General features: G+C 63.8%; 47 protein-coding genes (1 of these 47 running past the window's edge). 24 read left to right on the forward strand and 23 right to left on the reverse strand.

Annotated features, from left to right (window positions below):
- The first annotated feature begins 307 nt into the window (after positions 1–307).
- Complete coding sequence (locus NKI54_RS09320; protein WP_352636257.1) at positions 308–2,479, forward strand: malate synthase G; 2,172 nt, start codon at positions 308–310, stop codon at positions 2,477–2,479.
- Positions 2,480–2,724: 245 nt separating this feature from the next.
- On the opposite strand, the gene NKI54_RS09325 is transcribed toward NKI54_RS09320, so the two are convergent.
- The 4 genes from NKI54_RS09325 to NKI54_RS09340 all read right to left on the reverse strand — a co-directional run bounded on the left by NKI54_RS09325 (position 2,725) and on the right by NKI54_RS09340 (position 6,967).
- Positions 2,725–4,254: a YifB family Mg chelatase-like AAA ATPase gene (locus NKI54_RS09325; protein ID WP_352636259.1), complete on the reverse strand. Its 1,530-nt coding sequence runs from the start codon at positions 4,252–4,254 to the stop codon at positions 2,725–2,727.
- A gap of 163 nt (positions 4,255–4,417) precedes the next feature.
- Positions 4,418–5,359 carry a glutathione synthase gene (gshB, locus tag NKI54_RS09330; protein ID WP_352636261.1) on the reverse strand — a complete coding sequence of 314 codons (942 nt, stop codon included), beginning with the start codon at positions 5,357–5,359 and terminating at the stop codon, positions 4,418–4,420.
- Between the two features lie 218 nt (positions 5,360–5,577).
- Positions 5,578–5,952, reverse strand: coding sequence for a GtrA family protein (locus tag NKI54_RS09335; protein WP_352575274.1), 375 nt, complete (start codon positions 5,950–5,952; stop codon positions 5,578–5,580).
- A gap of 7 nt (positions 5,953–5,959) precedes the next feature.
- Entirely contained in the window at positions 5,960–6,967 is a 1,008-nt protein-coding gene (locus tag NKI54_RS09340; RefSeq protein ID WP_031212751.1) for a glycosyltransferase, read from the reverse strand.
- 129 nt (positions 6,968–7,096) lie between these two features.
- On the opposite strand from NKI54_RS09340, the gene NKI54_RS09345 reads away from it, so the two are divergent.
- From NKI54_RS09345 to NKI54_RS09370, 6 genes are all read left to right on the forward strand, one after another.
- Complete coding sequence (locus tag NKI54_RS09345; protein WP_352636264.1) at positions 7,097–8,899, forward strand: GtrA family protein; 1,803 nt, start codon at positions 7,097–7,099, stop codon at positions 8,897–8,899.
- 132 nt (positions 8,900–9,031) lie between these two features.
- A complete protein-coding gene (locus tag NKI54_RS09350; protein WP_023679862.1) occupies positions 9,032–9,799 on the forward strand; it encodes an SDR family NAD(P)-dependent oxidoreductase in 768 nt (255 codons plus the stop codon).
- Entirely contained in the window at positions 9,799–10,749 is a 951-nt protein-coding gene (locus NKI54_RS09355; RefSeq protein ID WP_502898215.1) for a 2-dehydro-3-deoxygalactonokinase, read from the forward strand. The genes NKI54_RS09350 and NKI54_RS09355 overlap by 1 nt, the downstream gene beginning before the upstream one ends.
- Positions 10,746–11,384 carry a 2-dehydro-3-deoxy-6-phosphogalactonate aldolase gene (locus NKI54_RS09360; protein ID WP_352575268.1) on the forward strand — a complete coding sequence of 213 codons (639 nt, stop codon included), beginning with the start codon at positions 10,746–10,748 and terminating at the stop codon, positions 11,382–11,384. Before NKI54_RS09355 ends, NKI54_RS09360 begins: the two co-directional genes overlap by 4 nt.
- A complete protein-coding gene (locus NKI54_RS09365) occupies positions 11,384–12,265 on the forward strand; it encodes an SMP-30/gluconolactonase/LRE family protein (protein ID WP_023679859.1) in 882 nt (293 codons plus the stop codon). The genes NKI54_RS09360 and NKI54_RS09365 overlap by 1 nt, the downstream gene beginning before the upstream one ends.
- Positions 12,266–12,532: 267 nt before the next feature.
- A complete protein-coding gene (locus NKI54_RS09370) occupies positions 12,533–13,591 on the forward strand; it encodes a D-alanine--D-alanine ligase family protein (protein ID WP_352636269.1) in 1,059 nt (352 codons plus the stop codon).
- Here NKI54_RS09370 and NKI54_RS09375 read toward each other — a convergent pair.
- From NKI54_RS09375 to dnaK, 6 genes are all read right to left on the reverse strand, one after another.
- Entirely contained in the window at positions 13,588–13,875 is a 288-nt protein-coding gene (locus NKI54_RS09375) for a DUF1330 domain-containing protein (RefSeq protein WP_023679856.1), read from the reverse strand. The genes NKI54_RS09370 and NKI54_RS09375 overlap by 4 nt on opposite strands.
- 27 nt (positions 13,876–13,902) lie before the next feature.
- A complete protein-coding gene (pyrF, locus tag NKI54_RS09380) occupies positions 13,903–14,616 on the reverse strand; it encodes an orotidine-5'-phosphate decarboxylase (protein ID WP_352575264.1) in 714 nt (237 codons plus the stop codon).
- Positions 14,613–15,209 (reverse strand): NADPH-dependent FMN reductase, encoded by a 597-nt coding sequence (locus NKI54_RS09385; protein WP_352575262.1) that lies wholly within the window; start codon positions 15,207–15,209, stop codon positions 14,613–14,615. Before NKI54_RS09385 ends, pyrF begins: the two co-directional genes overlap by 4 nt.
- A gap of 60 nt (positions 15,210–15,269) precedes the next feature.
- A complete protein-coding gene (gene pmtA, locus NKI54_RS09390) occupies positions 15,270–15,875 on the reverse strand; it encodes a phospholipid N-methyltransferase PmtA (protein WP_023679853.1) in 606 nt (201 codons plus the stop codon).
- A 117-nt stretch (positions 15,876–15,992) separates the two neighbouring features.
- Positions 15,993–17,123, reverse strand: a complete 1,131-nt coding sequence (gene dnaJ, locus NKI54_RS09395) for a molecular chaperone DnaJ (protein ID WP_352575260.1) — start codon at positions 17,121–17,123, stop codon at positions 15,993–15,995.
- Between the two features lie 213 nt (positions 17,124–17,336).
- Positions 17,337–19,253 carry a molecular chaperone DnaK gene (dnaK, locus tag NKI54_RS09400; RefSeq protein WP_023679851.1) on the reverse strand — a complete coding sequence of 639 codons (1,917 nt, stop codon included), beginning with the start codon at positions 19,251–19,253 and terminating at the stop codon, positions 17,337–17,339.
- Positions 19,254–20,007: 754 nt separating this feature from the next.
- Here dnaK and NKI54_RS09405 point away from each other — a divergent pair.
- The 6 genes from NKI54_RS09405 to NKI54_RS09430 all read left to right on the forward strand — a co-directional run bounded on the left by NKI54_RS09405 (position 20,008) and on the right by NKI54_RS09430 (position 31,544).
- Positions 20,008–21,156, forward strand: coding sequence for an IS4 family transposase (locus NKI54_RS09405; protein WP_352691305.1), 1,149 nt, complete (start codon positions 20,008–20,010; stop codon positions 21,154–21,156).
- Between the two features lie 165 nt (positions 21,157–21,321).
- Positions 21,322–23,283 carry a hypothetical protein gene (locus NKI54_RS09410; RefSeq protein ID WP_352691307.1) on the forward strand — a complete coding sequence of 654 codons (1,962 nt, stop codon included), beginning with the start codon at positions 21,322–21,324 and terminating at the stop codon, positions 23,281–23,283.
- A 10-nt stretch (positions 23,284–23,293) separates the two neighbouring features.
- Positions 23,294–26,977 (forward strand): DUF7929 domain-containing protein, encoded by a 3,684-nt coding sequence (locus NKI54_RS09415; protein WP_352691309.1) that lies wholly within the window; start codon positions 23,294–23,296, stop codon positions 26,975–26,977.
- A gap of 180 nt (positions 26,978–27,157) precedes the next feature.
- Positions 27,158–29,113: a hypothetical protein gene (locus tag NKI54_RS09420; protein ID WP_352691311.1), complete on the forward strand. Its 1,956-nt coding sequence runs from the start codon at positions 27,158–27,160 to the stop codon at positions 29,111–29,113.
- Positions 29,114–29,302: 189 nt separating this feature from the next.
- Entirely contained in the window at positions 29,303–29,980 is a 678-nt protein-coding gene (rpe, locus tag NKI54_RS09425) for a ribulose-phosphate 3-epimerase (RefSeq protein WP_352636276.1), read from the forward strand.
- Between the two features lie 40 nt (positions 29,981–30,020).
- Positions 30,021–31,544 (forward strand): malonate--CoA ligase, encoded by a 1,524-nt coding sequence (locus NKI54_RS09430; protein ID WP_352691313.1) that lies wholly within the window; start codon positions 30,021–30,023, stop codon positions 31,542–31,544.
- 2 nt (positions 31,545–31,546) lie between these two features.
- Here NKI54_RS09430 and nagA read toward each other — a convergent pair whose 3' ends face one another.
- From nagA to NKI54_RS09450, 4 genes are read right to left on the reverse strand one after another with little or no spacing between them, the layout of a single operon-like run.
- Positions 31,547–32,716 carry an N-acetylglucosamine-6-phosphate deacetylase gene (gene nagA / locus NKI54_RS09435; RefSeq protein ID WP_352571535.1) on the reverse strand — a complete coding sequence of 390 codons (1,170 nt, stop codon included), beginning with the start codon at positions 32,714–32,716 and terminating at the stop codon, positions 31,547–31,549.
- Positions 32,713–33,744: an SIS domain-containing protein gene (locus NKI54_RS09440; protein ID WP_036239401.1), complete on the reverse strand. Its 1,032-nt coding sequence runs from the start codon at positions 33,742–33,744 to the stop codon at positions 32,713–32,715. Before NKI54_RS09440 ends, nagA begins: the two co-directional genes overlap by 4 nt.
- Complete coding sequence (locus NKI54_RS09445; protein WP_023679844.1) at positions 33,741–34,523, reverse strand: GntR family transcriptional regulator; 783 nt, start codon at positions 34,521–34,523, stop codon at positions 33,741–33,743. The genes NKI54_RS09440 and NKI54_RS09445 overlap by 4 nt, the downstream gene beginning before the upstream one ends.
- Complete coding sequence (locus NKI54_RS09450; RefSeq protein ID WP_352636282.1) at positions 34,520–35,401, reverse strand: glucosamine kinase nucleotide-binding domain-containing protein; 882 nt, start codon at positions 35,399–35,401, stop codon at positions 34,520–34,522. Before NKI54_RS09450 ends, NKI54_RS09445 begins: the two co-directional genes overlap by 4 nt.
- A 199-nt stretch (positions 35,402–35,600) precedes the next feature.
- Between NKI54_RS09450 and NKI54_RS09455 the strand changes: the two genes are divergently transcribed.
- From NKI54_RS09455 to NKI54_RS09485, 7 genes are all read left to right on the forward strand, one after another.
- Positions 35,601–36,560 (forward strand): N-acetylmuramic acid 6-phosphate etherase, encoded by a 960-nt coding sequence (locus NKI54_RS09455; protein ID WP_031212743.1) that lies wholly within the window; start codon positions 35,601–35,603, stop codon positions 36,558–36,560.
- Between the two features lie 2 nt (positions 36,561–36,562).
- On the forward strand, positions 36,563–37,822 hold the full coding sequence (locus NKI54_RS09460) for an ABC transporter substrate-binding protein (protein WP_023679841.1): 1,260 nt from the start codon (positions 36,563–36,565) through the stop codon (positions 37,820–37,822).
- Positions 37,823–38,062: 240 nt separating this feature from the next.
- On the forward strand, positions 38,063–38,986 hold the full coding sequence (locus NKI54_RS09465; protein ID WP_352575248.1) for a carbohydrate ABC transporter permease: 924 nt from the start codon (positions 38,063–38,065) through the stop codon (positions 38,984–38,986).
- Positions 38,987–38,994: 8 nt separating this feature from the next.
- Complete coding sequence (locus tag NKI54_RS09470) at positions 38,995–39,834, forward strand: carbohydrate ABC transporter permease (protein ID WP_023679838.1); 840 nt, start codon at positions 38,995–38,997, stop codon at positions 39,832–39,834.
- The gene (locus NKI54_RS09475; RefSeq protein WP_352620797.1) at positions 39,831–40,208 is read left to right on the forward strand and encodes a DUF4304 domain-containing protein; all 378 of its coding nucleotides are present in this window, start codon (positions 39,831–39,833) and stop codon (positions 40,206–40,208) included. The genes NKI54_RS09470 and NKI54_RS09475 overlap by 4 nt, the downstream gene beginning before the upstream one ends.
- Before the next feature lie 92 nt (positions 40,209–40,300).
- The gene (locus NKI54_RS09480; RefSeq protein ID WP_023679836.1) at positions 40,301–41,356 is read left to right on the forward strand and encodes a Gfo/Idh/MocA family protein; all 1,056 of its coding nucleotides are present in this window, start codon (positions 40,301–40,303) and stop codon (positions 41,354–41,356) included.
- Positions 41,357–41,371: 15 nt separating this feature from the next.
- Positions 41,372–42,370, forward strand: coding sequence for an ABC transporter ATP-binding protein (locus NKI54_RS09485; RefSeq protein WP_023679835.1), 999 nt, complete (start codon positions 41,372–41,374; stop codon positions 42,368–42,370).
- A 208-nt stretch (positions 42,371–42,578) separates the two neighbouring features.
- On the opposite strand, the gene NKI54_RS09490 is transcribed toward NKI54_RS09485, so the two are convergent.
- The 5 genes from NKI54_RS09490 to NKI54_RS09510 form a co-directional block, all read right to left on the reverse strand.
- Positions 42,579–43,424, reverse strand: coding sequence for a fumarylacetoacetate hydrolase family protein (locus NKI54_RS09490; RefSeq protein WP_352620795.1), 846 nt, complete (start codon positions 43,422–43,424; stop codon positions 42,579–42,581).
- A gap of 166 nt (positions 43,425–43,590) precedes the next feature.
- Positions 43,591–44,322 (reverse strand): SDR family oxidoreductase, encoded by a 732-nt coding sequence (locus NKI54_RS09495; protein ID WP_254815741.1) that lies wholly within the window; start codon positions 44,320–44,322, stop codon positions 43,591–43,593.
- Between the two features lie 176 nt (positions 44,323–44,498).
- Positions 44,499–46,871 carry an aldehyde dehydrogenase family protein gene (locus tag NKI54_RS09500; RefSeq protein ID WP_352691316.1) on the reverse strand — a complete coding sequence of 791 codons (2,373 nt, stop codon included), beginning with the start codon at positions 46,869–46,871 and terminating at the stop codon, positions 44,499–44,501.
- Between the two features lie 13 nt (positions 46,872–46,884).
- A complete protein-coding gene (deoC, locus tag NKI54_RS09505; RefSeq protein WP_031211867.1) occupies positions 46,885–47,934 on the reverse strand; it encodes a deoxyribose-phosphate aldolase in 1,050 nt (349 codons plus the stop codon).
- A 162-nt stretch (positions 47,935–48,096) separates the two neighbouring features.
- Positions 48,097–48,924 carry a ferredoxin--NADP reductase gene (locus NKI54_RS09510; RefSeq protein WP_023677121.1) on the reverse strand — a complete coding sequence of 276 codons (828 nt, stop codon included), beginning with the start codon at positions 48,922–48,924 and terminating at the stop codon, positions 48,097–48,099.
- A 218-nt stretch (positions 48,925–49,142) separates the two neighbouring features.
- On the opposite strand from NKI54_RS09510, the gene NKI54_RS09515 reads away from it, so the two are divergent.
- The 3 genes from NKI54_RS09515 to NKI54_RS09525 are packed head-to-tail and all read left to right on the forward strand — an operon-like array spanning position 49,143 to position 53,659.
- Positions 49,143–51,227: a hydantoinase/oxoprolinase family protein gene (locus NKI54_RS09515; RefSeq protein WP_352571525.1), complete on the forward strand. Its 2,085-nt coding sequence runs from the start codon at positions 49,143–49,145 to the stop codon at positions 51,225–51,227.
- A 1-nt stretch (position 51,228) separates the two neighbouring features.
- Positions 51,229–52,944, forward strand: coding sequence for a hydantoinase B/oxoprolinase family protein (locus NKI54_RS09520; RefSeq protein WP_352636289.1), 1,716 nt, complete (start codon positions 51,229–51,231; stop codon positions 52,942–52,944).
- On the forward strand, positions 52,916–53,659 hold the full coding sequence (locus NKI54_RS09525) for a hypothetical protein (RefSeq protein WP_352636291.1): 744 nt from the start codon (positions 52,916–52,918) through the stop codon (positions 53,657–53,659). Before NKI54_RS09520 ends, NKI54_RS09525 begins: the two co-directional genes overlap by 29 nt.
- A 28-nt stretch (positions 53,660–53,687) precedes the next feature.
- Here the strand turns inward: NKI54_RS09525 and NKI54_RS09530 are convergent, their stop codons facing one another.
- The 4 genes from NKI54_RS09530 to NKI54_RS09545 form a co-directional block, all read right to left on the reverse strand.
- Positions 53,688–54,344 carry a methionine ABC transporter permease gene (locus NKI54_RS09530; RefSeq protein WP_352636293.1) on the reverse strand — a complete coding sequence of 219 codons (657 nt, stop codon included), beginning with the start codon at positions 54,342–54,344 and terminating at the stop codon, positions 53,688–53,690.
- A complete protein-coding gene (locus tag NKI54_RS09535; RefSeq protein WP_352636295.1) occupies positions 54,325–55,422 on the reverse strand; it encodes a methionine ABC transporter ATP-binding protein in 1,098 nt (365 codons plus the stop codon). The genes NKI54_RS09530 and NKI54_RS09535 overlap by 20 nt, the downstream gene beginning before the upstream one ends.
- Positions 55,423–55,523: 101 nt before the next feature.
- The gene (locus NKI54_RS09540) at positions 55,524–56,372 is read right to left on the reverse strand and encodes a MetQ/NlpA family lipoprotein (protein WP_352571523.1); all 849 of its coding nucleotides are present in this window, start codon (positions 56,370–56,372) and stop codon (positions 55,524–55,526) included.
- A gap of 345 nt (positions 56,373–56,717) precedes the next feature.
- Positions 56,718–57,017: a DUF1236 domain-containing protein gene (locus NKI54_RS09545; protein ID WP_023677114.1), complete on the reverse strand. Its 300-nt coding sequence runs from the start codon at positions 57,015–57,017 to the stop codon at positions 56,718–56,720.
- 204 nt (positions 57,018–57,221) lie between these two features.
- On the opposite strand from NKI54_RS09545, the gene NKI54_RS09550 reads away from it, so the two are divergent.
- On the forward strand, positions 57,222–57,671 hold the 5' portion of the coding sequence (locus NKI54_RS09550; protein WP_352636305.1) for a DUF1236 domain-containing protein. Its footprint extends 339 nt past the window's final position; 450 of the gene's 789 nt are visible here — the first part of the coding sequence; the start codon lies at positions 57,222–57,224; its stop codon lies beyond the right edge, outside the window.

Genomic DNA, 57,671 nt, shown 5'->3' on the forward strand with positions numbered 1-57,671 from the left:
CCGCTTTGGTCGGGGGGGTGGGTTTTTTTTAAAAAGACACTGTCGGGCTAAACCCCCCCCGGGGGGTTTTTGGGCGCCGAAGGCGACAGAGGGGGTCGCCTCGCATGAAGCGCGACGCGATTTGGTGCAAAGAAGAGGTTGCACTCCACGCGAGGCGACCCCCTCTGGCCTGCCGGCCATCTCCCCCTCAAGGGGGGAGATCGGCAGCGAAAACGCCCTACCTTCACCTTAGGCCGAGTTGACCCTACAACCTTGCCATGTCAAAGGCCCGAGGCCGGCAAGCCGGCCAAGCCCTGGAGAAGCCCTGATGACTGATCGCGCCGAGATCGCCGGATTGCGGATTGCCCGCGAGCTTCATGATTTTGTCGTGAACGAGGCGCTGCCGGGCACCGGCATTGAAGCGGAGGCATTCTGGAACGGTTTTTCGGCCATCGTCCATGATCTCTCGCCAAAAAACCGGGCACTGCTCGAAAAGCGCGATGCCATGCAGGACAAGCTCGACCGCTGGTATCGCGACCATGGCGCGCCCGTCGACATGGAGGCCTACACGAGCTTCCTCCGCGAGATCGGCTATCTGCTGCCCGAGGGGCCGGCCTTCAGCGTGACGACCGAAAATGTCGACCCGGAAATCGCTTCGGTCGCCGGGCCGCAGCTGGTGGTGCCGGTGATGAACGCGCGTTATGCGCTGAATGCCGCCAATGCGCGCTGGGGCTCGCTGTACGATGCGCTCTACGGAACCGACGCCATCCCGGAGACGGACGGCGCCGAGCGAGGCAACAAATTCAATCCGGCGCGCGGCGCCAAGGTCGTCGCCTGGGTGAAAAGCTTCTTCGACGAGGCGGTGCCGCTCACGACAGGCAAATGGGCCGGCGTCAACGGGCTTTCGGTCGCCAATGGCATGTTGCGGCTGGGCGAGGGTGCCGGCGCCACCACGCTTGCCGACCTCAGACAGTTTGCCGGCTATCGCGGCGATGCCGCCGACCCCGAAGCCGTCCTGCTGGTCAAGAACGGCCTGCACATTGAAATCGTCATCGACCGCAACAACCAGATCGGCCGCACCGATCCGGCCGGCATTGCCGACGTCGTGCTGGAATCGGCGCTGACCACCATCCAGGACTGCGAGGATTCGGTGGCGGCCGTCGATGCCGAGGATAAGGTGCTGGTCTACCGCAACTGGCTCGGCCTGATGAAGGGCGACTTGGCGGAAGAGATCACCAAGGCCGGCAAGAGCTTTGTCCGGAGGCTCAACCCCGACCGCACCTATACCGCGCCCGATGGCGGCACGCTGACCTTGCCCGGCCGCTCGCTGATGCTGGTCAGGAATGTCGGCCACCTCATGACCAATCCGGCGATATCAGACCGCGACGGCAACGAGGTGCCGGAAGGCATCATGGATGCGGCGCTGACGGCGCTGATCGCGCTGCATGACATCGGCGTGAACGGGCGCCGCGCCAATTCTCGCGCCGGCTCGATGTACATCGTAAAACCCAAGATGCACGGGCCCGACGAAGTTGCCTTCGCCGTCGAGATTTTCGACCGCGTCGAAGCGCTGCTCGGTATGGCCAAAAACACCATCAAGATGGGCATCATGGACGAGGAGCGGCGCACCACCGTCAACCTCAAGGAGGCGATCCGCGCCGCGAAAGAACGCGTCGTCTTCATCAACACCGGCTTCCTCGATCGCACCGGCGACGAGATCCACACCTCGATGGAGGCCGGCCCGATGATCCGCAAGGGCGACATGAAGCAGGCCGCCTGGATTGCCGCCTACGAAGCCTGGAACGTCGACATCGGGCTGGAATGTGGGTTGGCCGGCCACGCCCAGATAGGCAAGGGCATGTGGGCGATGCCCGACCTGATGGCGGCGATGCTGGCCGAGAAAATCGTGCATCCCAAGGCCGGCGCCAATACCGCCTGGGTGCCGTCGCCGACGGCGGCGACACTGCACGCCACGCACTACCACAAGGTCGATGTCCATGCCGTCCAGGCGGCGCTGAAGAACCGGCCGAAGGCGAAGCTCGACGACATCCTGTCGGTGCCGGTAGCAAGGCGGCCGAACTGGTCGCCTGAAGACATCCAGAAGGAACTCGACAACAATGCGCAAGGCATTCTGGGCTATGTCGTGCGCTGGATCGACCAGGGCGTCGGCTGTTCGAAAGTGCCGGACATAAACGACGTCGGCCTGATGGAGGACCGCGCCACGCTGCGCATCTCCTCGCAGCACATCGCCAACTGGCTGCATCACGGCGTCTGCACGCCCGAGCAGGTCATGGAGACGATGAAACGCATGGCGGCGATCGTCGACCGCCAGAACGAAGGCGATCCGCTCTACCGGCCGATGGCGCCGGATTTCGACAAGTCCATCGCCTTCCTCGCCGCGTGTGATCTGGTCTTCAAGGGCCGCGTCCAGGCCAACGGCTATACCGAGCCGGTGCTGCACGCACGGAGGCTGGAGCTGAAGGCGAAGCAGGGCACCTGAAGCGAAGGCATGGGAGTCGGTGTCCCCCTCCCCCTTGAGGGGAGGGTGGCCCGAAGGGCCGGGAGGGGTCCTGCAAGAATTGCGCCGACTCCCATTCCAGCGACAAGAACGGGATTGTCTTGGCGACCAATACTCGGTGCCATCTTGATCTGCGCATATCGTGCAGACGTTAAAGGCAGAGCACGTCGCCGGCAACCCCACCCGGCCGCTTCGCGGCCACCCTCCCCCCAAGGGGGAGGGGAACGTCACGCCGCCTGCGCCATCCGCTCCGAGCTCATGCGGTAGGAAATCGCCTCGGCCAGATGGATGCGGCCGACTGTTTCGCTTGCCTCGAGGTCGGCCAGCGTCCGCGCCACCTTCAAGACGCGGTGATAGGCTCGTGCGGAAAAGCCGAGCTTTTCGCTGGCATCCCTGAGCAGCGACAGGCCGGCGGCATCGGGCATGGCGATCTCCTCGATGACTGACGGCGAGCAATGGGCGTTGGTGGTGGCGGTCGCGCCGAGCCGCTCGAAGCGCTCGCGCTGGATCGTACGGGCGCGGGCAACACGTAGTGCGACGGCGGCACTTTTCTCCGCCCGGTCCGGCCGGATCAGATCGCTGGCCGAGACCGCCGGCACCTCGATCCTGAGATCGATACGGTCGAGCAGCGGGCCGGAAATGCGCGCCTGGTAGTCGGTGCGGCAGCGGTCGCCGCGCAGGCAGCGATAGCCGGGCTCGCCGGCCATGCCGCAGCGGCACGGGTTCATCGCCGCGACCAGCTGGATACGTGCCGGATAAGTAACGCGGTGGTTGGCGCGCGCGATCATGCAGTCGCCGGTCTCGAGCGGCTGGCGCAGTGCATCGAGCGCCTGCGGCGAGAATTCGGGAAACTCGTCGAGGAACAGCACGCCGTGATGGGCAAGCGAGGCCTCGCCCGGCCGCACGCGCAGACCGCCGCCGACCATCGCCGCCATCGAGGCCGAATGGTGTGGTGCACGGAACGGCCGCCGGTCGGTCAGCTTGCCTTCGCCGAGTTCGCCGGCCACCGAGGCGATCATCGAGACTTCGAGCAATTCCCTGGGCGCCAGCGGCGGCAGGATCGACGGCAGCCGCTGCGCCAGCATCGACTTTCCCGATCCCGGCGGCCCGACCATCAGAAGATTGTGGCCGCCGGCTGCCGCCACCTCCAGCGCCCGCTTGGCGGTCTCCTGGCCCTTGATGTCGGCAAGGTCGGGCAGGTCGCGCGCCGAGGCATGGATGCCGGCTTCCGGCCGCGACAGAACCTGCGTGCCGCGAAAATGATTGGCGATGGCGATCAGGCTGCGCGGCGCCAATATGTCGAAATCCTTGCCGGCCCAGGCCGCTTCCGGCCCGCAGGCGAACGGGCAGATCAGGCCCTTGCCTTCGGCATTGGCGCCGATCGCCGCCGGCAGCGCGCCGGCCACCGCGGCGATGGTGCCGTCGAGCGACAATTCGCCAAGCACGACATAGCCGGCCAGCATGTCGCCCGGAATGGCGCCGAGCGCTGCCATCAGCCCGAGCGCGATCGGCAAATCGTAGTGGCTGCCTTCCTTGGGCAGGTCGGCGGGTGCCAGATTGACGGTGACCTTCTTCGACGGCATCGACAGGCCGGATGCATGAAGTGCAGCCTGCACCCGCTCGCGGCTTTCGGCTACAGCCTTGTCGGCCAGCCCGACGATGTGCATGTTGACCTTGCCCGGCGCGATCATCACCTGCACGTCGACCGGCACGGCCTCGATGCCCTGGAAAGCAACCGTGCGAACCCGCGCCACCATGTCTTCACCCCGGATGCAGGCTTTTGCCCCAAGCCTTTGCGATCATGCCGCGAACGGCGTCACCCGAGACAACCACAGATTTCCGGCGAAGGCAAGAACATTTGGGGAACAGCTGAGCGCCACGGCTGCAATGGTTTGCAACGCGGCCGCTCGCGAAGCGAGGCTAGTTGCGCTTCTCCTCCACGGCATCCCAGAACAGGCTGGCGATGTCGGCGCCGCCGAAGCGCTGCACTTCGCGTATGCCGGTCGGTGAGGTCACGTTGATCTCGGTCATGTAGTCGCCGATGACGTCGATGCCGACAAGGATGAAGCCGCGCTGCTTCAGCGCGGGGCCGATGCGGGCGCAGATCTCGCGTTCGCGCGCCGTCAGCTCGGTTTTTTCGGCGCGGCCGCCGACATGCATGTTGGAGCGCGAATCGTGCTCGGCCGGCACGCGGTTGATGGCGCCGACAGGCTCGCCGTCAATCAGGATGATGCGCTTGTCGCCGGCCCGCACCTCCTTGAGGTAGCGCTGCACGATGTAGGGTTCGCGGAACAACTGGCCGAACATTTCGAGCAGCGAGGCGAGGTTGCGGTCGGCCTCGTGCAGGTGGAAGATGCCTGCGCCGCCATTGCCGTAGAGCGGTTTGACGATGATATCGCCGAACTCCTTGCGGAAGGCTGCGACCTCGAGCGGGTCTTTGGTGATCAGCGTGTCCGGCATCAGGTCGGGAAATTCAGTGACGAAGATCTTTTCCGGGCTGTTGCGCACCCAGGCAGGGTCGTTGACCACCAGCGTCTTCGGATGGATGCGCTCGAGGATATGCGTGGTGGTGATGTAGTTCATGTCGAAGGGCGGATCCTGCCGCAAAAGGATGACGTCCATCTCCGAAAGATCGGTGCGGACTTCTTCGCCCAGCGAATAATGATTGCCCTTCTCGTCGCGAACCTGCATCGCCTCGATACGGGCAAACACCTTGCCGTCGCGCAGCGACAGCCGGTCGGGCGTGTAGTGGAACAGCCGGTGGCCGCGCCGCTGCGCTTCCAGCGACAGCGCAAACGACGTGTCGCCGGCTACCGACACGCTGGAGATGTGGTCCATCTGGACGGCGACTTTCAGGGGCATGGCAGCTCTCCGGCGCACTTGGAGCGATCCACTTGGACGCACAAAGTACGCTCCAACATTTTTTGAATCCATGCATCGTGCTTTCCGAAAATCGATTCCGATTTTTCGGGCCGATGCATCGACGACAGCGATATAAGGAAATCGGCGGCCTCTGCCAATCGGCCAAGGTCATGATGAGGCTGCGCTTCGCTTGGCGCAGATCCCAACGCGATGTGCCTTCAGCGGTCGAAGACCAGCTTGGAATAGCCGAGGAAGGACAGCGCCATGGCGACCAGCGAGGCGACCGCAAGGGCTATGAGCGGCGACACCATCGGCAGCGCGAACAGCATGGCGCAATAGACGAGATAATTGACGAGGCTGGTGGCAATGCCGACGCCGCCATAGCGTGCGCCCTCTTGCGCGACGCCGCGGCTGGAAGGCGAGAAGGTCAGATGGCGGTTGATCAGCCAGGTGACGGACAGGGCAAAACCGATCGAGATGATGCGGGCCGCCAAGGGCCCAAGCGGCGTTGTCGCCAGCACCAGCCAAAGCGCACCCGCGTCGGCGACGAAGCCGATGCCGCCGGCGACAATGAAGCGGGCGAGGCGTCCCATTTAGGCTCTAGGCCGCCCGCGGCGTCTTGCGCGGTCCGGCCTTCAAAGTCGCGAGCGCGCTTGCACGTTCGCGCTCGACGCGACCGGAAGGCATCGACAGATAGAAGATGCGCTTCTGCTCGGCGCGGCCGCGCGACACCGAATCGAGGATCACCCCGGTCACCGCCGCCAGCATCGACAGCAGCAGCAGCCCGACCGACAGAACCCAGGTCGGCATGCGCGGCACAAGCCCGGTTTCGGCGAACTCGATCAGCACCGGCGCCATCAGAAACAGGCTTGATGCCAGGAAGAACACCGAAAAAGCGCCGAAGAAACGCAGCGGCTGCGTCTCCTTCATCAGCATGGCGAACATCCACAGGATCTTCGCGCCGTCGCGAAAGGTCGATAGCTTCGACGAGGAGCCTTCCGGCCGGCGGCCATAGTCGAGTCCGATCTCGCTGACCGGCAATTTGAGCTGCGAGGCGTGCACCGACATTTCGGTCTCGATCTCGAAACCGCCGGAAACGGCGGGAAAACTCTTGACGAAGCGCCTGGTGAAGGCGCGGTAACCCGAGAAGATATCGGTAAAGTCCGAGCCGAACAAACGTTTGTAGAGGCTGTTGAAGATGCGGTTGCCGAAGGCGTGGCCTGTCCTGCCGGCGTCGTTGGCGACGCCGCGCCTGGTGCCCACCACCATGTCGGAGCGCTCGGTCAGCAGCGTGTTGATCAGTTGCGGCGCGTCCTCCGGCGCATAGGTGCCGTCGCCGTCGGCCATCAGGTAGATGTCAGCCTCGATGTCGGCGAACATGCGGCGTACGACATTGCCTTTGCCCTGGCGCGGCTCGCGCACCACGATGGCGCCGGCGGCGCGGGCTCGGAGCGCCGTCAGATCGCGCGAATTGTTGTCGTAGACATAGATCGCGGCGGCAGGCAGCGTTTCGCGAAAGCGCCGCACCACTTCGCCGATCGTCAGCTCCTCATTGTAGCAAGGCAGGAGCACGGCGATGCTCGGCTCATGGCGCACTTCTTGTGGCATTTTCGTCTCCAGATGCCCTGTGAGGCCCCTGACCGCTCAAGCGCCGGCCTCGCTCGGGCGGCTTTACTATTTATTGAAGCTGTTAAGGCTAGGTTTAAACCGCACCCTATTCCTTCCAAAGGTCCTGATATGAGCACAGCCGACGATGGCGCCTCCATTTGGAGGTCCGATATCGCGCTGGCGCTGCTTGCCACGTTGCTGGCACTTGCCGTCAATGCCCTTGCCGGCTTCCCGGAATTGACCAATGCCGGCGGCGACAACGACAATCTGCTGCGCCTTGTCGAAGTTCGCGACATGCTGGCCAGCCAGGGCTGGTTCGATCTGCACCAGTACAGGATGGGCCTGGAAGGCGGTTTCGTCATGCATTGGTCGCGGCTGGTCGATGCGCCGATCGCCGCCATCATCATCGCCGTATCGGCCCTGACGGGCAGCGCGGCCTTTGCCGAGAATGTTGCGCAAGTGCTGTGGCCGGCGCTGCTCTTCTGCCTGACCGCATTTTTCACGGCTCGCGCCGCGCGCAGCTTTGCCGGTGACGGCGCCGTGCTGCCGGCTGTCATCGTCGGCGCCGCCGCACTGCATTTCCTCGGCATTTTTTCGCCTGGCGCGCTCGATCACCACAATGTCCAGCTGATGCTGAGCATGGCCAGCCTGAGCCTGTTGCTTGAAGCGCCAATGCGCAGGCCGGCGGCATTGCTCTCCGGCCTGTGCGCCGGATTGATGCTGGCCGTCGGCATGGAGACCGCGCCTTATCTTGCCACCATCGGCGCCTCTGTTGCCATGCTGTTCGCCGTCGGCGCCAATGGCGAGAGGTCGATTGCCAGGGATTTCGGCCTCGGCTTTGCCGGCGTGTCCGCTCTCGTCTTTGTCGCCACCATTGCGCCGTCCGCCTGGGGTCAGGCGCAATGCGACGCCTTCTCGACCGTGCAGTTCGTCGTCGCGGCGATCGCCGGAACCGGCCTTGCGGCGATAGCGTCGGTCGAGCCCGCCGGCCGCACGCGCCAATGGCGTATCGCCTCGCTTGGCCTGCTTGCCCTTCTATTGGCCGCTGCAATCGTCTTTTTGTTCCCACAATGCCTGGCAGCGCCCTATGCCAACCTCGATCCGCGCCTCAAGGAGCTATGGCTTGATCACATCGACGAGGCGCAATCGCTGTTCAAGCTGCTCGCTGAAGATCCGGCCGGGGTGGTGGCGCGCTATGCCACGCCGCTCATCGCGCTCGTGCTGATGGCGCTTCGCCTTGGCCGTGGCGGCTGGCGGCGGCAGGACAGCCTTGTCGGCGCGCTGCTTGCCGTGGCCTTCATCGTCAGCGCTTGGCAGGTGCGCGGTTCGACATTCTCGATCGCCTTCGCTGTCATCCCGCTTGCCGCCTGGATTGCCAAATGGCGTCAACGGGCCGAGGCCAGCGCGTCGCGCGGTGTGGCGCTGCGCATGGCTGCCGTCTGGCTGGTTTCGGTGAATGCGGTCTGGACTGGGGCTGCCGCGGCAACCTCGGTCGCCTTCGAGGACAGCAACACCACGGCGGATAATGGCGACGGCACCGATGTCGCTTGCCAGCGCATGGCCTCCTTTGCGGCACTCGGCCGCCTGCCCGGCACCACCGTGCTGGCAATTTCCAATCTCGGATCGCCTATCCTGGCCTATTCCGGACATCACGTCTTCGCCGGGCCCTACCATCGCAACGTCGCCGGCAACCTGCTGGCGCTCGATGCCTTCCTTGGGTCCAATGCCGATGCCAGGACGGTCGTGGCGGATCATCACGTCGGCCTCGTCGCGCTGTGCCCCGGCAGCGCCGAAAGCAAGCTCCTCGCCGCCAAGGCGCCGGCAGGTTTTCTTGCCGGGTTGATGCGCGGCAGCGTGCCGGAATGGCTTGAGCCGGTTGCCGGGACCAGTGGAGCCGCCGTTGAATTGTACCGCGTCCGGCTGGGCAGCTGATCGATCGGCGGCCCGTGCGGCCTTTTGTCGGACATAAGTCCTGACAATCCACTCTTTCGCCCTTGCCCGCCCGACACGGCTGGATAGGATGCGCGCCGGCCGACCGAGATCATTGGACCGGGAGAGAATTTCATGATGCCATCGGCACGCTTTGCCGACCTCGAAGGCGCTTCGGTGCTGATCACCGGCGGCGGCTCCGGCATTGGTGCTGCCTTGACCGAAGGTTTTGTCCGCCAGGGGGCAAAGGTCGCCTTCATCGATATCGCCGACCGTCCGAGCCTGGCGCTGGCCGATCGGTTAGACAAGGAGCTCGGCCGGCGGCCGTTCTATCTCAAGACCGACATACGCGACATCGAGGCATTGCGGGTATCAATCGCCAAAGCCGCCGAGGCGCATGGCAACGTGACCGTGCTGGTCAACAATGCCGCGCAGGATGACCGTCATGCCGTCGAAGACGTCACGGTGGAGTTCTGGGACAACAACCATGCCATCAACCTGCGCCCGCATTTCTTCAGCGCACAGGCGGTGGCGCCGGGCATGAAGCGGGCCGGCGGCGGCTCGATCATCAACTTCACCTCGACGTCGTTTCTCATCAACCATCCCGATATGCCGGCCTACACCGCCGCCAAGGCCGGCATCGTCGGTCTCACCAAGGGTCTTGCCGGCAAGCTCGGCGTCGACGGCATCCGTGTCAACGCGATCGCGCCCGGCTGGGTGATCACCGAGCGGCAGAGAAAGCTCTGGGTCACCGAAGAAGCGCTCGCCGCTCATGTCGCCAAACAGTGCATCAAAGAGGTGATGCAGCCGGAAGACATTGTCGGCACCGTGCTGTTCCTGGCGTCGGATGCCTCACGCATGCTGACCGCGCAGATGCTGATCGTCGATGGGGGGTTCCTGTGATCTCATCGAGCAAGGCAGCTTCCGTCGCGGCCGTCGACTGGGGCACCACCCGTATGAGGGTCTGGCTGCTCGACGGCGCCGGCAAGGTTCTCGCCGAGCGGCGCGGCGATGACGGGCTGATCACCGCCCAGGCTAAAGGATTTTCGTCCATTCTTGAAGGGCATCTGGCTGCCCTGGGCGCAGCCGAGGCGCTGCCGGTCATCATTTGCGGCATGGCCGGTTCGCGCCAGGGCTGGCTGGAGGCGCCCTATGTCAGCGTGCCGGCGCCGATCGGCGCTATTCTCGCCGGCGCTGCCCGCATCCCCGGCCAGCGCCGCGACATCCGCATCGTGCCCGGCCTTGCCCAGCGTCTGGCCGACGCCCCGGACGTCATGCGCGGCGAGGAAACCCAGCTTGCCGGCGCCGGTTTGCCGGCAAAGGGACGCCACCTCGTCTGCATGCCCGGCACGCATTCGAAATGGGTGCTGGTCGAGGACGGCTCTGTTGCCGGTTTCGGCACCTGGCCGACCGGCGAGCTGTTTTCGGTGCTGGCCGCGCACTCGATCCTGCGCCATTCGCTGGGCGAGCCGCCGAAGCCGGTTGCCGCCGAAAATCCATTTTTCCGGGAGTGGTGCCTGAAGGCGTTGGCCGAAGGTGGTGACATCGGTTCAAGACTGTTCTCGATCCGCGCCGCCAGCCTGCTGCAGGATCTGAAGCCCGAGGATGCCGCCGCGTGCCTGTCCGGCCTGCTGATCGGCGGCGAGATCGCTTCGGCAAATCGCCGTTATGGGGCGAGTGCCGTGCCCGTCGTGCTGATCGCGTCGGGCGCACTCGGCAAGCTCTATGCCGACGCGCTCGGCCTTGCCGGGCTCGCGGTCAGGGTGGTCGACGCCGACGAGGCGGTGCGTGCCGGTCTTGCCGAAGCCGCGCGCGAAAATGGCATGATCGCCGGAAATGGAGTTGCCGCATGACCGAAACCGCACCTTTTCCAAAGCTCGAGCGGGGTCTGGTCGCCATCCTGCGTGGCCTCAAGCCAAGCGAGGCGGTGGCGATCGGCCAGGCGATCTTCGGCGCCGGTATCGAAGCGATCGAGGTGCCGCTCAACTCGCCCGATCCTTACGCCTCCATCGCCAGCATTGTCGGAGCGCTTCCTCCAACAGCCTTGGTCGGTGCCGGCACGGTGCTCAGCGCCGCCGATGTCGACGGCCTGCACAAGGCCGGCGGGCGGCTGCTGGTCAGCCCCAATATCGACGCCGACGTCATGGGCCGTGCCATGCATTACGGCATGGTGACGATGCCCGGCGTGTTCACGCCGACCGAGGCATTCCGGGCAATCCGGCTCGGCGCCTCGGCATTGAAATTCTTCCCGGCGAGCGTGCTTGGCGCGGCAGGCATTTCGGCGATGCGCGCGGTGCTGCCGGCCAGTGTGCTGGTCGGCGCGGTCGGCGGCGTTTCGGATAAGGATTTTGCCGGCTACAAGGCAGCCGGCGTCAGCGTCTTCGGTCTTGGCTCCAGCCTGTTCAAGCCGGGCATGAGCGTCGACGAAGTGGCGGCACGGGCGAAGGCTGCGGTCGTGGCCTGGGACGCGGCGTTTGGAGCGGCATGATGAGCGAGACCATCGTTTCGGTTTTTTCCGACCATGTCTGCCAACTCGGCGAGGGACCAAGCTATGACCCTGCCACCGACACGCTCTACTGGTTCGACATCGTCAACGGCCAGCTCCTCGAACAGCGCCTGTCGGGCGGTGCCGTCAAAATCCACGAGCTCGGTCAGATGGCCAGCGCCATCTGCATCATCGACGACCAACGCCAGCTGATCGCCACCGAGACCGGTCTGCATGTCCGCGACGTCGCGACCGGCAAGCTGACGCTGCACACGCCGATCGAGGCCGACAATACGGTCACCCGCTCGAACGATTCACGCGTTCACCCTTGCGGCGCCCTCTGGGTCGGCACCATGGGCAAGGGCGAGGAGAAGGCCGCCGGTTCGATCTACTGGTTCTTCAAAGGCGAGCTGCGCCGGCTCTATGCCGACGTCACGGTGCCCAACTCGATCTGCTTTTCCGAGGATGGGACGATCGCCTATTACACCGACACCAGCACCGGGCTGTTGATGCGCGTCGGCTGCGATCCGGCGACCGGCCTGCCGGTTGGCGAACCGAAGGTCTTCGTCGACCACCGTTCGGCCAAGGGCTATATCGATGGTTCGGTGCTCGACCGTGACGGCATATTGTGGAACGCCTGCTGGGGCGGCAGCGTCGTCGAAGCCTATGGACCCGACGGCAAGCTCGTCCGTTCGGTGGCGATGCCGGCGACGCAGCCTTCCTGTCCGGCTTTCGTCGGCAGGAATGCCGACCGGCTGGCGGTCACCTCCGCCTGGTCGGGCAAGAGCGAGAAGCAGCGCCTGCTCGACCCGCAAGCCGGCATGACATTTATGCTCGACATTCCAGTCAATGGTCGCTTCGAGCCGCGTGTGCTGATTGGCTGACCATGATCCCGAAAAGTGGGAACCGGTTTTCGGAAAAGATCATGGTCAAACAGGAAGATGGCGCCGTTGCTGTCGTGCAGGCGTCCGGCTGACGTCGATTCCGCGAAAGCCGAATGCATTCGCCGTGCGATGCTAGAACGGTTCATCGTTTCGCGGAACGCTGAACCGCTCTATCTCTTTGTTTTGACGCAATTCCGGACGGAAAACCGTTTCACACTTTTCCTGGAATTGCTCTAGCAATCGTGCTGCCGGGAAATCGTTTCGATCATGTCAAGCCGCGAGCCGAAGCTGATCCTTGTCTACGAGCCAGAAAAGGCTTGCTTCGATCGGCTGGTTGCCGATAACCACGTGCCGGAGCGTGCCGCCGAAATTGCCTCCTATCTGGCGCAATCGACCGATATCGCTGCTGAATTCGACGCACTTGCCGCCGCTTGCCAGAAGCGCGGCTTGTCATTTGCGCCGGTGACGCTCGACGACGCCTCAAGCGTTCTCGCCGGCGAGGACCCGAAGACCACGCTAGTCTGGACGCTGACCGACGGCATCGCCTATTTCCGCGGCGGCGCGGCACCAGCTCTGGCACGGCTGAACGGCCTGGAGGCGATCGGCGCCGACGATGCGCTTTTCGCGCTCTGCCAGGACAAGTTCTGTTCAGGCGCCGTGCTCGGCGCGTTCGGCTTGCCGGTGCCGCAGGCGGGCCTTGCCCGTGACGGCGCCTGGCTGGTCGCGCCGCCGGCCTCGCCCGCCGGCTGGTTCGTCAAGCCGAACCGGCTCGGCGCCAAGATCGGTATCTGGCCGGATTCGCGCTGCCGCGATCTCGGCCATGCGCTGGAGCTTAGCCGGCGCGTCTTCGCCGCCTATCGCGACGATGTCGTCGTCCAGCCCTATGTCGCCGGCCGCAACGCGCGCGCCAGTTTTCTCGGATTGAGGCCGGATACCGGCGTCGAGGCGCTGGGCATCGCCTTTGTCGGTTCGGGCGGCGATTTCCAGACCATGCAGGACAGCCTGGCGCTTTACGGCGATACCGGCGCAGCGGCGAAAGCTGCGGGAAAATATACCGAGCCGGTGCTGCTGCCGGTCGCCGGCAGCCAGCCTGAAGCCGATGCAAGAATCCGTCGCATCGCCGAACGCCTGATGGTCGGGCTTGGCCTGCGGGATGTGTTTTCCATCGATTTCCGGGTCGAAGCCGACGACAGCGTCCACCTCATCGAGTTCGAGGTCTGCCCCGGCTTGCCCTGCTTCGATTTCCGCGATTACTGTCGCCAGCAATGGGGCTTGAGCCTCGCCGATGCGATGGCGGAGGCAGCGGCGAACCGGCTTCTCGCCTAAATCCCCTCGACCAGCACGATTTCGCCCTCGGCCACCTTCTGGCGGATCGCGACGGCGCGCTGGTATTCGGGCGAGTGGTAGCAGTCATGCGCCGCCGCAAGCGACGGAAACTCGATGATCACGTTGCGGTCGCGGCCCGGCCCCTCGGCCTTCTCATGCGCGCCGCCGCGCGCCAGGAACTTGGCGCCGAAGCGGTCGAAGGCCGGTTTGGCAGCTGCGACATAGTCCTTGTAGCCTTCCGCATCGCGCACGTCGACGCGAGCGATCCAGTATCCTTTGGGCATGGCTTTTCTCCGGGTTAATTCCTGGCGTCAGGCCGAGCGCATTTCATCGAGGATCGCTTCCGCCGCCGCCCGCCTGTCGGCCGCGCCGACGATCGGCCGGCCGACGACGAGATGGCTGGAGCCGTTGCGGATCGCCTGCGCCGGCGTCACCACCCGCTTCTGGTCGCCATGGTCGCTGCCCTTCGGCCGGATTCCCGGCGTCACGACCGCCAGGTCGGGGCCGACGATGCGGCGCACCGCCTCGGCTTCCTCGGCCGAGCAGACGATGCCGCCCATGCCGGCATGCAGCGCCTGCTCGGAGCGCCTCAGCACCAGTGTATGCGGATCATACTCATAGCCGGCGTCGATCACGTCCTGCTCGTCCATCGAGGTCAGCACGGTGACCCCGAGCAGGCAAAGGTCGCTGCCCCTCGCGGCCTCGACCGCCGCCTTCATCGTCTTCGGATAGGCGTGGATGGTCAGCATGCTCATGCCCATCCTGGCGATGTTTTCGACGCCCCTGGCCACCGTGTTGTCGATGTCGAGCAGCTTCATGTCAAGAAAGATCCTGGTGCCGCCGCTGGCCAGCTCGCGGGCGAAGTCGAGCCCGCCGGCAAAGGCGAGCTGGTAACCGATCTTGTAGAAGGAGACGATCCCGTCGAGCTCGCGCACCGCTTTCTCGGCTTCCTTCAGCGTCGGCAGGTCGAGGCCGACGATCAGCCTTTCCTGCATCGTGTCGGCATGCGCGGCGTCCGGGATCATGCCTCGATCCGCGTCGACAGCATGCGCGAGGTTTCGATCAGCGTTCGGCATAGGTGCTCCATCGATTGGCGTAGTCTCTCGTCCCGGAAGTTGCCCTCGTCGTCGAAGGCGTAGCCGCCCTCCGGCACCGAACACTCCGGTGTCACCACCTCCATCCGGCAGCGCACCAGCACGGCGCGCAGATGGTTGATGCAGCGTATCCCGCCGAAGGGTCCGTTGGAAGACGAGCAGAGGGCGGCGACCTTGCCGGCAAGCGGCCTGAACGTCCGGCCGCCATCCTTGCGCAGCTGGCTCACCCAGTCGATGCTGTTCTTGAGCAGCGGCGGAATGGAGCCGTTATATTCGGGCGTCGCGATCAGCAGCCCGTCATGGGCGGCGATCATCCGGCCGAGCTTGACGGCGTTTTCGGGAATGCCTTCGTCCTTTTCCAAATCCTGGTCGAGGATCGGCAGCGGATAGTCGGCGAGCGAGATGCGGGTCACCTCGGCGCCCTGCATGGCAAGTTCCTTCTGTGCCACGTCGGCGGTCCTGCCGCTATAGGCGCCGCTGCGCACCGAACCGGCGACGACGAGAATTTTCGGGATCACAGCCATGGGTCTGCCTTGTCACCCGATGGGTATAAGACAAGTGCTATTCAAACCCAACGCTTCAATTCATGCGGCCCCGCGCCGGTAGATCCAAAGCTGCGTCGGCGGAATGTTGCGGATGACGAAATGGAAATGCTCGACCGTATAGTCGCCGCGGCCCGGCGGGATCGGCGACAGCGGCCCGTAAGTTAGCTGCACGATCGGCCGGCCCGCCGGGATACGGTCGAGCAGGCTCTCGACATAGGCGATGCGCTGGGCGACAGGGAAATTGAGCAGCGGCACGCCCGATATCACAGAATCGAAGATCAGGTCGCGCTTGTCGCCAAGCGTCGCGTCGAGATTGAAGGCGTCGCCCTCGATGACGTTGACGCCTGGATAAAGCTGGCGCAGATGGCGCACGAAATCAGTGGAATATTCGACCGCGTAGAGATTCTCAGGCTTTATGCCCTGGGCGAGGATGGCGCGTGTGATGACGCCTGTACCGGGCCCGACCTCGAGCACCGGCAGGCCGGATGTCGGATCGACGATCGAGGCCATCTTGCCTGCGGTGATGGAACTGGTCGGGACGATCGAACCGACCGCCTTCGGCTTGTCGATCCAGCCCTTGAAGAACTTCAGCTCGTCGTCGAACTTTTCCGCCAGCGTCTTTCGCAGTCCGGGACTACGCGTCATCGAAAGTCCTCCTCAACGCTCCCTCGCATGCTACTTAGCAGTTACGAGGTGCAAGACAAGGCGAATCCCCGGATAAGGTGTTGATGACGCTCGGGAAGCGTTTTCCAGGGATCAGATTCAGTGCTCGCCGAACGTTTCGAAAAAGTCTTTCATGCGGGCGAAAAATCCGCTCGACTGAGGCGAATTGTCCTTTGAGGAAAGCTGCTCGAATTCCTCCAGCAATTCGCGCTGATGGCGCGAAAGGTTCTGCGGCGTCTCAACCACGGTCTGGATGTAGAGGTCGCCGATATTGGGCTGGCGCAGCACAGGCATGCCCTTGCCCTTGAGGCGGAACTGGCGACCGTTCTGGGTGCCTTCCGGCACCTTCACCTTCGTCTGGGTACCGTCCAGTGTCGTCACCTCGAACGAGCCGCCAAGCGCTGCCGTCGTCATCGAGATCGGCACCTTGCAATAAAGATCGGCCCCGTCGCGCTGGAAGAATTCGTGCGGCTTGACCGCGAGGAAGATGTAGAGATCGCCCGACGGGCCGCCGCGCAGGCCGGCCTCGCCCTCATTGGCCAGCCGGATGCGGGTGCCATCCTCGATGCCGGCGGGGATGTTTACCGACAGCGAGCGCTCCTCGGTGACACGGCCCTGGCCGGCGCATTTCGGGCACGGATCCTTGATGGTCTGGCCGCGCCCCTGGCATTGCGGGCAGGTGCGCTCGATCGAGAAGAAGCCTTGCGTGGCGCGCACCTTGCCGTGGCCGTTGCACATCGAGCAGGTGACGGGCTGGGTGCCAGGCCTGGCGCCGCTGCCCGAGCATTCCGAGCAGGAAATCGAGGCTGGCACCCGAATCTGCGCGGTCTTGCCGGAAAATGCCTCTTCCAGCGTAATTTCCATATTGTAGCGCAGGTCGGCGCCGCGCTCGCGGCCGCCGGACGAGCGGCGCTGGCGCCCGCCCATCATGTCGCCGAAAATGTCTTCGAAAATGTCGGCGAAGCCGCCGGCGCCAAAGCCTTGCGCCCCGCCATTCATACCGCCGTGCTCGAAGGCGGCGTGGCCGAAGCGATCATAGGCGGCGCGCTTCTGCGGGTCCTTCAGTGTCTCGTAGGCTTCGTTGATTTCCTTGAACTTGTGCTCGCAGGCATGGTCGCCTGGGTTGCGGTCGGGATGGAACTGCATGGCGAGCTTGCGAAAAGCGCTCTTGAGCTCCTTCTCGTCGGCGCCCTTTTGCACGCCTAGCGTTTCGTAAAAATCAGCTTTCATGTTTTCCCGCAGTCCGGATAGTCAACGTCTTGAAGCATCGTTGCGTCGTTTGCCGGCACGCTGTTCCGATTTAGGTGTGATGGAGCCGCGATGCCAGTGTCTACGAGGCTTTGTCCGCATTTTTTCGGGCAGCTCAGCGTTTTTCCGGCAAAGGGTTGCAAAAAAGCCCGGCTGTGCGCCGGGCTTTTTCCCTTACCTGTACCGTCAGGCGGTTCAGGCCGACTTCTTCTTCTCGTCGTCTTCGTCGATTTCCTCGAAGTCGGCATCGACGACGTCACTGTCCTTGGCGGCATCAGCCTTGGCGTCGGCCTCGGCGGCTTCCTTCTGCGAAGCCTCGTACATGGCCTGGCCGAGCTTCATCGAGACTTCGGCGAGCGTCTGCGTCTTGGCCTCGATCTCGGTCACATCGTCGCCTTCGGCAGCGGTCTTCAGCGCCGCGATCGCATCGGCAATCGCCGTGCGGTCGGCCTCGGAAACCTTCTCGCCGTATTCCTTCAGAGATTTCTCCGAGGAATGCACCAGCGCCTCGGCCTGGTTGCGGGCCTCGACCAGCGCGCGCCGCTTCTTGTCGGCTTCGGCATTGGCCTCGGCGTCCTTGACCATCTTCTCGATGTCGGCGTCCGAAAGGCCGCCGGACGCCTGGATGCGGATCTGGTGCTCCTTGCCGGTGCCCTTGTCCTTGGCCGAGACGTTGACGATGCCGTTGGCGTCGATGTCGAAGGTGACCTCGATCTGCGGCACGCCGCGCGGCGCAGGCGGGATGCCGACCAGATCGAACTGGCCGAGCGCCTTGTTGTCGGCGGCCATTTCACGCTCGCCCTGGAAGACGCGGATGGTCACCGCCGACTGCGAATCCTCGGCCGTGGAGAACACCTGGCTCTTCTTTGTCGGAATCGTCGTGTTGCGTTCGATCAGCCGCGTGAATACGCCGCCCAGCGTCTCGATGCCGAGCGACAACGGCGTCACGTCGAGCAGCAGCACGTCCTTGACGTCGCCCTGCAGCACGCCGGCCTGGATAGCGGCGCCCAACGCGACGACCTCATCCGGGTTGACGCCCTTGTGCGGCTCCTTGCCGAAGAACTGCTTCACGATCTCCTGGATCTTGGGCATACGGGTCATGCCGCCGACCAGGACGACTTCGTCGATTTCGCCGGCCTTCAGGCCGGCATCCTTGAGCGCCGCCTTGCAAGGATCGATCGTGCGCTGGACGAGATCCTCGACCAGGCTCTCGAACTTCGCCCGCGTCAGCTTCAGCGTCAGGTGCTTGGGGCCGGTGGCATCGGCGGTGATGAAGGGCAGGTTGATTTCGGTCTGCGTGGTGGACGACAGCTCGATCTTGGCCTTTTCAGCCGCTTCCTTGAGGCGCTGAAGGGCGAGCTTGTCGTTCCGCAGGTCGATGCCCTGTTCCTTCTTGAACTCGGCCGCCAGATATTCGACCAGACGCATGTCGAAATCCTCGCCGCCGAGGAAGGTGTCGCCATTGGTCGACTTCACCTCGAACACGCCGTCGCCGATTTCGAGCACCGAAATATCGAACGTGCCGCCGCCAAGGTCATAGACGGCAATCGTCTTGCCTTCCTTCTTGTCCAGTCCATAGGCAAGCGCGGCCGCCGTCGGCTCGTTGATGATGCGCAGCACTTCGAGGCCGGCGATCTTGCCGGCATCCTTGGTCGCCTGGCGCTGGGCGTCGTTGAAATAGGCCGGAACGGTGATGACTGCCTTCTCGACCTTCTCGCCGAGATAGGCCTCCGCCGTTTCCTTCATCTTCTGCAGGATCATCGCCGAGATCTGGCTAGGCGACTGCTTCTTGCCGCCGGCCTCGACCCAGGCGTCGCCATTGTCGCCCTTGACGATCTTGTAGGGGACAAGCTTCTTGTCCTTCTCCGTCACCGGATCGTCGTAGCGGCGGCCGATCAGGCGCTTGACCGCGAAAATGGTGTTCTCAGGATTGGTAACCGCCTGGCGCTTGGCCGGCTGGCCGACGAGGCGCTCGCCGTCGCTGTTGATGGCGACGATGGAAGGGGTCGTGCGGGCGCCTTCCGCATTCTCGATCACCTTGGATTCCTTGCCGTCCATGATGGCGACACAGGAGTTGGTTGTTCCCAGATCGATACCGATTACTTTTGCCATTTCTCTAATCTCTCCGCTAAGCAGGCTCTCAGGACCCGTACAGGCGTTCCGACGAAAGCCCCTGTTCACAAGAAATTCCGCTCCGGCAACCGGCATTCGGCGCTGGACGGCTTGGCGCGTATATAAGAACAGGCTGCGTGGCGCGCAAGCATTCTGCGCAAGGCGTTCACCATTCATCGCGGTTGATCGGATTCGGGACCGGCAGGCCCGTATTTTCGGCGGTGATCCAGCCGGCCCGGCCCCCGGCCCATGAACCTTTCCGCCTCGCCCCGCGACTGACGCTCAGGTGCCGCGTGGTGCGGCCCCGGAAAGGAAAGCCCCATGACCACAGATCCAGAGGCTCCATGGTCTCCGGGAACAGCAGGAGCTCAGCGCGACCATCGCCTTCGGGACCGGGTCGATGCGCTGGGCTTTTCGCCGGTTCCGTTGACCCTGCGCGGACGCAGGCGTATCGTGACGTTGAGGAAAGCAGACAATTCGATCAGGGATGAACGTGCCGGAACGCCGCGCCTTGCCCTGATTTGCGCGCCGGGACCGGATGTTTCTCCCATGACCTGTGCTAGGGCGTATACACATCTTGCTGCGACGGATTGACTCGGTTGTGACGTGTCGGATTCCGCCGGCGTGTGCTGTATGATTCTTCTGTGACGTTCTGATTTGGAGGAGCGTCGCCGATGCAGACATGCCAGGACTGGTCCTTGGGTTCATTTGGAGATCGTCGTCTCGATAAAGGGGGGCGAGGCTGCTCCAAGGCATGGTGCTGCGCGAAACGGTTTGCCTGCGCCGGCTTGCCGGTGGCGACCATTCCGAAGAGATCCGCTATGGGCGCTTTCTCGGCAATGACGCGGTGACAGCGGACCGGATCATCGCAGGCTGGAGCGATCAGACCCGGCTTGCGGTCGAGGGCCGGCATGTCCTGGCGGTGCAGGACACCAGCGAGATCAAGTTCCCGACGACAGAGGGCAACCGGCGCGGCCTGGGCAAGGTCAAAAAGGGCAATTGCTGGGGCCTGCTGCTGCATCCAATGCTGGCTCTTGATGCCGAGCGCGGTTCTTGCCTGGGTCTTGTGGGCGGGCAGGTGTGGACGCGCGGGGACGAGGAGCTGCCGCCGCATGCCGAGCGGCCGTTGAGCGAAAAGGAATCGCGCCACTGGATCGAGACGGCCGAAGCGGCCAAGCCGGTGCTGGCCCGGGCCGGCATGGTCACCTTCATCGCCGACCGTGAGAGCGACTTGTATATGATGTGGGCTGGTGTGCCGGACGGCCATTGCCATGTTCTGTCGCGTCTCATGAATGACCGGGCCCTCACCACTGGCGGCACGCTGCGCCGCGCCGTGGCGAAAGTGGTGTTCTGCGATACGCAGGTGATCGAGCTGCGCGAGCGCCAGGACCGCCCGGCGCGCCGGGCTGAGCTGTGCCTGCGCTTTGGCGAAGCCACGATCAAGCGGCCGGCGAACCTGCGCGCAAAGGGGCTGCCAGAGGGGGTGACGCTGCGCTGGGTCGAAGTCGTCGAGACGGCTGCGCCCGACGGCGTGGAGCCGCTTCATTGGCTGCTTCTGACCACCCATGCGGTGAGCAGCCCTGCCCAGGCCTGGCAGATCGTCGCCTGGTACAAGCAGCGCTGGACCATCGAGCAGTTCTTCCGGACGATGAAGGCCCAGGGCTTGAAGATCGAAGACAGCCAGCTGCAATCGGCCGCACGCCTGGAGAAACTCATTGCCATCGCCGCCAAGGCCGCGGTCATCGTCATGCAGCTCGTGCAGTCCCGCAGCGGCCAGGACGCTCAACCGGCAAGCCTCGTCTTCACGCCAAACGAGATCGACACACTTGCCGCGCTCGAGAAGCGCTTCAAAGGCAAGACCAAGCTGCAAGCCAATCCCCACCCCAGGAGCTCGCTCGCCTAGGCGGCATGGATCATCGCCAAGCTCGGCGGCTGGAACGGCTATGCTTCCTCCAGACCACCGGGACCAATCACCTTCTACAACGGCCTGGCCTACTTCCGTGCCTGTGCCGATGGATGGGCTCTGCGAGATGTGTATATGCCCTAGATGACCTGTGGGGGGAGATCCATGTCTTGCGACCACGGCGCGTTCGTGCGCTCTCGTGCCGGCCGTTTGCGCCGCGCCATCGAGGCTGCCAGCGGATTGTCGATCTTGGCGCTCGCCGCTGGGCTCTGGCTCGGTGGCTCGGCCCAGGCTCAGGAAACCCGGATCATCTATCCCGGCTCGATGGCAATGACCGGATTCTCCGGCACCATCATTCCCAATTTCGAGGAAGGCCTGCCGCCGGGCGTGGATCCCGTCGACGAAACCTTCATCGACACGGCGCGCCCGACCTTGCGCATCTTCGACGTCTCAAGGCTGGACGGGCCGGCGTCTGGCCAATTGGTCTTCACCCCGCCACCGTTCGAGGTCACGGCCGGGCAAATCGGCCAGGTGTTCGGCATCACCTACGACGACGGCGTGCGCGACGGCGTTCCATCGGCCGTTCCAAACCTCTATGCCGGCGCGACGTCGCTGCACGGCATCCGCATAGTCACGCCAGACGGCGACGCCGACGGCCGGCCGGAGCGGCAGCGCCGCGGCACGGCTGATGCGGTCTTCATGGACGGCCAGTTCGGCACCGAAAACGGCGGCGGCTCCGGAACGATCTGGAAGATCGACGGCATCACCGGCGCCGTCTCGAAATTCGCCGATATCGACGCCAATAGCGGTCCCGGCATCGGCGACGTCACTTTCGACAATATCCACCGCCAGTTCTTCGCCAGCGATCTCGACACCGGCCTCATCCACCGCATCGACGCCAATGGCGCGCTGCTCGACACGTTCGACCACGGCATAGCCGGCCGCCCGGCGCACGGGCTTGCCGCCCTTGCCGACGACGGCTCGGTGATTGACATCCAGGGTGCTGCCTTCGACAGCGAGGACCCCGACAGCTGGGGCTACACGCAGGACGAGCGCCGCGTCTGGTCGGTCGCCTATCGTGGCGGCCGGCTCTATTATTCGGTCGGTGATAAGGCGGAGATCTGGTCGGTGGGCGTTGCCGGCGACGGCAGTTTCGCCGGCGACCCGCGCTGGGAACTGACGGTCAAGGCCGACAAGGATTACGCGGTCACCGACATCGCCTTCGACAACGAGGGCTTCATGTACCTGGCCCAGCGCGGCCCGGTGGAGAACCGCTACGACTACAGCCAGTTCGCCGATTCCGGCAAGGGTGAGGTCATCCGCTACTGGCGCGAAAATCCGGACGATCCGGCGACGGAATCGGCCTGGGTGGAAGTGCCGCAGGAATATGCGGTCGGCTTCCCGCAAGACAACCGACAGTCGGCCGGCGGCCTCGACCTGCAATATGGCTACGATGCCGAAGGCAATCTCGATACCGGCGTCTGCACCGACACGCTGGTCGATACCGGCGACAAGTTGCGCGACAACCCGGAGCTTGCCGAACAACTCGCAGCCGGCGGGCCGCTCGCCGTGCACGGCGTGCAAATCACGCCGACGGCACTGGTCAAGCCGGCCAACATGCCGCCTTTCGGCTCGTGGTTCGTCGACTTCGACAATTATTTCGAAGACCCGGAAGTCGAAGGCCATGTCGGCGACGTCGAGGTCTGGCGCCCCTGCGAAGGCCGTGCCGGCTATTACGAGCAGGTGCCGGGCGGCTATCTGCCACCGTTCTATCCGCCGGACTTTCCGCCCCCCGGCAATCTGCCTCCTTGCCTTGATGTCGAGGATGTCAGGTATTTCTGCACGCCCTCCGGCCTCGAGGCCGATCTCTATCTCCATGACCATGCCGGCTTTGGCGGCGATTCGATCAAGGCTCTGTCCAGGACGCCTGGCGTTGGGGTGACTTCACCTCTGTCGCATGCGCCCGGCGCGCCATACACGATCGGCATCACCGGCCATTACCCTGGCGATACGGTCGATGTCGGGCTCTGCTTCTACAGGCAGTCCGATAGCGACAAGGGTGGCTACTACCCTTGCTGCAAGATGACCTTGCGGCTCAGAACCCCAGCCGTCAGCTGCGAACCGTGAGGAGGGGAAGATGAGCAATCTCGCATTTTTCCCGCCTGCGACAAGCAGCCCATCAACCGGCAAACAATCATCCGTCATGGAGACCATCATGAAACCCCTGTCACTCGCCAGGCGCGGCGTGCGCTGGCTGATGGCGGCCGGTATCGCGGTCGCCATGCTGAGTCCGCTGCAAGGCTTCGCTGAAGACCTTGCTCCGGCCAAGACCAAGCTTGCCGATGCGGGCATCTACACTGCCGTTCCAGATCCCAGGCTCGATTTCGACAATCCTCGCACCGTCAATCCGGAGCCGGGCCGGATCGTGCCCTTCTTCACCAAGAAAGGCACCCAGAGAGGCTGCGACTATGTCGTATACTCGCTGAGCTTTGGCTTGCGCGGCAATCCGCAGGGTTTTGCCAGCCCGGACCTCGCCGCCATGCTGAAAAAGGTCAGGCTCGATTTCAGGGACCAGCTCCCGCACGGCCTGCGCATCGTCGGCGTGCATGTGACCGGCGACGGCACCGATGCGTCCGGCGGACCGCTGCCCGGCGCTGCGATCAGCAGTTCGGCTGGCCCGGACGATACCGCGACGGTGTCCGATTTCCGGATTTCCGCCAGCGATCTCGACGGCATCGGCGCTGCGAACCAGCGCGTCATCACGTTCCAGATCACCGCCAAGATCGACCATGCGGCGTTTCCGTCGCCGACGATCGTTCACAACCAGGGCGCGGTTAAGGTGAGCCGCGAACGCGGCGCCGGCATCGAAATCCCGTCGCAGGATCCGGGCAAGCCGGACGACGGCAATTATCTCACGGGTGCAAAGACGTCGATCAAGATCGACGTCACCAGGTGCAACCCGCCGCCTCCACCTCCCGGCAAGGAATGCTTCAAGGTGGAGCGCGGCACGGTCGATTGCTTGCCCGGCGGCGGCGCCTTCATCTACCACATGCCGGTCGGCCCAGAGATGGCCGGCAAATGGGTGCAGCTTTCGACGACGACACCCGGCATCACCATCATTCCCGACACGCAATTGGTGCCGGCCGGCGGCGGTGTGCTCAATTGGAAGATCGTCGGCGCTTCACCCGGCGACGTCATCCACATCATCGTCACCGGTATCGAAACCTATGCCGGCCCGAGGGAGGGCTGGGGCCGGTGCTGTACGCAGACCATCGATATCGTCATCCCACGTGATCAGCGCTGCCCGCCGAAGGACAAGGAACCGGATCTGAAAGTCGAAAAGCGCGCCGACGTGCAACGTTGCACGATGGGCGGCGGCTGCGACTTCACCATCAGGGTCACCAATGTCGGCGATGCACCCTACCACGGCAAGATCGTGCTCGACGAAGTCACCCTGCCGGCCGGCTCCACCCTCGATTCAGGGCCGAACCCGCCTTGGGTCTGCGCGCCTGGAACCACCCCGATGATTTGCACTCATCTGGTGACCACGCTCAATCCGGGTGCCTCTGTCGACCTCAAGCTCGGCTTCAAGCCGGCCGCAGGCTGGCGAGGCAGCGTCTTGCGCAACTGCGCCACTTACAATTACGGCGCCAGCGGCAAGCCGCTTTTCGGCAGCCAGCAAAACGATCGCGGCTGTGCATCGATCCCGGTCTGCCGGCGTGGCGATCGTGACCGCGACTGCCGGCCGCCGGTGGAGAAGAAGGTCGACCTGATCCTGAAGAAGCGCGCCCGCACCGAATTCTGTTCGGCCGATGGCGTCTGCACCTTCGTGGTCGACATAATCAACAATGGCAGCGTCCCCTATAATGGGCCGCTGACGGTCGTCGATACCTATCCGGGCGGCGCGCCGGCATCCTCGACCTTCGGCCCGACGCCGCCATGGACATGCGGACCGAACGGCCCCGGCCAGTTCCGCTGCGACACCGCCGGCATCGTGCTGTTGCCTGGCGCCTCGACGCCGATCTTCGTCAGGGCGGTGATGCCGGCCAACTACCGGCCCGACAGTGTCGAGAACTGCGCCGAGGTGAAGGCTATTCCCGGTGAGAACGACATCACCAACAACAGGGCCTGCGCCAAGGAACGCATCCGTCATCCGAATGGCGGCCAGCCGGCCCTGCGCATCACCAAGGTATGCAATGCCTCGCTGGCCGGTGCTGCGGTCGTTTCCTGCCGCATTACCGTCATCAGCCTCGGCACCATTGCCCCGACCGGTCCGGTACGGGTCAACGATGCCGCGACGCTGATAGCCGGCGGAGCGCCGGTCCAGATCCAGACCGTCACCCCAGACGGCGCGGAATGGGCTTGCGGACCGCTTCCGGCCAACACACTGTCCTGCCAGATTCCTGGCGCTGTTATGACGCCTGGAACCAGCCGCCATTTCGACCTGACGGTTGCCGCGAACGGCGAATTCGAGAACTGCGCACGCGGCTCCTACGGCCCGGCTCCGGGAGACGACATCGTCTATCCGATCGGCCAGGCCTGCGCCAAGGGCGGCGGCGCCTCGACCATCCGCGTCGAGAAGACCGGTGATGCCGAGTGCAAGCCCGGCCAGCCCTGCTCGTTCGAGATCACCATCACGAACGATGGGGCGAGCGCCTTCTCTGGCCCGGTTCGCATCGGCGATGCCATCGGCGTCGAAGGCCTCGGCCGGCTGGAGGGCGTTGCGATCACCTCGATCGATCCGCCCTTCGGCTGCTCGCCGGAGCCGGCAACCTTGCCTGCCTCCTGCATTGCCAATTTGACGATCGGCTCGGGGGAAAGCCACGTTCACAACGTGACCGTGGTGCTTCCCGACGACGGTCGCCTGGCAAATCTGCAGGGCACGGTCAATGGTCAGAACTGCGTCGGCGTGCTGTCTCCGAACACGCCGGTGCAAGGCGGTGGCGACGTGTTGTCCCGCGGTGCGGCCGACGTGCAGGGTGATCGTGGCAAGGCCTATGCCTGCCATCCCTTCACCATCAGGAATGAGGTGAAGAAGGAATGCTCGCAAGGCTTCGTCATGAACGACGCCGGCAACTGCGTCTGCCCGCCCGGCACGACCTTCCGCAATGGCCAATGCTCGTCCGGGGGCGGCACGGTCATCGTGCCGAAGCCAAAACCTTGCGTTCTGCTCAAAGGCCAGATCCGCACCGAAGACGGACGCTGCGTCTGTCCGCGCGGAACCGAGCTGGAGAACGGCGCTTGCGTGGGGAAAGAGCCGAAGCCCGAGCAGTGCACCATCCGTGGCCAGATCCACGACGCCGGTGGTGATTGTGTCTGCCCGAAAGGTACGGAAGTCAGAGGCAATGCCTGCCGGCCAATCCAGCCGCAGCCCGAGCAGTGCACCATTCGTGGCCAGATCCATAACGCCGCTGGCGATTGCGTCTGCCCGAGGGGTACGGAAATCAGAGGCAATGCCTGCCGGCCAATCCAGCCGAAGCCGGAGCAGTGCACCATCCGCGGCCAGATCCACGACGCCGAGGGCGATTGTGTCTGCCCGCGGGGTACGGAAGTGCAAGGCAATGCCTGCAGGCGCAAGAAGCCTGTTGTGGTGGAGTGCCCGATACCTGGTCAGATCCACAACAAGCGTGGCGTATGCGTCTGCCCGCGTGGGACAGAGCTGCGCGACGGCGCCTGCCGCAAACCACGGTTGGAATGCGCACCGGGCGCGCGGCCGATCAATGGCCGGTGCCAGCCGATCCGCAAACCGAACCTGCTGCTGAATCCAAAGGTTCTTCAGCAGGTCGTGCCAAGGAGGCGCAAGCCGCAGCTCGAGCAATAGGATCGCGAGGATCGCGCGCGGAACTTCAAACGGTGATGGTTCGCGTCACCCAAAACCCGCCGGAGCGATCCGGCGGGTTCTTTCTTTGGCGGCGCTGTATTTCGGCGGCTTGCATGAACCTTACGGCAGTCAGCAGCGACAAACTCCTGAAGGACCCCATCAACCCATCAGGAGAGAGAAATGCCTTCAGCCAAACGTCTTTTCCGAACTGTGGCGACCACTGCATTGATCGCAGCCTCGCTTGCAGGCACGCCCGCCTTCGCCAAGCAGGCGAACATAAAATCGATGTCATTCCATACGGAAAGCGCCAACACGACAATCCATGTCGGCTCGAGCGACAAGCAGAAATGGGACACGCTGAAAAGCGGCAACGTCCAGTTCTGGGGCCACATGAATCTCGACCTCTGGTGGCCTGGCTATGTGCAGGATGTCGCCGTGTCGCTCGGCGTCTGCGGACCAGGCCAGTGCCAGGCGTTCCCGCCGATCTGGAGTGCTTCGCCGCTTAGCCGCGACTACGACCACCAGGAAAATTTCTCCTTTGATCCCTCCATCATCCCGCTGTCATCGAATACCGGCATCGCGGTCGTACCCGATGGCGATGAGATCATCGCCAAGTGCAACCAGCACCTCCAGGCCGACGGCCCGACCAAATCCTATTCATTCACGCACACATTCCACGCCAGTTTCTCGGCAGCCACCGACACTGCTCTCGACATGGACAATGCGGTCAGCGAAGTACAGGGCGGCAGCTGGCCGCATCCGCTGTACGGATCGCACTATGCCGAGCATGGCTCGTTCGACGTTCAAATCGTCTGCGATGCGGTCGTCAAACCAAAGGTCCAGGACATCGCCACCGATTTCGGCGAGTTCGACGTGAATGACGTCAAGCTGTTCTTGACGACATACCAGTCCAATCAGCCAGGCTCCGCGCCTGGCACTGTTTGCCCTTCGCTCAGGGTCACCAGCCGGGCGCAAGCCAACCAGGCCGGGCCGGTTACGATGCGCATCTGGCGCCAGAAGGACGGTGGTCCGATCACCTCCGAGGTGCAGCAGGCATGGGCTTCGTACGATGCAGCGAAGAACGGCTATTTCGCGCTTTATGAAAAATGGGAGGATGTCGGCGCCACCGCCTATTTCCAATACAAGGCCGAGATTGTCGGCAACGGCCCGTTCGAGCCCTTCGACGGCTGGAAGGACATCACCGTCCATTGCACGAGTGCCGGCGGCGGCGGCTTCACCGATTCACCGCAGGACAACCCCGTCAACCCGCCGGTTCATTCGGACTGGCAGGGCGAGGTCACCGTGTCCGACAGCGCCGGCCTCAAGGAACTCTGCCCGCGCAAGGGGCAGGTGGCGTTCGAAGTCGAGCGCGATGCGCCGGGCGCGTTTCACTACCGCATCAGTTGCTCGAATGGTGCCTTCTTTACCGGCACGACTGCGGCCTTCAACAATGGCGGTGTGTTCAAGGCGAGCGCCGCGCACGATCTCAGCATCGTCAGGACGCGCTCGATCCAATGCGCCCTGCAGGAAATCAAGCAGAACGGTTCAATCGCGACCGTCGATACGGATACGGAGGATTTCACCTGCATAAAGCGCACCTTCGATCCGAAGGCCAACGATCTCGTCTCGACCACCCGTCCGGATTCCGATCAGCCCAAGCTGCCTCCGGTCGTCGTCGATCCCGGCCGTAAATGTCTGCCAAGCCAGAAGCTGATCCACGGCAAATGCATCGACAGGCCGCTCGTGGGCGCGTGCCGCAGCACCGAAAAGCTCGTCAATGGCAAGTGCATTGGCATCAGCATCCACTGCCTGCCCGGCTACCATCAGATCGGACTAGAATGCGTAAGGAATCCGGTGATCGCCGACAGGTGCAACCGCAATGAGCTGCGCATCGACGGAAGATGCGTGCGCAAGCCGCCGGTCGTCATCGACTGCAAGCGCGGCTATCATTTGGTCGGCAAGGCATGCGTCAAGAACCCGGTGATCGTCACCGCCTGCCGTGCAACCGAAAAACTGGTGCGTGGACATTGTGTGCCCAAGCCGCCGCTGAAGAAGCCCGATCTGCAGAAGGTGAAACAAGGCAACGGCAAGCTCTTCCTGCCACGGACGGCCAGGCCGCGGCTTCATCCGAACTGAAATCCAAGGCCTTGCCCTGGAAAGTCCTTGCCCTGGAAAGTCCTTGCACTGGAGGAAAGGTCTGCACAGGAGAGAAGTGGCTCGCACCGCTTCTCCCCTTCTGCGCGGATGCGGTATTGACGCCGGATTCCTGTCGACAAGCGGCGCCGAGATGATTACGCCGATGGGGCTCAACAACGGGAAGCGGACATGGCTCAAAAAACCCTGATCGCGCCATCGGTGCTGGCTTCCGATTTCTCGAAGCTCGGCGACGAGGTCGAGGCGGTGGCGGCCGCCGGCGCCGACTGGATCCATCTCGACGTCATGGACGGGCATTTCGTCCCCAACATCACCTTCGGGCCGCCGGTGATCAAGGCGATCCGCAACCGCACCAAGGCCTTCTTCGACTGCCATCTGATGATCGCCCCCGCCGACCCCTATCTGGCCGCCTTCGCCGAGGCCGGGTGCGACGGCATCACGGTGCACGCCGAAGCCGGGCCGCATCTCGACCGCTCGCTGCAGACGATCAAAAACCTTGGCAAGAAGGCCGGTGTGTCGCTCAACCCGGCGACACCGGAGACGATGATCGAATACGTGCTCGACCGGCTCGATCTTATCCTGATCATGACGGTCAATCCGGGCTTCGGCGGCCAGGCCTTCATTCCGGCGATCGTCGACAAGGTGAAGCGGGTGAAGGCGCTGATCGGTGACAGGCCGATCCGGATCGAGATCGACGGCGGCATTTCGCCGGAAACTGCGCCCCTGGTCACCGCCGCCGGCGCCAGCGTGCTGGTCGCCGGTGCGGCCATTTTCAAGGGCGGCAGCGTCGCAGCCTATCGGGCAAACATCGAGGCAATCAGGGCAGCGGCGGACAAGGCGGCCGGCTGACCGCCGCCGTTCGGCCGGAGACAGCCGCTCGGGGGGACTTGTGAGCAACCATCTGTTCGATGCTTTCCGTGCCCGGATGCCCACGCCCGGACGCCTTTTGATGGAGGCAGAGGACGGGCGCTCGATCAGCTATGGCGAAATGCTGGCGCGCTCCGCTCAACTGGCACATGTGGTGTCGCAGCTGGGCGTCGAAGCCGGCGACCGCGTCGCCGTTCAGGTCGAGAAGAGCCCGGAGGCCATTTTCCTCTATCTCGCCTGTCTGCGTGCCGGCGCGATCTTCCTGCCGCTCAACACCGCCTATACGCTGACCGAGCTCGACTATTTCTTCAGGGATGCCGAGCCGCGACTGATCGTCTGCGACCCGGCGCGAGTGACCGAGATCGGCGCTTTGGCGCAGGCCTCGGGCGCTGCGGTCGCGACACTCGGCAGCAAGGGCGAGGGTTCGTTGACCGATCGCGCCTCTGAGGCGGCCGTGGACTTCCACGACGTGGCGCGCGGACCGGACGACCTTGCTGCGATCCTCTACACCTCCGGCACCACCGGCCGTTCGAAAGGCGCCATGCTCAGCCACGAAAACCTCGCCTCGAATGCGCGGGTGCTGGTCGACCTCTGGCGCTTCACTGCCGCAGACGTGCTGATTCACGCGCTGCCGGTTTTCCACACGCATGGCCTTTTCGTCGCCACCAATGTCGTCCTGATGGCCGGCGCCTCGATGCTGTTCGAAACCAAATTCGACCCGGCCCGCATCGTCTCGCTGCTGCCGCGCGCCACCGTGCTGATGGGCGTGCCGACATTCTACGTCCGCCTGCTGCAGCAGGACGGTTTGAACCGGCAAGCGGCGAAAAACATCCGCCTGTTCATTTCCGGCTCGGCGCCGCTGTTGGCCGAGACGCACAGAGCCTGGCGAGAGCGCACCGGCCACGCCATCCTCGAGCGCTACGGCATGACCGAGACCAACATGAACACGTCGAATCCATACGAGGAAGAGCGGCGAGCCGGCACGGTTGGCTTCCCCTTGCCCGGCGTCTCCCTGCGCATCGCCGATCCCGATGGCGGCGAAACACTTGCCCGGGGCGAGGTCGGCATGATCGAGGTCAAGGGCCCGAACGTCTTTTGCGGCTACTGGCGCATGCCGGAAAAGACAAGGGCCGAATTCCGTGACGACGGTTTCTTCATCACCGGCGATCTCGGGCTGATCGATGCCGACGGCTATGTCCACATCGTTGGCCGCGGCAAGGACCTGATCATTTCCGGCGGCTACAATATCTATCCAAAGGAAGTCGAGAGCGAGATCGACGCGCTGCCTGGCGTCGCCGAAAGCGCTGTCATCGGCGTTGCCCATCCGGATTTCGGCGAAGGCGTCACCGCTGTCGTGGTGAGGGCGCCGGGCTCGACCGTCAGCGCCGCAGGGATCGTCGAGGCCATCGCCGGGCGCCTCGCCAGGTACAAGCATCCGAAACGGGTGATCTTCGTCGACGAACTGCCGCGCAACACGATGGGCAAGGTGCAGAAGAACCTGCTGCGCGAAGCCTACAAGGACCTCTATACGTCCAAAGCCGGCTAACCCTAACGAGCAGGGCTGCCTGCAAAAACCTTGGCACCATCGATCCAGACGCTTTTAATGTCCAGATCGTCCGACAGCGAAACGATGTTGGCCGCGGTACCGTTGGCGAAGCGCCCGAGCCGGTGCGACTGGCCGATCGCCTGCGCCGGATAGAGGGAGGCCATGCGCAAGGTTTCATCGAGGTCGAGACCGACGACGCGGTGCATGAAGCGCACCGCGGAAATCATGTCGAGATCCGCGCCCGCCAGCGTGCCGTCGGCAAGTGTCAGCCTCCCATCCTTGCGGTGGATGGTGCGGCCGTTCAGCGTGAACGAGGTCATGTCGGTGCCGATCGTCGCCATGGCATCGGTAACGAGCAGTATCTTGCCCGGCCCCTGCTTGGCGCGCAAGGCGATGGCCATGGTGGCCGGATCGACATGGATACCGTCGGCGATGATCCCGGCATAGAATGTGCCGGTATCGATTGCGGCGCCCGCTAGCCCTGGCTCGCGATTGCCGATCTGGCTCATCGCATTGAACAGATGGGTGACCACGGTTGCGCCGGCCTCGGCAAAGGCGCGAGCCGTGGCATAGCCGGTATCGGAATGGCCGATGCTGACGACAATCCCGGCCTTGCTAAGCGCCGACACCTGGCTGGGCTCGACGGATTCGGGCGCCACCGTCGTCAGCAGCACGGGCAGGTTTTTCCGTGCGGCGATCAGCATCGTCTGGTCGGAGTCTAGCATCGGCCGGATCAAAGCCGGGTCATGTGCGCCCTTGCGGGCGATCGACAGATGCGGCCCTTCGAGGTGCAGGCCCAGGAACCCCGGCACCTTCCTCCGTGCCGCCTCGGCTCCGGCCGCAACCGCCGCGGCGGTGATCTCGGACGTGTCGGTGATCAGCGTCGGCAACAGCGCCGCCGTGCCGAAGGGTGCGTGCGCCCGGCAGATGGTCTCGATCGAGGCGACGTCCGGATGGTCGTTGAGCATGACGCCGCCGCCGCCATTGACCTGCAGATCGACGAAGCCAGGCGCCAGCATGCCGCCGCCGGTCTCGATACGCGCAACATTGGATGGAATGGCGCCGGCGGCAACAATGGCCTCGACGAGGCCGTCGCACACGAGCGCCGCATTGTCGTGCCAGTCGTCGCCATCGAAAATCCGGGCGCCAGTCAGGGCAAAACGGTCGCTCATAGGGTTTCCGTTACTTTGCGCAGATTGGGCGGCGTGTCGGGGTCGAGGCCGCGATGGCGGGCAAAAGCCTCGACGAAACCATAGAACGACACGATCAGCGTCAGCGGGTCGGTCAGCGGATGACCGGTTGCGACATGCGGCAGGCGCTGAGCGCTCTTTGCCTTGTTCGACGTCACAAAGACGGCAGCGCCCTTGCCGGCCAGGCTGTCGGCGGCATCGGCCACCGATGGCTCGGACGCATCGCGAGCAGCCAGAGCCAGCACCGGGAAACCGGGACCGACCAGCGCCAGCGGGCCGTGCATGACCTCGGCGGCACTATAGGCTTCCGCATGCATGGCGCAGGTTTCCTTGAATTTCAGCGCCGCCTCGTTGGCGATCGCCGCCGACGGGCCACGGCCGAGAATGAACAGCGATTTCGGCGTCTCGAGTGCCCCAGCCAGCGCCATCCAGTCGCAGGCGATCGCCTTGCGAAAATGCTCCGGCAAGCGCGCGAGCGCCACCAGGAGTTTCTCGTCGCCGGTGCAATGCGCCATCAAGGCGAGTCCTGCGACGGCTGAATTGACGAAGGTCTTCGTCGCCGCGACGCTGCGCTCCGGTCCGGCCAGGATGTCGATCGCGTAGTCCGAAGCCCGCGCCAGCGGCGAATCGGCGGTGTTGGTGATGGCGACGGTCAGCGAACCGCCGGTCCTCGCCGCTTGCGCCATTGCAACGATGTCCGGGCTCTTGCCGGACTGCGAGATCGCCAGGCAGGCCGAGCCGCCCAGCTTCAGCTTGGCGCCATAGATCGAGGCGATCGACGGGCCGACCGATGCAACCGCCAGCCCGGCGGTCAACTCCACGGCATATTTCATGAAGGTTGCGGCATGGTCGGACGAGCCGCGCGCCACGGTGACGACGAAATTCGGATCGCGCTCGCGAATGCCGCGTCCAGCTTCCGTCAGCACCGCGGCCGAGCCATCGAGCAGGCGGGCGGTGGCCTCCGGGATCTCCTCGATCTCGCGCCGCATATGGGTCGTTGTTGCGGTCACGGCCGGCCCTCTTCGCCCGGCCCGCTCAGCCGGAGTTCGGCGACAAAATCATAGGCGTCGCCCCTGTAGATGGAGCGGGTAAACTCGATCACCTTGCCGCTCGCCAGATAGGAGATACGCTCGATGTGCAGGCCGGCAATACCCGGCGGTACTTCCAGCAGATGTGCGTCGCCATCGCCGAGATTGGTGGCGGAAATGCGCTGCACCGCCCGCACCGGCCTGTTGCCGGTCTTTTCCAACGCGGCGTAGAGCGACGAACCAATCGCCGCCGGATCGGGCAGCACGCTTGTCGATAGCGAGGCGCGCTCGATCGCCAGCGGCGTGTCGTTGGCGATACGAAGGCGCGCCACGCGCGCAACCAATTCGTTCGACGCCAGGCCGAGCACCATCATCTCGTCGGGCGACGGCGGATAGAGGCCGCGGTCGAGCCAAGCCGAACGCACCGCCATGCCGCGCCGCGCCATGTCTTCGGTAAACGAGGTCAGCATCGACAGCGACTGCTCGACGCGCTCCATACGTGGCGCAACGAAGGTACCGGAACCATGGCGCTGGACGAGGATGCCGCCCTTGACCAGGTCCTGCACCGCCTTGCGCACGGTGACGCGCGAAATGTCGGCCTTGCTAGCGATGTCGCGCTCGGAAGGCAGCGCATCGCCAGGTCCGATCAGCCCGCGTTTGACCGCATCCTCGATGCTCTTCCTGAGCTGCAGATAGAGCGGCGCGCCACTCTGCGACGATTGTTTCAGCGCCGCAAATATCTGGTCGGCGGCCTCACTCATCGAGCTGCCTCCGCCGTGTTTGCGAAAATCCGAACCGCCATCTGAACCGCGCCGCCCAGCGCGTCGTCGAGCGGCGGTTTCAGCAGCGCCCGGTAGCGGGCCGACAGGCGCGGCGCATAAAGCGGCGCCAGCCCGCCGAGCAGGCAGAGCGGATCGTCGCCGCCGAGGTCGAGCACGCCAAGCGCTGCCTCGACATCGGCGATCGCCTTGTCGAGGATCCAGATAGCGACGGCGTCGCCTTTTTCGGCATGTTCGAACACCTTGGGCGCGAAGCCGCCGAAATCGCCGGGCTTGGCGTTGGTGGTGAATTCGACCACATCCTCGGGATTGTTGCGGAAAATGGCGAGCATGGTCTGCGTCAGCGGCGATCCCTGGCGGATGCCGTCATAGGCGAGCAGCGTCTGCTCGAGCAGGTCGCGGCCGATGCGGGCGCCGCTGCCCTGGTCGCCGACCTGAAAACCCCAGCCACCGATGGCGCGCGACTTGCCTCGTCTGCGCGCCATATAAGCGGTGCCGGTGCCGAGTATGGCCATGGCGCCGTCGCCTGAGCCAACCGCGCCTTCCAGCGCGATCTCGGCATCGGTCTCGACGCGGCTGATGCGGAACGGCAGGATCGCTTCGAGCTGCTGCCGGTAGGTGCCGACATTGGCGCCGGCAAGACCGAGAACGGCCGGAGTTTGCGGGATCAGTGCGGGATCCCTGCCCGCGGCGACAAAGGCCTGCTGCGCTGCGTCGACGATGTTCGTCCTGGCGCCGGTGAGATCGGTTCGGATGTTGGCGGCACCGCTTTTGGCGCGGCCGAGGACGCTGCCGTCGGCCGTTGCAAGGGCCGCCCTGCAGCTGGTGCCGCCGCCATCGATGCCGAGCACGAATTTCACGCGATTTCTCCTCCGGGCGGATAATACCAATAAAATACCAATAGCCAAGGATTAATTTCCGTTTCAAAAAAGTTAAGGCGTAGTTTATTGGAAAATCAGCCAATTGCGTTCGCAGGCCTGCACCGCCGCAAGGATTTCATTAATGCGTGTGGACAAGTGGTATTTTTTTGGTATGGTTTTCTCGATTGGAGGAAAGCGGATGGCCGAAACGCGCACCGAAGCGCTTCACCAGAATGCCGAGGGACTGGATATCCAGGCCCCGGAAGCCGTCCTTTCCTCGTTGGCCAACGCACAGATCGAGGCCGCCAAGGCTGTGCACGGCGCCATTCCTGCCATTGCCGCGGCAGCCGAAATCATCGCAAGCAGACTGAAAAGCGGCGGCAAGCTCGCCTATGCGGCTGCCGGCAGTTCGGGCCTGATGGCACTGGCCGATGCGCTTGAGCTGCCGGGCACTTTCGGCATCCAACGCGACCGCATCGCCATCCTGATCGCCGGCGGCGACGAGGCCTTCAAGACACTGGCCGGCGGGCCGGAGGACGACACCGAGGAAGCTTCGGCAGCAGTTGCCGCCGCCCGCATCGGCAAGGGCGACTGCCTGATCGCCGTCTCGGCCAGCGGCTCGACACCTTATGCAGTCAGGGCGATCGAGGACGCCAGGCGCCGCGGTGCGGCGACCATTGCCATCGCCAACAACAGGGATGCGCCGCTGTTGCGGCTGGCCGACATCGCCATCCTGCTCGAAACGCCGCCGGAGCTGATTGCCGGCTCAACGCGCATGGGCGCAGGCACCGCCCAGAAGATCGCGCTCAACATGCTGTCGACGCTCGCCGCCATCCATCTCGGCCATGTCCATGACGGCTACATGGTCAACCTCATGGCCGACAACATCAAGCTGCGCGACCGCGCCGCACGCATCGTTGCCGCCGTCAGCGGGCGCGACAAGGACGAGGCGGCGCGCCTGCTCGAAAGGAGCGGCGGCGTCGTCAAGACCGCTATTCTGCTCGCCGCCGGCGCCGCCAGCGCCGATGCAGCCGAGAAGATATTGGAAGGGACCGGCCACAAGCTGCGGCCGGCCCTTTCCGCGATCGAGGGGAGCAAGGGGCGCAATGCCTCTGTTCTCATCAAAACCGAACCTGAAAAAGGTCAACAGGGAGACTGAGCATGACAACGAAGCTACTGACGGCACTTCTTCTCGGCACCAGCATTCTCGGCTCCGCCGGGGTGGCTTATGCCGACGACGTAACGCTCAACATCGAAAGCTGGCGCGGCGACGACCTTGCCATCTGGAAGGACAAGCTGATCCCGGCCTTCGAAGCCAAGAACCCGGGCATCAAGGTGGTGTTCGCGCCGTCGGCGCCAACCGAATATGACGCCGCCCTCGGCGCCAAGCTCGCCGCCGGCTCGGCGGGCGACCTGATCACCTGCCGCCCGTTCGACAAGTCGCTGGAACTCTTCAAGAAGGGCAACCTCGCCGATCTGTCGGCGCTGCCGGGCATGGAGAACTTCTCCCCGGTGGCCAAGTCGGCCTGGCAGACCGACGACGGCAAGGCGACATTCTGCGTGCCGATGGCCTCGGTCATCCATGGCTTCATCTACAACAAGGACGCCTTCGACAAGCTCGGCATCAAGGTGCCGGAGACGCGCGACGAATTCTTCGCCGCGCTCGACAAGATCAAGGCCGACGGCACCTACATCCCGATGGCGATGGGCACCAAGGACCTCTGGGAAGCCGCGACCATGGGCTACCAGAACATCGGCCCGAACTACTGGAAGGGCGAGGAAGGCCGCGCCGCACTGATCAAGGGCGAGCAGAAGCTGACCGACCCTCAGTGGGTCGCACCTTATGCCGAGCTTGCCAAGTGGAAGCCCTATCTTGGCGACGGTTTCGAGGCGCAGACCTATCCGGACAGCCAGAACCTGTTCACGCTCGGCCGCGCCGCCATCTACCCGGCCGGCTCGTGGGAGATCGGCCTGTTCAACACGCAGGCGCAGTTCAAGATGGGCGCCTTCCCGCCGCCGGTGCAGAAGGCCGGCGACACCTGTTACATCTCCGACCACACCGACATCGGCATGGGCCTCAATGCGGCGTCCAAGAACGCCGACGCGGCCAAGACCTTCCTGTCCTGGGTCGCCTCGCCTGATTTTGCCACCATCTATGCCAACGCGCTGCCGGGCTTCTTCAGCCTGAACAACACGCCGGTGAAGATGGAAGACCCGCTGGCGCAGGAATTCGTCTCCTGGCGCGACAAGTGCAAGTCGACGATCCGCTCGACTTACCAGATCCTGGGCCGCGGTACGCCGAACCTCGAAAACGAGACATGGGTTGAATCGGCCAACGTCATCAACGGCACCGACACGCCGGAAGCTGCCGCCAAGAAGCTGCAGGACGGCCTCGACAGCTGGTACAAGCCGGCGAAGTAAGAGTGCGGCGAAGCGTTGTCTCCCCCCTCGAGGGGGGAGATGTCGCCGAAGGCGACAGAGGGGGTCGGTCGAGGCAGGCTGCGGCTTGATCGCTGCTGGAAAGCACGGTCGAACGACGATAGCGCGCTGCCTCTGCCGACTCCACCCGCCTCGCTTTGCGAGGCACCCTCCCCTCGAGGGGAGGGAGGCGCCGCGCCCTTTGACGGCAATTGCAAGAACCTGATCGGCGGGACCGAACTCATGGCCGCAACACCGAAAAGACCGTTCCGCTGGCACATCGGCGTCTTTCTGGCGCCGGCAGTGCTGGTCTATACGGCGATCATGATCCTGCCGCTGGCCGGCACGCTGCAGCTCTCCTTGTTCCGCAACATAGACCAATCCCAAGTCTTCGTGGGACTGGCAAACTTCCGCACGCTGTTCGGCGATCCTAACTGGTCGGTGGGCTTCTGGAATGCTCTCCGGAACAATGTCTGGTTCTTCATCATCCACATGCTGGTGCAGAATCCGATCGGCGTCCTTTTGGCGGCGCTGCTGTCGAGCCCGCGGCTGAGATTCTCCGCCTTCTACCGAACGGCGATCTTCGTGCCGACAATCCTGTCCTTCGTCATTGTCGGCTTCGCCTGGAAGCTGATCCTGTCGCCGCTGTGGGGCGTGGCGCCGCATCTGCTCGATCTGGTCGGCCTCAAGAGCCTGTTCACGCCCTGGTTGGGCAAGGAGCAGTACGCGCTGACCACACTCAGCCTGATCTCGGTCTGGCAGTTCGTCGGCATCCCGATGATGCTGATCTATGCGGCGCTCTTATCCATCCCCGAAGAGGTGATCGAGGCGGCTGAATGCGACGGCATCACCGGCATGTCGCAGTTCTGGAAGATCAAGCTGCCGCTGATCCTGCCGTCGATAGGCATCATCTCGATCCTGACCTTCGTCGGTAATTTCAACGCGTTCGACCTGATCTACACAGCGCAAGGGGCGCTGGCCGGGCCGAACTATTCAACCGATATCCTCGGCACCTTCCTCTACCGCGCCTTCTTCGGCTTCCAGTTGCAGATCGGTGATCCCAACATGGGCGCGGCAATCGCCACGATGATGTTCCTGATCATCCTGGGCGGCGTCTGCGTCTACCTGTTCCTCGTGCAGACGCGCCTGCGTCGCTACCAGTTCTGAGGCGCCACATGAGCACGGCAACCCGCTCGCTGCCCCGCACCATTGGCGCGCATGCGATCCTTCTGACCTACACGGCGATCGCGCTGTTTCCGGTAATCATCGTCATCGTCAACTCATTCAAGTCGCGCGCCGCCATCTTCGGTGCGCCGCTGGCGCCGCCGACGCCGAAAACCTTCGATCTAATCGGCTACACGACGGTGATCGGCCAGGGCGATTTCATCCACTATTTCCAGAACAGCCTTGTCGTCACCGTCGCCTCGCTGTTCTTCGTGCTTTTGTTCGGCGCCATGGCGGCTTTCTCGCTGTCGGAATACCGCTTCCGCGGCAATTCGCTGATGGGGCTCTATCTGGCGCTCGGCATCATGATCCCGATCCGCCTTGCCACCGTCGCCATCCTGCAATTGATGGTGGCGAGCGGGCTAGTCAACACGCTGACGGCGCTGATCCTGGTCTATACCGCGCAAGGCCTGCCGCTTGCCGTCTTCATCCTGTCGGAATTCATGAAGCAGGTCTCGGACGATCTGAAGAATGCGGGCAGGATCGACGGCCTGTCCGAATACACCATCTTTTTCCGGCTGGTGCTGCCGCTGGTGCGCCCATCGATGGCGACCGTCGCCGTCTTCACCATGATCCCGATCTGGAACGATCTGTGGTTCCCGCTGATCCTGGCGCCGTCGGAGGAGACCAAGACGGTGACGCTCGGCGCCCAGCTGTTTCTCGGCCAGTTCGTCACCAACTGGAACGCCATCCTGGCGGCGCTGTCGCTGGCAATCATGCCGGTACTGATCCTCTACGTCATCTTCTCGCGGCAGCTGATCCGCGGCATCACTTCGGGGGCGGTCAAGTGAGTGAGGGTCGGGACGCGATCATTCGAGGCCTCACCGAGTCGGCAATCCGCCACAGATTCCGCGGCGTTCGCCAAACAAACTATTATCGCGAATGGCCGGAAACGGTCTGTCTGCTTAACCTTCAGAAGTCTGCCTGGGGACCGCAGTTCTATCTCAATGCAGCAGTCTGGCTGACTCGGTTCGGGATCGAGCGTCGACCAAAGGAATACAACTGTCATATCATCTGGCGTGTCAACTCCCTGATGGTTAGCGAGCAATCCAAGGCATTCACCGAGGCGCTGGATCTGGATCGTCCGTTGCCGGACGACCGGAGGTCTTCTCTGATCAAAGAGGGGGGTCGATACATACGGGTTCGGACTTCTGGCACGTTGTGAAAGCGAAAAGGCTGCTCTGCAGATCGCCAGTGAGTATGGATCGAGTATTAGGATGGACCTGAAAGCCCGCGCTCTACAAAAGGCAAACTGAAATGGACCAACCTCTTCGCGTTGTCATCGCCGGCCTCGGCAACATGGGGCGCAGCCATGCGCTGGCGTATCACACCAATCCGGGATTCCAGATCGCCGCGCTGGTCAACCGCTCCGATGTGCCGCTGCCGGAAGGGCTTTCGAGCTACGGCATCAGGCGCTCCTTCGACGAGGCGCTGCGTGACGAACGGCCCGACGTCGCCTGCATCGCCACCTATTCCGACAGCCATGCTGACTATGCTGTCAAGGCGTTCGAGGCCGGCTGCCACGTCTTCCTCGAAAAGCCGCTGGCAACCACCGTCGCGGATGCAGAGCGCGTGGTCGCGGCAGCCAAGGCCAACGGCAAGAAACTGGTGATCGGCTACATCCTGCGCCATCACCCGTCCTGGATCCGGCTGATCGCCGAGGCACGCAAGCTCGGCGGCCCTTACGTGTTCCGCATGAACCTCAACCAGCAATCCTCCGGCCATAGCTGGGAGACGCACAAGCAGTTGATGCAGACGACATCGCCGATCGTCGATTGCGGCGTGCATTATCTCGACGTGATGCTGCAGATCACCGACGCCAGACCAGTCGAGGTGCGCGGCATGGGGCTACGGCTGAGCGACGAGATCGCGCCGTCGATGTACAATTACGGTCATCTGCAGGTGCTGTTCGACGACGGTTCGGTCGGCTGGTACGAGGCCGGCTGGGGGCCGATGATTTCGGAGACGGCTTTCTTCGTGAAAGACGTGATTTCGCCCAATGGCTGCGTGTCGATCGTCATGAAGGAGGGTGTCAGGTCCGACGACATCGACACCCACACCAAGACCTCGACCATCCGCCTGCACAGTGCGGCGACCGGAGCCGACGGCAAATTCGCCAAACCGGACGAGATGCTGTCGATGCAAGGCGAGCCCGGCCATCAGGACCTCTGCGACCTGGAACAGGCGTTTGTGCTGAAGGCGATCCGCGAGGATCTGGACTTGACCCGTCACATGGACGACGCGGTGAAGTCGCTCGCCGTCTGCCTTGCCGCAGACGAGAGCGTGCGCAGCGGCCTCGCCGTGAAACTCTAGAACAGGGACGACGCCGTGGGCTCGCTGAACATCGAGAACGTAAAAAAGGCCTTTGGGCCGGTCGAGGTGCTGAAGGGCATCAACCTCGAGGTGACCGATGGCGAGTTCGTCGTCTTCGTCGGTCCATCCGGCTGCGGAAAGTCGACACTGCTGAGGGTCATCGCCGGGCTGGAGGACTCGACCTCGGGCCGCGTGGTCATCGACGGGGCGGACGTCTCCGCCACCCCGCCGGCCAAACGCGGCATCGCCATGGTGTTCCAGACGTATGCGCTCTATCCGCATCTGACGGTGAAGAACAATATGGGCCTCGGCCTCAAGCAGGCGGGCACACCGGCGGCCGAGATCGACCGCCGCATCGGCATCGCCTCCTCGATGCTGTCGCTGGAGCCCTACCTCTCGAGGCGGCCGGCCGAGCTCTCCGGCGGCCAGCGCCAGCGCGTCGCCATCGGCCGCGCCGTGGTGCGTGAGCCCAAGCTGTTTCTGTTCGACGAGCCGCTGTCGAACCTCGACGCCGCACTGCGCGTCAACACCAGGCTGGAGATCGCGCAATTGCATCGCCGGCTGAAGGCCACGATGATCTATGTCACCCACGACCAGGTCGAGGCGATGACGCTGGCCGACAAGATCGTGGTCCTTAATGCGGGCAGGATCGAGCAGATCGGCGGACCGATGGAGCTTTACAATTCGCCGGCAAATGAATTCGTCGCCGGCTTCATCGGCTCACCGAAGATGAACTTCGTCGACGGCGCCAGGCTTGGCGAAACGGCAAAGACCATCGGCGTCCGTCCCGAACATCTGACCGTCGATCCCAAGTCCGGCGCCTGGAAAGGCACGGTCGTCCATGCCGAGCACCTTGGCGCCGACACCAACCTCTATCTCGACTGCGAGAAGGCCGGCTTGATCACAGTGCGCATTTTTGGCGTCTATAACGCCGAACCTGGTGCCACGCTCTACGCGACGCCGGATCCGGCGAAGACATACCGGTTTGGAGCCGACGGGAAGGTGCTGAAATAGCTGGTGCCGACTCCCCTTCTCCCCTGTGGGAGAAGCTGGCCGAGCGAAGCTCGGTCGGATGAGGGGTGTTGGAAGGATCGCTGCCCTGAAAGCGTAAGTGCCTAAAATCCCCTGATGTTTTCACGCCTCGTTTCTTCCAGCACCCCTCATCCGTCTCGGCGCTGCGCGCCGATCCACCTTCTCCCACAAGGGGAGAAGGAAGAGCGCCCTACGCATCCGCCTTGAACGTCTGCTTCTGGATGCCCAGCCCCTCGATACCGAGCTCGACCACATCGCCGGGCTTCAGGAAGACCGGCGGCTTCATGCCGAGGCCGACGCCGGGCGGCGTGCCGGTCGAGATGATGTCGCCCGGGTGCAGCGACATGAACTGGCTGAGATAGGAGACGAGATAAGCGACGCCGAAGACCATGGTCTTGGTCGAGCCGTTCTGCATCGTCTTGCCGTTGACCGTCAGCCACATCGGGATGTTCTGCGGGTCCTTGACCTCGTCCTTGGTCACCAGCCACGGGCCGATCGGCCCGAACGTGTCGCAGGACTTGCCCTTGGTCCACTGGCCCTGGCGCTCGGCCTGGAAGGCGCGCTCGGAGACGTCGTGCGCGACGCAATAGCCGGCGACATAATCCAGCGCCTCGGCCTCGGTGACATACTTTGCAGTCTTGCCGATCACCACGCCGAGCTCGACCTCCCAGTCGGTCTTCACCGAGCCGCGCGGGATCAGCACGTCGTCATTCGGCCCGACAATAGCCGAGCTTGCCTTCATGAAGATGATCGGCTCCGGCGGCACGGCGGCACCGGTTTCGGCGGCGTGGTCGGAATAGTTGAGACCGATGCAGATGAATTTGCCGGTGCCGGCGACGCAGGCGCCGATCCGCGGCTTGCCGGAAACCGCCGGCAGCGTCTTCGGGTCGAGCTTCGACAATGTCTCGAGCGATGCCGGGTCAAGCGCCTTGCCGGCAATGTCGGTGACATGGGCGGAGAGGTCGCGGATCGTTCCATCGGCATCGAGCAGGCCGGGGCGTTCGCTCCCCGCCTCGCCATAGCGCAGCAGTTTCATGCAGTTTTCTCCCAGTTGCGACCAGAGGCCGTTTGCAAACTCGCTCCGCTGCGGCGAATGGCGTGGGTTTCGAGAACCGGAGCGGAGCGTACTTAAAGTACGTGAGCACCGGAAGCGCAGAAAGCCGCGTCAGGCGCCCGGCGGAGTAGGGTTTTCAAATGGCCTCTTAGATCGACCAGCCACCGTCGATATTATAAGCCTGCCCCGACGTATAGGTGGCGCCGGCCAGATAGACGGCGAGATCGGCGATTTCCTCGGGCGTGCCGAGCCGGCCCATCGGCTGGCGGGCGATGAAGGCGGCGCGAGCTGCTTCGTAGTCGCCCTGCGCATGCATGCGGTCCTGCAGCGACGGGCTTTCGACCGTGCCCGGACAGATCGCATTGCAGCGTATGCCCTTGCCGACATAGTCGGCGGCGACCGACTTGGTCAGGCCGATGACGGCTGCCTTGGTCAGGCCATAGACGAAGCGGTTCGGCACGCCCTTGGTCGAACTGGCCAGCGATGCCATGTTGATGATCGAGCCGTCGCCGCGCTCCAGCATGCCGGGCAGCACGGCGCGGATGGTGCGGATCATCGAGCGGACATTGAGATCATAGGCAAAGTCGAGATCGCCGTCCTTCATCTCGAGGATCGAGCCGGAATGGACGAAGCCGGCGCAATTGAACAGCACGTCGACGGCGCCGATCTCGGCAAAAGCGGCGTTCACCGCCTCGTCGTTCAGCACGTCGAGCTTGCGGGTCTTGATACCGGGCGTCTTGCCGAGGTCGGCGAGCACCACCTCGTTGATATCGGTGGCATGGACGACGGCGCCGGCCTTGGCGAACGCCAGCGCGCTCGCCCGGCCGATGCCTTGCGCCGCCGCCGTGACGACAACGATTTTGCCTGTCAGATCCGCCATGCTTTTCTCCTCGCCCGTCTGTGGTCGTTCGGCTTTTACCGGCGCAAGGCCGGGGCGCAATGTGCCAGCCGGGCACTACCATCCCGCCTGTTTCGATATTCGCCTGCCAGCCAAATGTTTTTTCTCGGTAAAGAACATTTGTTGGCCCGTCAAGCCCGGACGTCCCTCCGGGACACTCAGTCGCCGTAGGGCACCCAGACGTTCTTGACCTCGATCGCTCGGCGCAGCAAGGCATCGCCGGCTGCTTCGTTCGACGCCCAGTCGAGGCTGTGGCCGTTGCCGGTCCAGACGCGTTTGAGATTGCCGATGGACTCGGCCTCGGCCTTGGCGCAAGTCTCGGCATCGGCGAACACCCAGAGCCCGTCGACATCGTCATGCTTGGCCAATACGCCGGCAAGCTCGGCGCTACTGCCGGTGACGATATTGATGGCGCCTGCCGGAACGTCGGAATATTCGACGACCTGGTAGAGGTCGGTGGCAAGCAGCGGGTATTTTTCGGACGGCACGGCGACCACGGTGTTGCCCATGGCGAGCGCCGGCGCCACCAGCGAGATCAAGCCAAGCAAAGGTGCGTTGTCCGACGCGACAATACCGACGACCCCGACCGGTTCGTGCAGTGCCAGCGTGACGGCGCGGGCCGGCGGCTGGTGGACGCGACCCTCGAATTTGTCGGCCAAGCCGGCATAGAGGAACAGCCGCTCGATCGACAGTTCGACCTCTTCACGCGCCGCCTTGGCGGTCGCGCCGGTAAGTTGGGTGAGGCGCACAGCAAACTCGTCGGCGCGGCCCGAAAGGTTTTCGGCCAGGTAATAGAGCACCTGGCTGCGGTTGTAGGCGGTCGCCTCCGGCCAGGCCTTGCAGGCGCGCGCGGCCGCGACGGCGTCGCGGATATCCTTGCGGTTGCCGAGACCAACCTCGCCGGCAAGCTTGCCCTTGGCGGTGGCGACGGCGAAGGAATAATTGCCGTCCGGCCGGACCTGCTTGCCGCCGATGAACAGCTTTGCCGTGCGGTCGATGGCGTCGCCTTCGGCCTGCTCGACAGGTTGCGCCGAAGACGTCGCCGGTTTGATAACCGGGCCGAGCGGCAGTTTTGCCGAGAGATATTCGAACATGCCCTCGCGCCCGCCTTCGCGGCCAAAGCCGCTCTCGCGGTAACCGCCAAAGCCGCAGGAGGCGTCGAACATATTGGTGCCGTTGACCCAGACGACGCCGGCCTTCAATTGCGGCGCGACGTGCAGGGCAAGATTGATGTTCTCGCTCCACACCGAAGCGGCCAGGCCATAGCGCGTGTTGTTGGCGAGCTCGACCGCTTCCTCGGTGTTGCGAAAGGTCATGGTGGCAAGCACCGGCCCGAACACCTCTTCCTGTGCCAGAATGTTAGCCGGCGAAACACCTGTCGCCAGCGTTGGCAGATGGTAATAGCCCGAGGAGGGCAGCGCCGAGTCCGGCTGCCAGCAGATTGCGCCCTGCTTGGCGCCCTCGGCGATCAGGCCCTTGACGCGATCGAGCTGGGTCAAATCGACCAGCGGGCCGATATCGGTGTTCTTGTCGAGCGGGCTGCCGACGCGCAGCCGGCTCATACGCGTCTTGACCTTGGCGATGAAGGCATCGGCGATGCCCTCCTGCACCAGAAGGCGCGAGCCGGCACAGCAGACTTGGCCCTGGTTGAACCAGATGCCGTCGACCAGCCCCTCGACGGCGCTGTCGAGATCGGCATCCTCAAAGACGACAAAGGCCGACTTGCCGCCAAGCTCCAGCGACAGTTTCTTGCCCGAACCGGCGGTGGCTTTGCGGATGATCTTGCCGACCTCGGACGAACCGGTGAAGGCGATCTTCTGGATGCCGGGATGATTGACGATTGCCCCACCCGCTTCCGGCCCGCCCTGGACGATGTTGACGACGCCCTTCGGCACGCCTGATCGTTCACAGATCTCGGCGAACAGGATCGCGGTGAGCGGCGTGAATTCGGCTGGCTTCAGCACCACGGTGCAGCCGGCGGCGAGCGCCGGCGCGATCTTCCAGGCCAGCATCAAGAGCGGGAAGTTCCACGGGATGATCTGGCCGACGACGCCGACCCCCTTATGGCCTGGAAAATCCCTGTCCAGCGCCTGCGCCCAGCCGGCATGATGGATGAAATGGCGGATGGCCAGCGGCACGTCGATGTCGCGGCTTTCGCGGATCGGCTTGCCATTGTCGATCGATTCCAGCACCGCGAACAGGCGTTGGTGACGCTGCATGGCGCGGCCGATGGCGTAGAGCACTTTGGCGCGTTGATAACCGGTGCTGGCGCTCCATTTCGGCAGCGCTTTTGTGGCGGCCGAAACCGCCGCGTCGATATCGGCGGCACCGGCATCCGACACCTTGGCCAGCAGCTTTCCCGAGGACGGATCGCTGGTGTCGAAGGTTTTGCCTCCGCTGGCTGCCTTCCAGTCGCCGCCGATAAACAGCGCTTTGCCGAAATCCCGCGCGGCAAGCCACGCATCGGCCTCGTTGCGCGCCTCCGGCGCCGGGCCGTATTCCATGGCATGATAGCGTTCGAGAATGTTCATGGCGCGCTCCGAATCACGCCATCGCGTGGCGATGATTGGCCGAGTAGTGGCCGGTCAGATGATGCTCGAGCTGGCGCTCGATGTCGGTCAAAAGGCTCGATGCTCCGAAGCGGAACAGCTCCGGCTCCAGCCACGGCCGGCCCAGTTCTTCTTTCATCAGCACCAGCCAGTCGAGCGAGGCTTTTGCCGTGGAAATGCCACCGGCCGGCTTGAAGCCGATGAGATAGCCGGTTTCCTCGAAATAGGCGCGGATGGCGCGCACCATGGCAAGGCCGACCGGCAGCGTCGCGTTGACGCTTTCCTTGCCGGTCGAGGTCTTGATGAAATCTGCACCCGCCATCATCGCCACCATCGAGGCGAGCATGACGTTGCGCAGCGTCGCGAGGTCGCCGGTGCCGAGGATCACCTTCAGATGGGCCTCGCCGCAAGCGGCGCGCATCGAGACAATCTCGTTATAGAGCTCCTGCCATTTCGCCCCGAATACCAGGCCGCGCGGGATGACGACGTCGATCTCGTCGGCGCCGTCCCTTACCGATGCTTCGATCTCCTGCAGACGTGTCGAAAGCGGTGCAAGGCCGTGCGGGAAAGCCGTGGAAACGGCGGCGACATGGACGCCGCTGCCGCGCAGCGCTTCGACGGCAGTGGCGACGAAGGGCTGATAGACGCAGACCGCCGCCGGGCGGATCTTTTCACCAGTAATGCCGAGCCCCTCGGCAATGTCGCGACGGAACGGGTTGACCGCCTTGGCACAAAGCCGGCGCACGCGCTCTTCCGTGTCGTTCGAGTTCAGCGTCGTCAGGTCCATGCAGGCGACGGCGCGCAGCAGCCAGGCGGCCTGGTTATCGGCCTTGATCGAGCGTCTTTTGGTCAGGCTGGCGACGCGGCGTTCCAGCGCCGAGCGGTTGACGCCGCGCATCGATTCCATGAAGCCGAGATCGAGCCTCATGCCGGGATTGCGAGCAATGCCATGGGCTTGCGGGATTGGTGCATTGGCGGCGGCGCGTGCCGGCAGCGGCGTGACCTTCGATATGCCGACGTCGGTTTCGCGGATTGTGCTGCTCATCTCCTGCCCCTTGTTCAGCGACTTATGCCGAAGATAGACCGTGAAGCAGCGCTTCACGAGTCCTTCAAGCGGTCATAGCGGAAAAAGACAGTCAAGGCAGCCGATTTTTGACCGCATGATCAAAATCAGGGTCTCGAACCAGTGGACGCTGAACTGCGCGTCTCAGCCGACGAAGGCGCGCTCGACGACGAAGCTTGCCGGATGATGCAGCGAGCCTTCCTGGAAGCCGTGGCTTTCGGCCAGTTCCTTGACGTCCTTCAGCATATGCATCGAGCCGCAGATCATGATGCGGTCGGTTTCGGGATTGAGCCTGTCGATGCCGAGATCGGTGTAGAATTTGCCCGAGCCGATCAGCGCGGTGATGCGGCCCATGCGCTCGGAGGTCTCGCGCGTCGTCGAATTATACAGCGTGACGCGGCCGCCGGTCAGTTCGCCGATCAGCGGATCGTTCTCCAGTGCGGCCACCAGTTCCTGGCCGTAGGTGAGCTCGGCATTGTCGCGGCAGGTATGGGTCAGGATAACCTGCTCGAACTTCTCATAGGTATCGGGATCGCGCAGCAGGCTGGCGAATGGAGCAATGCCGGTGCCGGTCGAGATCATGAACAGGCGCTTGGCCGGCGTCAGCGCGTCGACCACCAGCGTGCCGGTCGACTTCTGCCGTATGATGACGGTATCGCCGATCTCGATTTTCTGCAGCTCCGAGGTAAGCGGGCCGTCCGGCACTTTGATCGAGAAGAATTCGAGTTCGTCGTCCCAGGCAGGGCTGGCGATCGAATAGGCGCGGAACACCGGCTTCTCGGCATTGGGCAGGCCGATCATGACGAACTCGCCGGAACGGAAGCGCAGCGATTGCGGCCGGGTGATGCGGAACGAAAACAGCCGGTCGGTATAATGCTTCACCGAGACGACGGTTTCGGCATAGACATTGGCCGGTATCGGGAACTGCAACGGCCGGGCGCCGGCAGTGTTGAACGCGGATATGGTGTTCATCAAACCTAACCTTCCGGGCCAGCTCAGCGCCCGCGCCAAATCTTCACCTGCGCGCCCGAACCGGTCAGGTTCCAGCGTGCCGTTTGCACACTCCGAAGCGGTAAGCTCTTGTGTCCGGAATTTATTAGTATACAAACGATATTTGCGTCAAGACGCCGCCGTAAAACAGCTTTCCAAACTGAGGCATGTAAGCAGTTCGGGCATTTCGGGTTTCGACAATGGAACAGAATTTTTCGGCGCAAGCTCTGGATTCGACGGGCAGCGTCGTCGCCGGTATCGATGTCGGCGGCACCTTTACCGACCTGCTTCTGATCGACGGCCGTGACGGCGGCCGGGTGCATATCGCCAAGACCCCGACGACGGTCGACAACCAGGCTTTCGGCGTCGTTGCAGCTCTTGGTGCCACCGGCTTTCCCGTCGACGGCATCGACCTCATCGTGCACGGCACGACGACCACCACCAACGCGGTGCTGGAGCGCCGGCTGGCCAAAACCGGCATGATCACCACGCGCGGCTTTCGTGACGTCATCGAGCTTGGCCGGCGGACACGGCCGCAAGCCTATGGCATGACAGGCACGTTCGTGCCGATCATTCCGCGCAATCTGCGGCTCGAAGTGTCGGAGCGGGTCGAGGCCTCGGGCGCGGTGCGCATACCGCTCGACGAGGCCGAGATGCGGGCAGCGATTTCACAACTGATCGCGGCCGGCTGCGAATCCCTCGTCATCCATTTCCTGCATTCCTACGCCAACCCGAGGCATGAGCGGCGTGCCGCCGAGATCGCGGCCGAGCTTTGGCCGAACGGCTACATCACGACAGGCCATGCGCTGCTTTCGGAAGCGCGCGAATTCGAGCGCGGCGTCACCGCTTCGGTCAACGCCTCGGTGCAACCGATCCTCGAACGCTATGTCGAGCGGCTGCGCAAGGAGCTGGCGTCAAAAGGCTACGCCCGCGACTTCCTGATCATGAACGGCAATGGCGGCATGATCTCGGCCCGCTTTGTCACACGTGAGTCGGCCAAGACCGTCATGTCCGGCCCCGCTTCCGGCGTCATTGCTGCCGCCTATACGGGAAAACGCGCCGGCTTCGAAAACCTGGTCACCTATGACATGGGCGGCACCTCGACCGACGTGGCGCTGATCCGCAACGCCGAGCCGGCGGTGTCGAACGAGATCGAGATCGAGTATGCGATGCCGATCCACGTGCCGATGGTGGCGGTGCATACGGTCGGCGCCGGCGGCGGCTCGATCGCCCGCGTCGATGCGGCCGGTCTGATCCAGATCGGCCCGGAAAGCGCCGGCGCCAATCCCGGCCCGATCTGCTACGGACGCGGCGGCTTGGAGCCGACCATTACCGACGCTAATCTGGTGCTCGGCAGGCTGGCGCCGAAGAAGCTGCTCGCGGTGGAAAACCCGGTCACCGTCGAACGGGTCACCGGCATATTCGAGGACAGGATCGGCCGCGCCACAGGCTTGTCCGGCGTCGAGGCGGCGGGTGCGGTGCTGCGGCTCGGCAACGTGAAGATGGCCGGCGCCATCCGCATGGTGTCGGTGTCGCGCGGCCACGACCCGCGCGATTTCGCGCTGTTCGCCTTCGGCGGCGCCGGGCCGCTGCATGCGACGGCACTGGCGCGCGAGCTCGGCCTGCCCAAGGTGCTGGTGCCGGCGCGGCCGGGCATCACCAATGCGCTCGGCTGCGTCGTCGCCGATCTGCGCCATGATTTCGTTAATACGGTCAACCAGCCGGTGGCCCGTCTCGATGAAATCCAACTCCACGAGACATTGGAACGGCACCGAAACGAAGGCAAGGAGCTGATCGGCAAGGAGGCGGTGAAGCCGGAAATGATCCGCGTCACGCATTCCGCCGACATGCAGTTCGTCGGCCAGACGCATATCATCAACGTGCCGCTGCCGTCGTCTGCGGTGACACGCGAGGGACTGCAGCAACTGTTCGAGAAGGCCTATTTCGCCCGCTTCAAGGTCCAGTTGCCGGAAATCCGCGCCAATCTGGTCAACCTCAACACCTCGGTCACCGGCGTGCGGCCGGCAATCGATCTGTCCCGGCTGATCGACCCGGCTGGGCGCGCCAAAACGCTCGAAGAGGCGCGGCGCGAGATCCGGCCTGTCTGGTATGGCGGGCGCTGGTACGACACGCCGGTCTACAGCAGAGAGAAGTTGCCGCTCGACGCAACAATCGAAGGTCCGGCGATCCTCGAACAGATGGACGCGACGACTGTGCTGGAGCCCGGTGACCGGGCGCGATCGGATGCCGACGGCAACATCATCATCGATATCGGCGAGGCCTGAGATGGAAAAACTCGACGCCATCACCCTTTCGGTCATCCAGGCGGCGCTACAGCAAGTCTGCGACGAAATGGACCTGACATTTTCGCGCGCCGCCTTCTCGCCTGTCATCGCCGAGGCCAATGACCGTTCGGATGGCATCTATTCGGCGCTCGATGGTTCGCTGATCGCGCAAGGCAGCCAGGGCCTGCCGGTGTTCGTCGGCGTCATGCAGTATTCGACCAAAACGGTGATCGAGATGATCGCCGACGGTCGCTGCCTGCCGCCCGAGCCAGGCGATATCTACATCGTCAACGATCCCTATCTCGGCGGCACCCATTTGATGGATGTGCGCTTCGCCATGCCGGTCTATCGGGACGGCAAGATATTCTGCTGGCTGTCGAACACCGGCCACTGGCCCGACATCGGTGGTTCGGTGCCGGGCGGCTTTTCCGCCTCGGCAACAGCGGTCGAGCAGGAAGGCTTGCGACTGCCGCCGGTGAAATTATTCAAGAAGGGCGTGCTCGACCCTGAGATCTACGCCATCATCTGCTCGAACATCAGGGTTGCCGACCAGCGCATCGGCGACATCCGGGCGCAGGCGGCGGCACTGCTGATCGGTCAAGACCGACTGAACGGAATCCTGGATCGTTACGGAGATGAAACGGTCGTCGGTGCGATCGCCGAACTGCGCCGCCGCGCCGCCGAACAGATGCGCGCGAACATATCAGCCATTCCCGACGGCATTTACCGGTCGCAGGCTTTTGTTGATTCCGACGGCGTGGTCAACGAGCCGCTGACTATCGCGCTGGCGGTCGAAAAACAGGGCGACACGCTCAGCTTCGACTTCTCCGGTTCGTCAAAGCCCTGCGCTGGGCCGATGAACAGCGTGCTGGCGACGACCTTGTCCTCGGTCTATCTCGCCATGCGGCACATTTTCCCCGACGTGCCGATCAGCGCTGGCGCCTTCGAGCCGCTGATCGTCAAGCGGCCGGAAGGCACCTTCCTCGACGCCAAATATCCGCGGCCGGTATCGGGCTGCGCGGCTGAGGTTTCGCAGCGCATTGCCGAAGCGGTGTTCGCGGCGATGGTGCAGGCGCTGCCGGACAAGGTGACGGCGGCCCCCGCCGGCTCCAGCGGCAATTTCGCGCTCGGCGGCAACGATCCGGCCCGCGGCCGCGATTATGTCATGTATCAGATCTCCGGGGGCGGCTATGGCGGCAATGCCGGTCACGACGGCCTGACCAATGGCTGCTCGACCATAGGCATTTCCAAGTCGCCGCCGGTCGAAATCATGGAGCAGGCCTTCCCGGTGCTCTACCGCCACTATGCCTTGCGCGAAGGCTCGGGCGGCGCCGGCAAGCATCGCGGCGGTTTTGGCCTCGCCTATGAGGTCGAGATCCTGCGCGGCGACGCCCGCGCCTCCTTCGTCATGGATCACGGCCGGTTCGGCCCGCAAGGCGCGCTCGGCGGCAAGGACGGTGCGGTCAACACGGTGACCGTGTTCCGCGACGGCAAGGAACATGTGCCGCCGCATCTGTCCAAGGAGCAGGACATCGCGCTGAAGACAGGCGACCGCGTGTGCGTCGGCACGCCTGGCGGCGGCGGCTACGGCGATCCGTTGCAGCGCGATCCGCAATTGGTCGCTCGGGATGTCAAGCTCGGCTACTATACCGCAGAGCAAGCCAGAGACCTGTTCGGAGTCGTAGCGGATGAGCAACCCAAATCCCCTGGAGGCTGATCTCTCGTCTGAACTGGCCCACGCAGTCGAACGCGTCTATGCCGCTTTCGCGTCTTATCCATCGCCCCGCCACCTGCATGGCTCGCCGTACAAGGATTTGGAATCGATCTTTCGGGGAGTATCCAGTGGTCCGCTTCGGGAGCTCAGTGGTGAAAACCTCGGCGCCTATGCCGGATCGGCCATATGGACGGTCGGCGACGTCGATGACTACCGGCACTTTCTGCCGAGAGTGCTTGAACTTGCCATCCAAGGCGAACCTTCGATGGGGTTCGACGCCAACGTGATTGCCGCAAAGCTCGAAAGGACCTCCTGGCGCGATTGGCCGTTGGAAGAACAGCAGGCTGTCGAGGTGCTGTTTCAGGTTGCCTGGCGAAAAGCGATGACCATGCATCCCGATGAAGGGAACGCGGTTCCCTGGCTGGAGGGCATAGTGCTTGCCGGAATGGATGTAGCAGCTGCATTAGCGGCATGGCGTGATAGCCCTTACCCCGAGGCCATGTTGCACTGTGCGGACTTGATTACCGGCAACATCAAGACACTCGATAAGGGGCACGTGATCTTCAGCGAACAGGTCACCACATGGCTTCTATCCGACAGTCTCGCCTGGCACTTGTTCACCGTCGCGGTCGAGGCTCCCTTGCGCCCCGACGATCGCGAAAAGCTCGCTTGGGCGAGCGAGACCATCGAGAACAATCTGAACTTTCCCGGAAATTAAAGGCATTGATTGGGCCGCGTTTCGCCGGTCACGCTCTGTGGTCCAGCCTCGCGACCAGCCGGTCGCCGGCCCACTGGATGCCGCAGACCAGGATGATCAGCACAATGACAACGGCGATCATGACGGACGTCTCGAAGCGCTGGTAGCCGTAGCGGATGGCGAGGTCGCCGAGGCCGCCGGCGCCGATGGCGCCAGCCATGGCCGAGGCGCCGATAAGCGTCACCAGCGTCACCGTGAAGCCGGCGACGATGCCGGGCAACGCTTCCGGCACCAGCACCTCGCGAATGATCGTCCAGCGGTTGCCGCCCATGGCGCGTGCTGCCTCGATCAGCCCGTGGTCGACCTCGCGCAGCGACACTTCGGCGATCCGCGCATAGTAGGGCGTCGCCGCGATCGACAGCGGCACAATCGCTGCCCAGGTGCCGATCGAGGTGCCGACGATCAGCCGCGTCATCGGGATCAGCGCAACCAGCAGGATGATGAAAGGCACCGAGCGGAAGCCGTTGATGACCGCTCCGAGCGCGCGGTTCACCCACAGGTTTTCGGCGATACCGCCGCGGTCGGTGGCGACCAGCGCCAGGCCGAGCGGCAGCCCGAAAACCAGCGAGATGAGGCCGGAGGCGGCCGTCATCAGGATCGTTTCCCAGATTGAACGGACGAGAAGCTCAAACAGAACCGGCGACATGGCCAAGCACCTCCACCCGCGCTTGGCGGGCTTTCAAGAACGCGATCACCTTTGCCAGGTGAGCTTCATTGCTGCCGGCGACCGCCACGAACAGTGTCCCGACAGGCTGCTGCTGGACGTGATCGATGCCGCCATGCACGAGGCGGAACGAGCCGGGAACTGCCGAGGCAAGATCGGACAAAAGCGGGCTTCGCGCGGCCTCACCGGCCACGTCGATCCTGAGGATCGCCTTCACGCCGGCGTTCTGCGTTAGCCGGCTGGCGATCTCCGCCGGCAATTGCGGCCGGATGCCGCCGAGCAGGCTTTGTGTGATCGCCGACTTCGGATCGGCAAACACCGACCACACCGGCCCTTGCTCGACGATCCGCCCAGCGTCGATCACCGCGACACGATCGGCGATCGAACGGATCACCTCCATCTCATGGGTGATGAGCAGGATGGTCAGGCCGAGCTGCCGGTTGATATCTCTGAGCAAGGCGAGGATGGAGCGCGTCGTCTCCGGGTCCAATGCCGAGGTCGCTTCGTCGGACAGCAGCAGCGCCGGGCGCGCCGCAAGCGCCCGGGCAATGCCGACGCGCTGCTTCTGCCCGCCCGACAGCGACGCCGGATAGACTTTCGCCTTCTCCGACAGGCCGACAAGCTCGAGCAGCTCGGCGGCGCGCGCCAGGCGTTCGGCCCTGGGCCGGCCTTCGATCTTGAGCGGCAGCGCTACATTGTCTTCGACCGTCTTGGCGGACAGCAGGTTGAAATGCTGGAAGATCATGCCGATACGCCGGCGCAGCGGTTGCAATTCGCGCTCGCCGAGCCGGCTGATGTCGCGGCCTTCGATGAAGACCTGTCCTGTATCCGGCCGCTCCAGGCCGTTCAGGCAGCGTATCAGCGTCGACTTGCCGGCGCCGCTCCGGCCGATGATGCCGAGGATCTCGCCCTGGCGCACGTTGAGCGATACGCCGTCCAGCGCCGCTGTCGCGCCGAAGCGGCGCTTCAGCTCGATGAGGCGCACGACGTCGTTCGATCCGGCGGAACGGCTGCCGGCGGGATGCATGACTTCGGTGACCGAGGCGAAATGCTGGTTCATGAAAGTTCCTGTATTGGTGTCCCGCAAAACGCGATCGCGGTCCGCGTTGGAGCGCGGACCGCTCTATCATGCCGGGCTTCAGCGCTAAGTCGAGCTCGGTATCAATAGGCGCTGATGCCGGTTCCCTTGTAGACTCGGTCGAATTCGGCCTTCACCTTTTCGTTCTGGTAGGAGGCGACCAATGTCTTTACCCAGGGCTGGTTTTCATTGCCGGCCTTGACCGCGATGAAGTTGCGGTAGGGGTTGTCGGCCACCGCCTCCTGGGCGATGCGGTTCTCCGGTGTGAGGCCGCTTTTAAGCGCCCAATCCGTGTTGACCACGGCCCCGTCGAGGTCTTCCACCGAGCGCCCGACAATCCCGGCGTCAAGCTCCTTGACGACTAATTTCTTCGGGTTTTCGGCAATGTCGGTCGTCGTAGCCAGAATGCCGGTGCCTTCCCTGAGCTTGATCAGACCTTCGCTCTGCAGAACGCGCAGTGCGCGGCCCTCATTGGACGGGTCGTTCGGCACGCCAATGACGGCGTCTTCGGGCAGGTCGGCAATCTTCGTGTACTTCTTGGAATAGAGGCCGATCGGCCAGACCCCGGTATAGCCGACCGGGACGATGTGATAGCCCTGCGTCTTGATCTGGTTGTCGAGATAGGGCTTGTGCTGGAAGGCGTTGGCGTCGATTTCGCCACGCTCGAGTGCTTCATTCGGCTGGGTGTAGTCGTTGAACACCACGGTCTCGATCGTCAGCCCCCTCTCCGCCGCCTGGGCGGTGACGACGCGCCACACATCCTCGTCCTCGCCGCTCATGATGCCGACCTTGACCGCCGTCTTGTCTTCGGCGAACGACGGCGCAGCAAGGCCGACAATCGCAACCGCCGACGCGAAAAGTACAGCCAGACCGGCGCGCCGGTTTATACTTGCGGAGAGAAATGAGAGCAAAGTGTTGGTATTCCCAGACATGATCTATCCCGTCGGTTCTGAAGTCGTTGCGGCCAGGCGGAGTGCCAAGCCTTGCCGGCATCATCGGGAATGCTGACCGTCGGATCAAAGCACCGTATTTCCCGCGAAATGCGAAGCCAGGAATATTCTCTTAAAGTTTCGGGCCTGGCGAGCACAGGGCGTGCTGGGATCATGCGTTCTAAGCCAATGCTGGTTCAGAAATTGTCCGGACGTCGTCTCCGCTATGAGGCCCGCCGTGCTTCGAAGCGGCGGGCCTTTCTGCGTCCGAATGCCCAACACGGGCAGCGGTGTGGGATGTCGACAATGCTGGACGCGCCGCATGTCCCTTCAAAGCGACGCGCTTGCTCACTCGATGACCTTTACAATCCTGCGCGTGCCAGGATCGACCAGGACGGTCCGATTGTCGACGACGACATAGCGGTATTTGACGTCGGGAACCTCATGAAGCTCGACGGTATCGGGCAGTGTCGAGCCGACATTGAGCTCCACGCCGGGAAGCTGGACGGACGCCAGAGGCTGCTTTTTCACATACTCGCGTACGATCGTCTCCTGCTGCGGTTCGATGACCACGTCCTGAGCGGCAGCGGCGCCAATACCCGCAAGCAGCAAGAACCCAGCCGCGGCTGCCGAAAGATGCATTCTCATGATCGTCTCCTTTCATGGTGAGCCACCTCTGCGCTGCGCCGCGTCATGCTGTTCGCAGCGGGGTCGCTATAGGCCGGTAACGTCAGCAGGTGGAGCTTGTTCCGCCACTCGGATCGCTTGCCCTTTCCCTCCATTAGTTTGGAACAAAGTTTTTTAGCCACAGTTTTACGCGGTGAAGGGACGCGTTTTCCAAGGAGATCTCTCATGAAAGGCGTTCTGATCACCAGCATGCTAGCAATCAGCGTCAGCTGCGGGGCTGCACTTGCCCAGACGCAGCAGTCGACCGACGACCAGTCCGGCGCCAATTGTGCAGCCGGCACTGCCAATTGCCAGAACGGCGCCAAGATGGGCGAGCAGGCTCAGGGCAAGGCCGGCGCTGCAACTGATCAACAGGCGCAAGGCAACAAGAAGCTGAAGACCGATGAGCAAGCCAAAGGCAAGGCCGGCGCAACGACTGACCAGCAAGCCCAGGGCAAACCGAAACTGAAGACCAACGAGCAGGCTCAGGGCAAGGCTGGCGCCACGACTGACCAGCAGGCCCAGGGCAGCACCAAGATGAAGACCGACGAACAGGCCCAAGGCAAGGCCGGAACCACCACCACCGAGCAGGGCCAAGGCAGCACGAAAATGAAGACCGAGGAGCAGGCTCAGGGC

This window comes from Mesorhizobium sp. M0663 (genome assembly GCF_040320585.1).
Lineage (GTDB): Bacteria > Pseudomonadota > Alphaproteobacteria > Rhizobiales > Rhizobiaceae > Mesorhizobium.

What these genes read in the sequence shown, in the direction of transcription:
- NKI54_RS09370 (WP_352636269.1), top strand. Translation starts at nt 12,533, where the DNA reads ATGTCAAGCCGCGAGCCGAAGCTGATCCTTGTCTACGAGCCAGAAAAG.
- NKI54_RS09490 (WP_352620795.1), bottom strand. Translation starts at nt 43,424, where the DNA reads ATGAAACTGCTGCGCTATGGCGAGGCGGGGAGCGAACGCCCCGGCCTG.
- NKI54_RS09365 (WP_023679859.1), top strand. Translation starts at nt 11,384, where the DNA reads ATGAGCGAGACCATCGTTTCGGTTTTTTCCGACCATGTCTGCCAACTC.
- pmtA (WP_023679853.1), bottom strand. Translation starts at nt 15,875, where the DNA reads ATGACGCGTAGTCCCGGACTGCGAAAGACGCTGGCGGAAAAGTTCGAC.
- deoC (WP_031211867.1), bottom strand. Translation starts at nt 47,934, where the DNA reads ATGAGCAGCACAATCCGCGAAACCGACGTCGGCATATCGAAGGTCACG.
- NKI54_RS09455 (WP_031212743.1), top strand. Translation starts at nt 35,601, where the DNA reads ATGGCCGAAACGCGCACCGAAGCGCTTCACCAGAATGCCGAGGGACTG.
- dnaJ (WP_352575260.1), bottom strand. Translation starts at nt 17,123, where the DNA reads ATGAAAGCTGATTTTTACGAAACGCTAGGCGTGCAAAAGGGCGCCGAC.
- rpe (WP_352636276.1), top strand. Translation starts at nt 29,303, where the DNA reads ATGGCTCAAAAAACCCTGATCGCGCCATCGGTGCTGGCTTCCGATTTC.
- NKI54_RS09480 (WP_023679836.1), top strand. Translation starts at nt 40,301, where the DNA reads ATGGACCAACCTCTTCGCGTTGTCATCGCCGGCCTCGGCAACATGGGG.
- dnaK (WP_023679851.1), bottom strand. Translation starts at nt 19,253, where the DNA reads ATGGCAAAAGTAATCGGTATCGATCTGGGAACAACCAACTCCTGTGTC.
- NKI54_RS09410 (WP_352691307.1), top strand. Translation starts at nt 21,322, where the DNA reads ATGTCTTGCGACCACGGCGCGTTCGTGCGCTCTCGTGCCGGCCGTTTG.
- NKI54_RS09335 (WP_352575274.1), bottom strand. Translation starts at nt 5,952, where the DNA reads ATGGGACGCCTCGCCCGCTTCATTGTCGCCGGCGGCATCGGCTTCGTC.
- NKI54_RS09325 (WP_352636259.1), bottom strand. Translation starts at nt 4,254, where the DNA reads ATGGTGGCGCGGGTTCGCACGGTTGCTTTCCAGGGCATCGAGGCCGTG.
- NKI54_RS09350 (WP_023679862.1), top strand. Translation starts at nt 9,032, where the DNA reads ATGATGCCATCGGCACGCTTTGCCGACCTCGAAGGCGCTTCGGTGCTG.
- NKI54_RS09320 (WP_352636257.1), top strand. Translation starts at nt 308, where the DNA reads ATGACTGATCGCGCCGAGATCGCCGGATTGCGGATTGCCCGCGAGCTT.
- NKI54_RS09460 (WP_023679841.1), top strand. Translation starts at nt 36,563, where the DNA reads ATGACAACGAAGCTACTGACGGCACTTCTTCTCGGCACCAGCATTCTC.
- NKI54_RS09385 (WP_352575262.1), bottom strand. Translation starts at nt 15,209, where the DNA reads ATGGCTGTGATCCCGAAAATTCTCGTCGTCGCCGGTTCGGTGCGCAGC.
- NKI54_RS09520 (WP_352636289.1), top strand. Translation starts at nt 51,229, where the DNA reads ATGGAAAAACTCGACGCCATCACCCTTTCGGTCATCCAGGCGGCGCTA.
- NKI54_RS09525 (WP_352636291.1), top strand. Translation starts at nt 52,916, where the DNA reads ATGAGCAACCCAAATCCCCTGGAGGCTGATCTCTCGTCTGAACTGGCC.
- nagA (WP_352571535.1), bottom strand. Translation starts at nt 32,716, where the DNA reads ATGAGCGACCGTTTTGCCCTGACTGGCGCCCGGATTTTCGATGGCGAC.
- pyrF (WP_352575264.1), bottom strand. Translation starts at nt 14,616, where the DNA reads ATGATCCCGGACGCCGCGCATGCCGACACGATGCAGGAAAGGCTGATC.
- NKI54_RS09420 (WP_352691311.1), top strand. Translation starts at nt 27,158, where the DNA reads ATGCCTTCAGCCAAACGTCTTTTCCGAACTGTGGCGACCACTGCATTG.
- NKI54_RS09405 (WP_352691305.1), top strand. Translation starts at nt 20,008, where the DNA reads ATGGTGCTGCGCGAAACGGTTTGCCTGCGCCGGCTTGCCGGTGGCGAC.
- NKI54_RS09465 (WP_352575248.1), top strand. Translation starts at nt 38,063, where the DNA reads ATGGCCGCAACACCGAAAAGACCGTTCCGCTGGCACATCGGCGTCTTT.
- NKI54_RS09510 (WP_023677121.1), bottom strand. Translation starts at nt 48,924, where the DNA reads ATGAACACCATATCCGCGTTCAACACTGCCGGCGCCCGGCCGTTGCAG.
- NKI54_RS09340 (WP_031212751.1), bottom strand. Translation starts at nt 6,967, where the DNA reads ATGCCACAAGAAGTGCGCCATGAGCCGAGCATCGCCGTGCTCCTGCCT.
- NKI54_RS09535 (WP_352636295.1), bottom strand. Translation starts at nt 55,422, where the DNA reads ATGAACCAGCATTTCGCCTCGGTCACCGAAGTCATGCATCCCGCCGGC.
- NKI54_RS09415 (WP_352691309.1), top strand. Translation starts at nt 23,294, where the DNA reads ATGAGCAATCTCGCATTTTTCCCGCCTGCGACAAGCAGCCCATCAACC.
- NKI54_RS09530 (WP_352636293.1), bottom strand. Translation starts at nt 54,344, where the DNA reads ATGTCGCCGGTTCTGTTTGAGCTTCTCGTCCGTTCAATCTGGGAAACG.
- NKI54_RS09470 (WP_023679838.1), top strand. Translation starts at nt 38,995, where the DNA reads ATGAGCACGGCAACCCGCTCGCTGCCCCGCACCATTGGCGCGCATGCG.
- NKI54_RS09540 (WP_352571523.1), bottom strand. Translation starts at nt 56,372, where the DNA reads ATGTCTGGGAATACCAACACTTTGCTCTCATTTCTCTCCGCAAGTATA.
- NKI54_RS09445 (WP_023679844.1), bottom strand. Translation starts at nt 34,523, where the DNA reads ATGAGTGAGGCCGCCGACCAGATATTTGCGGCGCTGAAACAATCGTCG.
- NKI54_RS09515 (WP_352571525.1), top strand. Translation starts at nt 49,143, where the DNA reads ATGGAACAGAATTTTTCGGCGCAAGCTCTGGATTCGACGGGCAGCGTC.
- NKI54_RS09495 (WP_254815741.1), bottom strand. Translation starts at nt 44,322, where the DNA reads ATGGCGGATCTGACAGGCAAAATCGTTGTCGTCACGGCGGCGGCGCAA.
- NKI54_RS09360 (WP_352575268.1), top strand. Translation starts at nt 10,746, where the DNA reads ATGACCGAAACCGCACCTTTTCCAAAGCTCGAGCGGGGTCTGGTCGCC.
- NKI54_RS09345 (WP_352636264.1), top strand. Translation starts at nt 7,097, where the DNA reads ATGAGCACAGCCGACGATGGCGCCTCCATTTGGAGGTCCGATATCGCG.
- NKI54_RS09500 (WP_352691316.1), bottom strand. Translation starts at nt 46,871, where the DNA reads ATGAACATTCTCGAACGCTATCATGCCATGGAATACGGCCCGGCGCCG.
- NKI54_RS09375 (WP_023679856.1), bottom strand. Translation starts at nt 13,875, where the DNA reads ATGCCCAAAGGATACTGGATCGCTCGCGTCGACGTGCGCGATGCGGAA.
- NKI54_RS09545 (WP_023677114.1), bottom strand. Translation starts at nt 57,017, where the DNA reads ATGAGAATGCATCTTTCGGCAGCCGCGGCTGGGTTCTTGCTGCTTGCG.
- gshB (WP_352636261.1), bottom strand. Translation starts at nt 5,359, where the DNA reads ATGCCCCTGAAAGTCGCCGTCCAGATGGACCACATCTCCAGCGTGTCG.